Genomic DNA, 57,671 nt, shown 5'->3' with positions numbered 1-57,671 from the left:
CTGTCAGTCAAACAATATCATGCCATGTTATCTTACGCTTATATTGACCCAGCCCCTATCCTGACAGCCCATGCCACCGGCAAAACCCGACACTGATGTTTCAGCCGCAACGGCTGCCCGCCTGCCTGATGCCCTGCCAGATGCGATTGGTGGCTGGTTCCGCAGCCGCGGCTGGCAGCCGCGTGAGCACCAGCTGGATGTGCTGAGGGCCACGCAGGCAGGCAGCAATGTCCTGCTGATCGCGCCGACCGGGGCGGGCAAGACGCTGGCCGGTTTCCTGCCGAGCCTCAGCGAGTTGGTCACCAGCCCCGATCTCGGCACCGAACTGCACCGGTTACACACGCTCTATATCTCACCGCTCAAGGCGCTCGCGGTCGATATTCAGCGCAATCTGGAGCTGCCCATCGCCGAAATGCGCCTGCCGATCCGGGTGGAGACCCGCACCGGCGACACCCCGACCGATCGCCGTCGCCGCCAGTTGAAGCGCCCGCCGCATATGCTGATGACGACACCGGAGAGCCTCGCGCTGATGCTCTCCACCGCCGACGGGAAAAAGCTGTTCCGGCATCTGCGCATGATCGTACTCGATGAGCTTCATGCCCTCACCGACAACAAGCGCGGAGAGCTGCTCTCACTCAACCTCGCCCATCTGCGCGTGATCGCCCCGACGGCCCGTACCATCGGCCTGTCCGCCACCGTTGCCTATCCCGATGCGCTCGCTGGCTATCTGTCCCGCCAGCCATCAAAAGCATCAACAGCAACGCAAGCCGGCCCGCCATCCGATGTAACGGTTGTACAGGGCCGTGCCGGGGCACTGCCACAGATCGAGATACTGCACAGCTCGGGACATATCCCATGGTCCGGACACATGGCGCTGCACACCATGCCCGATGTTTATGAGGCAATCCGCAAGACGCGCCTGACCATCCTGTTCGTCAATACCCGTGCGCAGGCCGAGTTGTGCTTTCAGGAGTTGTGGCGGCTCAATGAGGACGGGCTGGCGATTGCCCTCCACCACGGTTCGCTAGATGTCAATCAACGGCGCAAGGTCGAGGCAGCGATGTCAGCCGGCAAGCTGAAGGCAGTGGTGGCCACCTCCTCGCTCGATCTCGGCCTCGACTGGGGCGATGTGGATCTGGTCATGCAGATCGGTGCGCCAAAGGGCGTCTCCCGCCTGCTGCAACGGATCGGTCGCGCCAATCACCGGCTCGACGAGGCAAGCCGCGCCATTCTGGTGCCCGCCAACCGTTTTGAGTATCTCGAATGCCGGGCTGCCTGTGACGGCGTGGCGGCGGGCAATCTCGACGGCATCCCGCCCCGTCCCGGTGGCCTCGATATTCTGGCCCAGCATATCCTCGGTCGCGCCTGTGCCGAGGCGTTCAGGCCCGACGACCTGTATCACGAGGTAACCAGCGCCGCCCCCTATGCCGGATTGAGCCGCAAGGATTTCGAGGCCACGCTGCAGTTCGTCACCAATGGCGGCTATGCGCTGCGTGCCTATGAACGCTATCACCGGCTGGTGGTCGATGATGAGGGGCGATACAAGGTTGCCGATCGCAGGATCGCCGCCAGTTACCGGATGAATGTGGGCACGATCGTTGAGGCCAATACCTACAAGGTACGCCTCAATCGCGGACGGGTACTTGGCAGCGTCGAGGAGTATTTCGCACAGGGGCTGACGCCCGGCGATACCTTCATCTTTGCCGGTGAACTGCTGGCCTTTGTCGAGCTGCGCGAGAACACGATCATCGTCAGCCGGGCCAAGGGCGCGGACCGGACACCCAAGGTGCCTGCCTATGCCGGTGGTCGCCTGCCGCTCTCCACCTATCTCGCCGATGGTGTCCGGGCATTGCTGTCTGATCAGGCGCAATGGCGACAGTTCCCGGAACCGGTGCAGGAATGGCTGGAGATGCAGGTCAAACGCTCGACCATGCCGCCGCGTGACGGCCTGCTGGTCGAGACATTCGAGCGTAACAACCGTCATTACCTCGTCGCCTATTGCTTCGAGGGCCGCAATGCGCACCAGACCCTCGGCATGCTGCTGACCCGCCGCATGGAGCGTATGGGCTACAAACCCATGGGTTTCGTCGCCAGCGATTATGTGATTGCGGTCTGGTCGGTCGATCCGGCCACCAATATGGCGGCGCTGTTCGATCAGGACATGCTTGGCGATGATCTGGAAAGCTGGATGGATGAGAGCAGCATGCTCCGCCGCACCTTCTATTATGTCGCCGTGATCGCCGGGCTGGTGGAGAAGAATCTGCCCGGGCAACAGAAGACTGAACGGCAAATGGTGGTCAATACCGACCTGATCTATGACGTGCTGCGCCAGCATGAACCGGACCACCTGTTGCTGCGTGCCACCCGTGCCGATGCCGCCCGTGGCCTGACCGATATTCGCCGTCTGGCCGATATGCTGACCCGCATTCAGGGCAGAATCGAACACCGGGCTTTGGATCGGGTCTCACCGCTCGCGGTGCCGGTCATGCTCGAAATCGGTCGGGAGACGGTTTATGGCGAGGCATCCGATGCCATGCTGGAAAACGCGGCAGAGGCGCTGATTGCCGAGGCAATGGACTGAAACCACTGAGGCCGTGAACAGACCGCCCCGATCACCGCATGGCAGATAAAGGTCGCAGATGGGTTTCGGGATGCGCGCCATTCCCCTACACTGCTTACAGTTACGATTTGAGTGTTGCCCCATGCCGACCCAGCGCCTGACATTTGCCGATCAAGAGCTGATTATCGACCTGACCGGGCTGGCGATATGGCCGGGCACGAAAACCGCCATCGTTGCCGATCTCCATTTTGAAAAAGCGACCTCCTACGCCATGCGCCGCGGCAGCCTGTTGCCGCCATTCGATACCCGCGCGACGCTCGACAATCTTGGTCGGGCACTGGCGCAGTATCGCATCGAGCGGGTGATTGCTCTCGGTGACAGCTTCCATGACGCTCAGGGCCCGGCGCGGCTTGGTACGCTGGAACGGGACATGCTGGAGCGTCTCACCAACCGCTATCACTTCCTCTGGATCACCGGCAATCATGACCCCGAACTGCCGGACGACATGCCCGGCGATTGTGTCAGCGAGCATCATGAGGGCGGTCTGGTCTTCCGTCACGAGGCCGATCCGGGCAGCGATGACCGGGCCGAGCTCTCCGGTCATTTCCATCCGAAGGCCCGCATCCGCACACCGCAAAAACCGATCTCGGCTCCCTGCTTCGCCTTTGATGACCGCAAGCTGATGCTGCCATCCTTCGGCGTGCTCACCGGTGGCCTCAATGTGCTGGACAAGGCGGTACGCGGCCTGTTCGCACCTGACTTCCGGGTTGCCATGCTCGGCCAGCGACGCCTGTTCACCTTCTCGAACCATCAGCTTGAGCCGGACCGCACCGCACGGGTCGACTAAGCGAACCGCATTAGGACTCCAGCTTTCGACGGAATATGGCTATCTGTGTGACGCCTACAGCGTCACCAGCCAAGTATAGTCCCATGAGCTTCGATCTTCTGATTTCCGGCGGCACCTTGCCGGACGGTACCCGCGCCGATATCGGCATCAACGGCGATACCATTGCCGCCATCGGCCCCGATCTGACAGCAGAGGCCGGACAGGTGGTAGACGCCAGCGGCTGCATGGTCTCACCGCCCTTTGTCGATCCGCATTTCCATATGGATGCAACCCTGTCGCTCGGCATCCCCCGTATCAACAAATCCGGCACCCTGCTTGAAGGCATCGCCCTCTGGGCCGAGCTGAAGCCGATTCTGACCACCGAGGCGGTTGTCGAGCGCGCGCTCGATTATTGTGACTGGGCAGCGGCGCAGGGTCTGCTCGCGATCCGCAGCCATGTGGATGTCTGTGATGACAAGCTGACCGGTGTTGAGGCGCTGCTGGAGGTCCGTGAACAGGTCAAGGATCGCATCGACCTGCAACTGGTTGCCTTCCCGCAGGATGGCTATTTCCGTCATCCGACCGCAGCCGAAAACCTGAAACGCGCACTTGATATGGGCGTGGACGTGGTCGGCGGCATCCCGCATTTCGAGCGCACCATGGAAGATGGCGCACGCTCGGTCACGGCACTCTGCGAGATTGCAGCAGATCGCGGGTTGATGGTCGACATGCATTGCGACGAGACCGACGACCCCATGTCCCGTCATATCGAGACCCTCGCCTATGAAACCCAGCGCCTTGGCCTGCAGGGTCGGGTTGCCGGATCGCACCTGACCTCCATGCACTCCATGGACAATTATTACGTCTCCAAACTTCTGCCCCTGATGGCGGAGGCGGAAGTTGCTGCCATTCCGAACCCGCTGATCAATATCGTGCTGCAGGGCCGTCATGACACCTATCCGAAACGCCGCGGCCAGACTCGGGTACCGGAGATGCTCCAATACGGCATTACCGTCGGCTTCGGTCAGGATTGCGTCATGGACCCGTGGTATTCGCTCGGCACCGGCGACATGCTCGATGTGGCCTTCATGGGGCTGCATGTGGCACAGATGACCAGCCCGGCGGATATGCGCAAATGCTATCAGATGGTTACGGAGACCTCGGCCCGGATCATGGGGCTGGATGATTACGGCCTCGCGGTTGGCAGGAAAGCCAACCTTGTCGTGCTCGACGCCAGCGATCCGATCGAGGCCATCCGCCTGCGTGCCGGTCGCCGTGCGGTTGTGGCCAAGGGCAAACTGATCGCCGAAGGACCGTCACGCGCCTACACCCTGCATCTGCCGGGCCGCCCGGACAGTGTCAGCCGCCGAAAGAAGTGACGTACACGCATAATTTCCCCGTTTAAAACTGGTCCGTTCGGGCAGAAGCTGCGTATCGGTATATGTCAGATCAATAATATGCCGGTGCCGCATCAATTTTATGGCCATTCCCGTTTTCGTTCACTGGTTCCGTCGCGACCTTCGCCTTGCTGACAACCCTGCACTTGCTGCAGCCGTTCAGGCAGCGCGGGCAGCCGATGGCCGGTTGTTACTCCTCTATATCCATGATGATGAAACACCGGGCGAATGGCGCTGGGGCGGTGCCCATCGCTGGTGGCTGAACCGCAGCCTGAAGAGCCTCGCTGACAGTATTGGAGCGAAAGACAACCAACTGGTTCTGAAATCAGGCAATGCAAAGGCGGTACTGGAACAACTGGCCGACACGCTACCGATCAGGGGCGTATTCTGGAACCGCTGTTACGAACCCTTTGCCATCGAGCGGGATAAGGCAATCAAGTCGCAGTTCAAGGATCGGGACATTACCGTCGAGAGTTTCAACGGTTCGCTGCTGAATGAGCCATGGACCATCGAAACCAAGTCAGGTGGCCCGTATAAGGTCTTCACACCCTACTGGCGTGCCGTGCTGGAAAAGGGCGATATTTCCAAACCCATTCAGGCGCACAAGACCTTGCCGCCAGCACCGGAGCTTGCCGGCGAGGCGCTGGCAGATTGGGGACTGCATCCAACCGCACCCGACTGGTCACAGGGGCTGGCGGATCCCTGGACGCCCGGCGAGGATCATGCCCGCGACCGCTTGTACCGGTTTCTGGATGACAGGATCGTTGATTACCGCGAGGCACGGGACTATCCGGGCAGCCACGGCACCTCACGCATCTCGCCCTACCTGCATTGGGGGGAGATCAGCCCGCGTCAGATATGGCACATGACGGTCAGCGCCCATGGCCATCCCAATGTCAGCAAAACACCAGAACCCTATCTGCGGGAAATCTGCTGGCGGGAGTTCTGCTATCACTTGCTCTATCACTTCCCGACCCTGCCGACCGAGCCGCTCAATGAACGCTTCGGAGAGTTTCCATGGCGCGAGGATGAGCAGAGCCTGACGGCATGGCAACGGGGCCAGACCGGCATTCCGATTGTCGATGCCGGTATGCGTGAGCTGTACGAAACCGGCTGGCAGCACAACCGGGTGCGGATGATCGTCGGCTCGTTTCTGGTCAAGAACCTGCTGCTGCCATGGACCGAGGGTGAACGCTGGTTCTGGGATACGCTGGTCGATGGCGATCTCGCGAACAATGCCGCGGGCTGGCAGTGGATCGGCGGCTGCGGTGCCGATGCAGCCCCCTATTTTCGCGTGTTCAATCCCATCCTGCAGGGCGAGAAATTCGACAAGCAGGGCAAGTATGTCCGCCGCTACGTGCCAGAGCTTACAAAGCTGCCGGACAAGTATATTCACAAACCATGGGAAGCGCCGAAAGATGTGCTGGCACAGGCTGGCATCCGTCTCGGCGAGACCTACCCAAAACCGATCGTGGACCTCAAGGGATCACGCCAACGCGCCCTGGACGCCTTTGAGGAGATAAAACGATGATCGCCACCCTGTCTGCCCCGGTGAGGACCGGCCAGAAAATCGCTGTCATTGGCAGCGGCATCACCGGGCTGAGCACTGCCTGGCTGTTGTCGCAGGCGCATGATGTGCATGTGTTCGAGGCCGACAGCCGGATCGGTGGCCATGCCAATACGGTCACAACACCGGCGGGCGATCAGGTCGATATGGGCTTTATCGTCTTCAACCGCCTGACCTACCCCAACCTTTGTGCCCTGTTCAGCCATCTGGGTGTCGGGTGTGAAGAGAGCGACATGTCATTCGGGGTCAGTCTCGATGATGGCCGAATTGAATATTCCGGCGATGGGTTGAATGGCGTCTTCGGCCAGCGGCGGCACCTGATCCAGCCAAGTTATTACCGTATGCTGAGCGACCTGCTGCGGTTCTACAAAAAGGCACCGGAAGATCTCGCCAATGGTCGCCTGACCGACATAACACTCGGTGAGTATCTCCATTGTGATGGCTATGGCGAGCGGTTCCAGCAGCAGCATATCCTGCCCATGGGTGCCGCGATCTGGTCGAGCAGCATCACCGAAATGCTCGCTTTCCCGGCGGAGAACTTTGTCAGCTTCTACGTCAATCACGGCCTGTTCCGACTGAAGGATCAGGTGATCTGGCGCACTGTGACCGGAGGCAGCCGATCCTATGTCGAGGCCATCAGCCAGAAGCTGCACACGGAAAACCGCATCCATATCAACGCACCGATTACCGCCATTACTCGCGATGGTGGCCAACATTGCCTGGATACGGCTAGCGGTGAGACATTCAGCGCTGATCAGGTTGTCTTTGCCTGCCATACCGATCAGGCAATCGCCATTCTGGGCGAGCAAGCCACACCGGAGCAATGCGCCGTGCTCGGTCGCATCCGCTATCAGCGCAACCGTGCGGTGCTGCATCAGGACACGCGGCTGATGCCAAGACGCCGTCGCGTCTGGACCAGTTGGAATTATCTGGGCCGCAAAACGGCTGATGGCGGGATCAGCGCGTCAATCACCTACTGGATGAACCGGTTGCAGAATATCGACCGGGCTCGGCCCTATTTCGTCAGTCTCAACCCGCTGACCGAACCCGACCCCGCCAAAGTGCTGGCGACGCAGGACTATACCCATCCGGTTTTTGACACGGCGGCGATTGCGGCACAGACTGAATTGCCTCTGATACAGGGAGCGAATGGCCTGTGGTTTGGCGGCGCATGGGCCGGGCATGGTTTCCATGAGGACGGCATTGCATCCGGCCTCGCCATTGCCGAGAGCATCGGCGGCGTCAAGCGACCATGGCAGATAACCGAGATGTCACCAGCTGCCCTCAATACACGACCGGTGCAGCAACCAATACCGGTCGCGGCGGAGTAAAACGAGCAGCATGAGCGATATGCCCGCACCAACCGCACCGGATGATTTGACACCCGCGCTTTATGTCGGGCGGGTCATGCACAAGCGTCTGGTGCCGTTCCAGCATCGCTTCGACTATCGGGTATTCTCGCTCTGGCTGGACCTCGACCGCCTCACCGAAATCGCCGATCAACTGAAATGCTTCAGCTATAACCGCGCCAATCTGTTCAGCTTTCACGACCGGGATCACGGGGCGCGTGACGGCTCACCGGTACGTGACTGGATGCGTGAAACGCTGGCCAGATACGAGCTGCTGCCCGCCCGCTGCCGGATCATGGTGCAATGCTATCCGCGCCTGTTCGGTTACGTCTTCAATCCGCTGAGCGTGTTCTACGTCTACGATCTCGGCCAAGCACAGGCACCGGTGCTGAGCGCGATTGTCTATGAGGTCAAGAACACCTTCGGCGACCAGCACTGCTATGTGATCCCGGTAGCCGAGGCACAGAAACGCAAATCGATCATAACCCAGAGCGCGGAGAAGAACCTCTATGTCTCGCCATTCCTGCCACTTGCCGGTTCCTACCGGTTCCGACTGAACCAGCCCGGCAGGCGGTTAAGCCAGTTGATCCGCCAGAGCGGTGCGGTCACCGGCACCGAAACCGAGCAGATGATCGCCCTCTTCACCGCCGAGCGGCAGCCATTGAGCGACCACAGCCTGCTTGCCGCCTTGGTCAGCCACCCACTGATGACGCTGAAGGTGATGGCGGGTATTCACTGGGAAGCGTTGAAGCTGTGGCGCAAGGGGGCAAAATTCCATCACCGCCCTGCCCCACCAACACAGGCCAGCACGCTGGTACTGCCGCCAATCGACGAAACATCAGCGCAGAAAACGCGTGATGAATGGAGCCAAACCCGATCCGAATGCGTTTCGTTATCGTAGAAACGATGATAACAGGGATGAAAAAAGACAGCCGGGGAATAACAATGCCGCGCGATGGTGATCTGGTACAAACACCGGAAAACAAAAAACAAATGACAAGTCATGCCACAGGCTTGTTGGTACGTCTTGCCCGCCATCTGCCTGTCGGCAGCATCAGAATAATTGGTCCGGATGGCCATATGCATAAAGTTGCCGGCCCTAATCCCGGCCCCCATGCCGAGCTCCACATCCATAACGAACGCTGCATCCGACGTTTCATGATAGGCGGGATGCTGGGGTTCAACGAAGCCTATCTCGACGAGGACTGGTCATCGCCGGATATAACTGCACTGTTCGACTATGCGCTGGCCAATGAAAAGGCCATGAGCGATGTGTTGCAGGGCAAGGGCTGGTATCGATTCCTGTCCGGCCTCGGCCATATGTTCCGACGCAATACCCGCAAAGGGTCACGCAAGAATATCAGCGCCCATTACGACCTTGGCAATGCCTTTTATAAAGCATGGCTGGACCCGTCCATGACCTATTCATCGGCACTGTTTGCCGATCCTGACCGGCCCGATCCTGCGGAGAACCTGACCACCGCACAGGCACGCAAATATGATCACCTCGCCCAACAACTGCAGCTGACCGAGGGCATGCATGTCCTTGAAGTCGGTTGCGGCTGGGGCGGATTTGCCGAACATGCGGCGCGGCATTACGGCGTCCGGGTAACCGCCATTACCATCAGCGAGCAACAATTCACCTATGCCCGCGAGCGCATCGCCAAGGCCGGTCTGGAGCATCTCGTCGAGATACGGTTTCAGGATTACCGCGATGTGCCCGAGCGCTTCGACGCCATCGCCTCGATCGAGATGTTTGAGGCGGTGGGCGAGAGTTTCTGGCCGGTGTTCTTCCAACAGATACATGAGCGCCTGAAACCCGGCGGCCGCGCCGCGCTGCAGATCATCACTATTGAGGATCACCGCTTCAGCCATTACCGGGTCAAGGCGGATTATATCCAGAAATACATCTTCCCCGGCGGCATGCTGCCCTCACCCACTGTACTGGCGGACCAGATCGCCCAAGCTGACCTACAGGTCGTGGAGCAGCTCAGCTTCGGCCAATCATATGCCCAAACCCTTGCGCGCTGGCAGACATCGTTCCAGAGCGTCTGGCCGGAGATCAGCGCCATGGGCTTTGACCAGCGCTTCAAGCGTATCTGGGAGCAATATCTGGCCTATTGCCAAGCAGGCTTCACCGCCGGTGCAATTGATGTGGTGCAGGTTACCCTGAAGCACCGATAATCAGGCCATACAAACGGTTATGGCCTGCGGAACTGCGGCTCCGCTGCCAGCATCCGCAGCACCTGATTGACTAAGAAACCCAGGACCGGAATGTTGCGCAGCAACTGCTGACCGCTGTCCCAGTGATCCACATGCGCAGCAATAAGGCCATCGCCGGTAATTCTGATAGCACTCATGCCGGTAATCTCGGTCGTTTTGCCACCGGGCTTCATCTCGAAGGCAAAGTCCCAGAGGATATACCCGTTATAACAACCATCAGAATCCGGCCCACCGGTATCAAGGCCAAGCTGTCGCATGACAAAGCGCGGATCGTGGCACTGCTCGAACATATGGTGCAGCATACGAATGAAACCATCAGCGCCATGTATTTCGCTAAACGGATCAATGAATAGCATGTCATCGGCAATCAGTGACCGCGCGTGCTCGATATCCTCCCGACGGATGGTGCCCCAAAAATTTGCATAGGCGTTCAGACCAGCCAATGCCTTTTCCCGGTTGTGTTCTGTGTCCTGCATCATGCTGTTTTCTTATCCCCTGTAGCCCGTTTGACGACCCGGAAGTAGAGGCAGTAAGGCAGCCTCGTGACGAACCGCACAACCCGGGCAAAGAACCACGGAAAGACAATCTCGAACCGCGTATCATCAAGGCCATCGGCAAATTTTCGGGCCGCAACATCCGGCTCCATCAGGAACGGCATTTCAAACTCGTTCTTGTCGGTCAGAGGCGTTCGGACAAAGCCGGGATTGACGATCTGGATATGCACATTGTGCTTGTCCAATTCAAACTTCAGCGCCTCGACCATGGCGATCAGCGCCGCCTTGCTCGAGCTGTAGGCAACCGATGTTGGCAGACCGCGATACCCGGCAATGCTCGCAACCACAGCAATCTGCCCCTGCTTGCGCCCGGCCATGTGAGCCGCAATCGGATCAAGACAATAGGCAGCGCCGCTGGTGTTGATCGTCATCAGCCGAACATAGGCCTCGGCATCGAACAACTCATCGGCCTTGGGATCGAAGGTACCGACATTGAGCACCGCGCGGGCGATCGGGCCATGTTCTGCGATAATTTTTGCGACCGTCGCCTGGACCGCTTCTGGGTCGGTGACATCGAGCGGCATGGGGATGATGCTGTCAGGATCGCCAACCTCTTGCTTCATCGCCTCCAGCTTCTCGGCCCGGCGTGCACTGACCACCACCCGCCAGCCACGTTTCGCCAGCTCGAGCGCCAGCGCATGGCCGATGCCAGATGACGCACCGGTAATCCAGGCAACGCCGTCACTTGGTCGGGATGGTTTGAGCATTGTATTTTCCTTGTATTCCGTTGGGTTTCTTAACTGATTGCTGTTTGATCGGTACTGCGGGCCCGAACATACCAATGGTCACTTGACGGCTGCAGGTTATCGAAAAACTCACTGGCTGACGTACGGATAGCATCCCGCTTAGCCGCATCCATTTTGCGCAGGGTTGAATAGATCATGCCCATACGCTGATTGTTGCGGAGACTATCCTCATTGCGCATCAGGAAGTCCCAATAGAGATAATTGAACGGACAGGCATTATCGCCGGTTCCAGCCTTCACATCATAAGGGCACGCCGTGCAGTAATTTGACATCCGATCAATATATTTGCCGCTCGAGGCATAGGGCTTGGAGCCCAGCACGCCACCATCGGCATAGATCGCCATACCGTGCACATTGGGCAACTCGACCCACTCATAGGCATCGGCATAGACCACGAGGAACCATTCATTGATTGCATCCGGCGCCACGCCGGTCAGCAGGGCAAAGTTGCCAAGTACCATAAGGCGCTGGATATGATGGGCATAGGCATACTGTTTCGTGTTGCGCACCGCATCCGCGAGACACGCCATATCTGTCTCACCGGTCCAGTAAAACTCGGGTAATGGCCGGTCTGCGTCGAGCTCATTCAGGGCTGCATATTCCGGCATTTTAAGCCAATAAAGCCCTCGCACGAACTCGCGCCAGCCAATGATCTGGCGGACAAAGCCTTCAACCGCGTTCAGTGGCGCATGCCCATCATGATAGGCCGCCACCGCCCGCTCACAACAACGCAACGGATCAAGCAAACCAGCATTGATATAGGCTGATATCAGGCTGTGATACATGAAGGGCTGTTCGGACACCATGGCATCCTGATAATCGCCGAACCACGGCAGCCCCCGGTCGATGAACCGCGTCAGGGCCGCTTCCGCCTGCTTGTCAGTGACCGCCATGTTGAACGGTCGCAAATCACCGAAATGGTCGTCAAATTCTCGCTCGACAAGATCGAGAACTGCTTCAGTCACCTCATCGACCGAAAAATTACTGGATGGCGGCGGGTTCAGCCCCTCCTTCGGCGGCTTGCGATTTTCCTGATCATAGTTCCATTCACCACCCTCGGGTTCACCATCACCAGTCATCAGAATGCCGGTCTTGCGCCGCATCTCACGATAGAAAAACTCCATCCGGTACTGCTTGCGTCCGTCAGCCCATTTGGCAAACTCGGCATGATCGGCGATGAACCGGTGATCCGGCCGGATATGTACCGGCATATCGAGATCATCCGGCCAGTTCTGCATTTCCATGAGCAAACGATACTCGCCGGGTTCGGTTACAATGACCGCCTCGAAATCATCAGCCGAAACCGCAGCCTTGACCTCACCAAGCAGGGAACCGGCATTATTCCTGTCGTCATATTCGCGGTAGCTGACATTGATGCCCTCATCCCGCAACTGGACGGCAAAATGGCGCATCGCAGAGAACAGGAAAGCGATCTTTTTCTTGTGATGTTTGACATAGGAAGTCTCTGACCGAACTTCCGCCATCAGGACCATGTCACCATCGTCGAGACCATGTAGCGCGCTTATATTGCGGGTGAGTTGGTCACCAAGAACAAGACGAAGAACGGCCATGGGTCAGGAGCCACAAAAACAGGGTAAACACTTACAACAAAACAAGAAAAAATCCGCGGTCACGATCCCTCAGCATTCACACTCGCCTGATCGCTCTCTGACTTGTCGCCAACCAGTCGATAGCTGATCGTGCGACCACGCACATCGAATTCCAGTTTGACCCATTCGTGGGTCTCCTGTGCGTACCAGATGTAGGTATCGATCTCGGCGTTCACATGATACTTATTCGCGACAACCATCTCACCGCGCACCATGACTTGCTCTTCACCCTGCCTTTCCAGAGTGTAGGGCAGAACATCACCTTTCTGGGAATTGAGCATGTTGCCATTGGCGGTCATGCTCTCGTAATTCCAGTATGATGTGGTCGCAATCGGATCGTCATACATATACATTCCGAGAGACCCATCAACGGCAAGGCTTTCACCCTGTCGCTCGGCCAGCACATAATATTTATCCCCGTCATCATCGGTATTTGACGACAGCGCCATCAGGGTCGTTCCCTGCCAACGTTCAATATTTCTATGGATGTATTTGAACAGAGTAATGAAAGCGACTTCGTAACGAAGATCAATTTCGACAGCCGCAACCAGATCATCGCCATCACGACTGAACTCAACATGATGATAGCCCATATCACGACCATCAATCACCACATCGAAATACAGGTTTTCAGGCAAATCCACCTGTCTATCAACGCCCTCGGCAAGTGCAGATGCATGCAGTGAAACGGCCGCGATCAGGCCACAGGCAAAAGACAGGCAGGGAGGTCGGATAACGGTTGAAAACAAGGTCGCAGCTCATTGACTGTTCAAGGGCATCGTAACAGTCATTACGCAACTGGCGGCTGTTTGGATCAATACCGTCCGGCGTGATCCATGGACTATGTCTCAGTTTCCCTGAAACACATTCTCATCGGCCAGCGACTCATAAATTTTGCCGAAGATACCGTTATGATTGCGGAAAACATCGAGTAATTGAGGATCAAAATGTTTTGACGGATCAAGACGATCATCACCGTTGAGCATGATATCGATGCTTTCCTCATGGGTGAAACCACGTTTGTACGGTCGCACACTGCGCAAGGCATCATAGATATCAGCAAAAGCCACAATCCGGGCGGACAAGGGAATATTCTCCCCGGCAATACCGTTCGGATAACCGCCACCGACCCATTTTTCATGGTGGGAAAGGGCAATATCGGCAGCCATTTTCAACCGCTCGACATCCTGCAGGATCTGGAAACCGTAGAGCGTATGGTTCTGCATCTCCTTGAACTCGTCATCGGTCAGACGCCCCGGCTTGTGCAGGATCGCCTGATCCACCGACATCTTGCCCACATCATGCAGGGTCGCGCAGTAGCGGATTTCGTTGATGAAATCTGCTGACATACCAAGGAACTCGGCCATAGTCGCGCTGTATTGCCCGACCCGGTTCACATGTTTGCCGGTCACGTCATCATGCAGCTCAGCCGCCTTGGCCAGCAGGTCAACCGTGGTCATCAGCGCGCTTTCGGTCTCGGCCCGCAGCAGCTCAACCTGCTCCCGCTCAGCCCGCAACTCACGGTTACGACGGCGCAGCTGGGCATTCTTGGCCTGTAGCTTCTCCGTGTGATCGGCCCGTTCGATGGCGCGACCGACGATATTGTTGACCGGCTGGATAACCTGCGCGAACTCACGCTCGAAGGTGGAGACCTTACCCGGTTCGCTCTGGGCATTGATCAGCTGTACCACACCGATCACCTGTCCCTCGAAATTGCGGATCGGGAACGCCATGATCGACCGGGTGTTGAAGCCGGTATCCTCATCAAACTTGCGGTTGAAGGTATAGGGCGCATCCGGCGGCAACTGGTTGGTGTCATCGATAAACACAACCTCGCCGGTTTCGGCGACATAACCGGCAATCGACTGCTTGTTGATCGGTATCGAAAACGACTTCTGGGTGATGCGGATCAGATCATTCTGCAGGCTCATCGCCTCCAGCACCCGGTTGCGTCCGACCTTGCGGACAATGAAGATGGTACCCGCCTGCGACTGCGTCAACTCGCGGCAGCGCGACAAAACGCGTTTCATCAGGGCCAGAACCGTATGGGGCCGCTGTTCAATAAACTCGATAAATTCGAGCGCAATCGACGATTCAGTTATAGAGGGCACAAGCAGTCATCTGATCGTATCTGGCCGATGATCCCCTTGGAAAACCGGCAATTAGTAACATCGATAACAGATTACGGACATTCATTTGTGAACACCAGCAGAGACCATTATCTCAACAAAATTTGACACTTAGAGTGCCTGATCTGCCAATTCCTCCAGCCCCTCGCTACGCAGAAGCGCACTGCGGAGACGGCGGCGGCGGCGATCAATCGCCTTGTCCAGCTCCTCACGGCAACTGTCCAGATGCGGATCATTGGCGAATTCCTGAACGATATTCTCCAGATGCCGACGCTGGCTGACCGGATCAAGCTCGCGCTTATCGAGCGGCGCCTCGCTGACGAAGGCACGGACCAGATGCTGCTGGATCGCATCTGCCGCCTCGGGGCACAGCCCACCGGAAATCAGGTGGCTGACCACGACGAGGAAGCGCTGGCCACCGACCTCACCAACCCCGTACTTCCCGCGCAAGACGTTGAGGCACAGGGTAATGTGATCGGCGAGAGAAATCTGTGGCCCCAGCAGGTCGCGCATCAGACCGGGGGCCGCGATCGCATCGGCAAACAGGCGGTCAAGGATGGCAATGCCGCGCCGGTCGCTGGAGCCGAGCAGTGAGACCAGCCGCTCCAGCTTGTCCATCATGGCGCGGTACTGCATCAGGTACTGACACACCGCAGCAGTCATGAAGAACTCAACCCGATCCGCCGGTACGCGCTGCTCGATTGCTTCGGCCACAGCCTTGAAATTGCTGCCGTCGAGTAATGGCAGATCGCGATTTTCGTAGGTGAAATCCTGCGCCAGCATCTGGATCTGCCGGGCCATCTCGGTCAGTTCCTCATAGCGCTCATTGGTCTGCTTGCCCATATCCTTGGCCTGCAGGCGCGCCACCGTATGCAGGGCTGATTCAACCAACCGCCCTTTGCGATCAATCTCGCGCTGATAGCTGGACATATGCAGAAATTCGGTCGGCGTCAGGCATTCAACACCGAGATAGGGGCGCAGCAATTTCTCCATCGCGCGCCGGGCATCGAGCTTCATCAAATCGGTATAATCGGTGCAGACATCGACCTGATCCACCGGAGCCACCTGAAACTCCTGTTTGCGATAGGCTTCGAGCCGATCGATCATCAGGAGTTCTTTTTCGGTGGTAAAGCCGTTGGGCGCGGTCCGGAACTGCAGCACCTTGATGGCTTCCGCCATACGTTCGGTATGAACCATGGCGCGCGCCCGGTTTATGGCATCGCGCTCATCGCTATAGACGTTGCGGATCAACCAGCGCCCTTCATGCGCAATCTGGATTTCATACCGGAATACCCGGTTTTTGACTTCTGCCACGCGCGCCGCCCCTTGCCGCAATCCCAATCAGTACCTGTTATTATCAGCGCCTGTTTTCTCAGGGCTTGCCTATACCTATACCAATTTTTTGCGCAAAATTCTAACACGAAGCCATGTTTGGCCCATGCCTAGCCAACGGCACCAATCTGATGCGACAGCGCGGCACTCAACTGCCGGATCAGGTCGTAAAACTCGCCCATCGGCTCAAACAGCTGATTGTGTTCGTAATCATAGCCGTGCTGAATGTCGCTCTGATAGGTCGATGCCTCCCCGAAATCGTCGGATACCTTGCCCTGCATCTCTGGGGGAAATGCCCGTTTCAGCGCAGCGAGTGCACTGTCGATATCGAGGCTGAACAGCTGGGCGCGCACGTCATCCATGGTGACATCGGGCTGGCTGGTGAATTTCGGCACCCGGGTCGCGAGCACAAACACCGCCTGTATCAACGCCAGACGCAGGGCATGGGTAACCGCGAGCAGGACCTGATCGACCTCACCCACCTGCTCCCTCGCCCCGGTGGCAGCTTGCCCGGCCAGACACTGGCGCAGGATCAGGGCATCATGGAGCAGCGCCTGAATCGCTGGCCAGACGCGGGTATAGCGTTCCGACTGCTCAAAATATTGCGCGAGATCCTCAAATGCCTCGGCATGGGCGCTGCCATGAACGGCCTGACGCAACCACATGGCCGGATCGACCATGGCGATATAGCCCAGAAACGCATCCAGATTGGACCGGCTGAACGCGGACGCGGCCAATGCCATGAACTGACGGCACCGGTCGGAATTGCCATAGACCTCCCAGAACCGTTCCTGATCCCGGACAATCGCACCACCGATCCCGCCACAGCTGTTGGCCATATAACCCATCTGCTGCAGCACCGCATTATGGGGGATAGCGCGTATCTGGCTGACGCTGACCAGTTCGGTGCGACCGCCCTTGTCATGCTGGCGTTTGACCGCCCGTGACCCGGTCGGATAGATCAGATTGGTGCCGAACAGCCCGAGCAAGGCAGCGTAATGCGGGTCTTTGGCCAGACGGTCATTGAAATCCGCCAGCGCGATGAAGAAATCGAGGGAATAATCCGTATCCCGGTAGAAGGCGTCATCGCTCTCCCGCTCCAGGCTCGGCAAACGTGCGCCCTTCTCAACCACCGCCCCGGCTTCCGAGCGACCGGGGATCGAGCGGAAACCATGCTCGATCAGCCGGGTCATGGTGGCAAAGGCAATATCGTCGGTGGCAAAGAACAGATAACCATCGCCGCCCTGAAAACTGACCTCCTGCTTCACGGCGATGCCGAGGCGCTTGAAATATTCGCGGTTTTGCGGCGGGAAGACATGATCCAGCCGGGCAGCAAACGATCCCGGATGACTGCCCCGGCCGATTGACTCCCCATGGGTGTCGAAAATCACCAGATCAACATCCTGAAACCCGCGGGCGGCCAGCAGGCGACCGATCTTGATCCGTAAGCGCTCAATGGCAAGCGAGGCCGCCACCTGTCCCAGATAACGACCGGCATCACTGAACCCGGTCTGGATGCACAACCGCCCACGCTTGCGGACATAATCCACGTAATGCTCGTTATCGAGCAGCTCGGCGATCAGCTGGTCCCCGCGCTGCAGGGCGGCATCGGTCTCGAACAACGGTGATATGTCGAGCACATCATCAATGCCGAACAGGCGGGCGAAATAGAGCGCGCCCAGAACCGTCGAGGCCTCCTCGCACTCGGCGATCAGGAAGCGCACCGGGGCCGAGCGGTCGATATGTTTGAGCATCTGGGCGACGAGCATGAACAGCCGCTTCGCCGAGGTCCGCTCGGTCATGATCGAGCCGAAATGGATGTCCACCGGTTTGACATCATCGAGCAGCCGGTTGACCGCCCAGGCCCGGCGGCGACGGCCCGACTTCTTCTCCACATCAATACGGTCGGTCAGCTCACCACGAACCGCATTCATGATCTGGGTCGCGTTCAGGCGCACATGGGTATGGGCCATGCCCAGCCCATAGATGGTCATCTCCGCCCGCAGGATTGCGATCTGGCAGGCAACCGCACTGTCCGGCTGCACCTTCAGCGCATCGGACAACAGGGCAATCAGCTCATCCACATTGGTCAGGCGGTTGTCGCCATCGCGATTGATCGCCTTGCCGAATGCCTGCACGGCAACCGTATCCTGTGAATCCGCTGGTAACGCCGTTATGTCGTCATCCACCACCCGCCGGGCATATTCCAGACGGCTTTCGAGCAGTTTCAGAACCGTACTGCTGCCATTTGCATCGTCCGTGGCTGCATTGCCGAGTATGCCCCGAACGGCATCCAGATAGCGCACCAGTTGCTGTTGCTGAACGAGCAGCCGGGCACGGAATGTATCGCTCCACCGGATATCCGAGCGCCCATCGAGGTCATAGCCAACCCAGCTTGCCAGCGTAAACGGCTTGGGCATCAACTCGGTCCAGCGATCCGGGTAGAGGTCACGCACTTCCTCGATCAGCAAGGTAAGGAACCGGCGGATCGCATTCTGGCTATGCTCGAGGGCGAGGATCGACAGCTTATGTTCGTCCTCAAGGGTCACACCATCGACCCAGCCCTGCGGGCCGGTGCCGAGAGCGATCAGGATGTCGCGCAGCGCCGCCTCATCAAGTGTCTTCAGCCCGCCATAATGGCCAACCAGATCGGCAAATACCGCGCGTCGATCACGGGGCAGCAGGAAGGTCGGATGGGCAGTGAATACAAGGCCGATCAGCTCCCGCTCACCCCGAACACGAAACTCATCAAAGGGCCGGCGGGTATTGCCATCAGCCTGCAGCGACAACTCCCGTACCAGTTCGCGCAGCAGGGCGCTGTTCTCATCCGGGGTGATAGGCGACAGATAATGCGCCTGATGCCGGGCCCGTTCCTTGATGCTCTCGACATTCACCTGTTGCACCAGCAGGGCGGCACTTTTACCGGTCAGATCACCGTCGAGAATGCGCTCCGAGAGTTCATTGGCCAGCACATGGATCGGGTTACGCAACGGATCGTCATTATCGTCATTGATCAGCGATCTGTAGCGATCCACCAGATCGGCAATCGACAGGTCAGCAGCCTCGGTTGGTATAATACCGGCGGCAGGCAATTCGGCAGGTTCGGAAGGCATAAGAGGATACTGACTGTCGATCTTGCAGGAAATACCGCAGCATTGCAGCGCAACATCAGGGGATTGTAAAGACAACTATATCGCTCGTCCGCCCTCTCCCGTTGGATTTTAAGGGTTTCAACAATCCCCGCTTTCGCCATAATGTAGGCGCACTCTCTTGTTGTGGTTGATCTACAGCGTGACGAGATAAAGTTCAGTCGGGGCAAACGACGCGGTTGGCGAAAATAGCCGATTATGGGACTGGTAACCTGCGATACGGATGGTATCGGACTTTCCGATGCCCGAATGCAGGCATAAAAAGAGGCACAGGAATCAGGTGACACTTGTTCGAGGGAAAAAATCTGCTGCCGGTATTCTTGGCTACACGGCAGCGCTTGCCATCATGCTCGCAACCCCGTTTACCCTGTTGCCTCATGGCAGTGCCCATGCGCAGGTAACCGAGCTTGACCAGACACCAAATTCAATCGGCCTGCCGCGGGCAGCCAGACTTGACCCCAATGCTGTCATCAAGGCCTATTATACCTTTATCTCGGCAGGACAATTCAATGAGGCGATAGACCTGCTCGGCCCTTCCTTCGGGCTCGATGCCATGCGCGCCGTGACAAGGGAAATGCGCAACCTCAATGACATGATCCGCAAGGGGGATGTTGCCGTCTCTCTCGACCGGATTGTCAAACAGGGCGATTGGGCCTTGGCTGTACTGATCGTCGACACCAGATCACCGGATGGCAGCAAGAAGAAGCTGATCGCCGACCAGTATCTGCTGTACCTCAACAATATGTGGACGGTGATCCCGAAACAGCTCCGGCAAGACCCGCAGTTTGAGTCATTCTACGACAGCAACTCGATGCTGCTCTATAACTGGTGGCAAGAGAACCGCGATAAGATCAAATCGGAAATTCTCTCCAACTGATCGGTCGAACACCCAAGCCTACAGCTTCGGGCGCCGCTGTAGACCGGCATCGGTGTCCGGCGCTTTCGGCTTCGGGTCATCCATCATAGCCAGAAATTCCCGCAGCTCACGTTCGGCATCCGCATCGTAGCTGAGCCCCAGACTCTTGAGTTCGCGCTGGACGAGGTTCTGGGTATCGCGGGCCGATTTCTCGACCAGTTGCTGGCGATAGCGTTTGGCATCACTGCCGGACGTGACATAGCCATGGTTAATCCCGTCATCGAACAGTGCCGCCGCCATGTAGTTCGCCTCGCCCGCCTCTATCCGACCGCGACTGTATTGGGTGCCGAGCACATGCTGATGGTGATGGGTGTTTTCATGTACGACCGTGCCGATCACCTGCTCCGGATCATTCCAGAAATCCTTGTACTGGGTGTTGACGGTGATATTGCCACCCGCCCGATAATTGCCGCGCAGCCAGACATCCTTGCCCTCGATGTTATAGGGCGGAATATCCTTGCCCACCACCGTCGCTGATTGATGACCGGCAAGGCTGTTCTGAACATCAGCCACATGCTGCAGCAGGCCGATCCGTGCGGTATCATCCATCCGGTGCCAGTTCTGCAGACCACGCTGCACCGTCTTGTCGCTCATCAGGGTCTTGACCAGCGTGCGCCGGAACCTTGCCTGCTCCTCGTAATAGGGCTTACCGGCATCAATGCTGGTATGGAGCACAAATCGCGCATCATTGATTTCAGGCGTCAGCTGATCCGCCTGTTGCAAAGCCTTGAGCATCCGCAGATGGGTGTCAGGGCGCATGAACATGACCCCGGCCATCTCGGTATCATTCATGGCGTTGATGAACTCTGCGGCCTTTTCGGCCTGTGCCTGACAGCTTAACGGCGCTGTCGCCTCAAAAAATGCCTGTTCATGGGCAATATCGCCCATGGGCTCGAACTCGCCATTGCCAAGGACAGCACGTTTCAGACGCAGCAACCCGTCACGGGCGGGCTGATACTCCGGCACGGCACCGAAGACCCTGACCAACCGCTGTCGACCATGATCGGACAGTCCCTGCACGACAGCATCGGGACAACTGTTCAGCTGATGGACCGCAATAAAGATTTGATCATCGGGTGCGGCCTGATCGAGCAGATGATGCATCCGCTGCTCATGGAATGAAACCGGGGTTTGCTGCTCGGCCATACGCAGCAGATCAAAGGCGTTGCCGGTCTCCCGTGCGCCCGGCCTTTTATCTATCTGTCTGTTCTCTGCTTCATATGGTTCGGCCACAGCCTAATCCCTGCTCATCCCTCTTACTGCAAGCGTATCATACATCTCTGATGCAAAGGAACTGATCCAATATGCCGGATGCAAAATCAGTCAAACTGCTTTTGCCCCCATTCCTGATCGGCATGCTCGATAAAGCCGGGAATATCCTTTTCCCATTTGTCCTGCACCGCGTCATTGTAGTTCAGGTACAGCTTGTCATCGACGATATGCCAGTTGTCGGGGTCGGCGCTGGCGAAGTTGCCTTCAGCCATGGCCCAAGCGCAATAACCGCCATATTGTGGTGCATAGGCTTCGGGATCGGCCTTGAATGCCGCCAGATTATCCGCCGAGTTGAACCGCCATGTGGCGCCATGCCACTCGGTCTCGAAATCGCTGCTGCCCTCAACCGGCCTGCCTTCGGTGAAATAGGCCACGGGGTCATAGCCTGAGACGGCAAGGCTGCTGAGAAACCCGGTATAGACCGGCGGCTTGTCCTCCGCCGCCTGTGCTTCATGCCCTGACGTCAGAATCACTGCCCCGACCACCAGAGCCGCGGCAAACAGCATTGATCCTGCAAAGCGTCTGTAATTCAGCATTCTATTCTCCATCTCTCTGCCTGTGGCTTTAACCGGATAATAGTGTCTGCTGCGCTCACACGCCCTTCACATTTGCTTGTCAAACAAGTGTACCGCAAAGCAAAACCGCGCCGTCACGATGAACGGCGCGGTCTGGAGTCTCCTTGCTACAAAAAGCAGATCAGGCCGGTTGCTTGGTCACCCGCAGATATGGCAGCGGCTGGGTATAGTCGCCGAAGGTATCCTTTGCCTCATCATCGGTAATGGCGGGCGTGATAATGACGTCGTCACCCTGCCGCCACTGGGCCGGGGTTGCGACCCGGTGCTTTGCCGTCAACTGGATGGAATCCAGTGCACGCAGGATCTCATCGAAATTACGGCCTGTGGTCATGGGATAGGTCAGGGTCAGCTTGATCCGCTTGTCCGGTCCAACCACAAATACCGATCGCACCGTGGCATTGTCGGCCGCTGTACGGCCTTCCGAGCTGTCGCCCACATCGGCGGGCAGCATGTCATAGAGCTTGGCAACCTTGAGGTCTGGATCGCCGATCATCGGGTAGTCGACCTTGTGACCGCTGAGGTTCTCGATATCACCCTTCCACTTGTTGTGGTTCTCGACCGGGTCAACGGAGATGCCGAGTATCTTGGTATTGCGCTTGGCAAAATCCTTGGCCAGCCCGGCCATATAGCCGAGCTCGGTGGTGCAGACCGGGGTAAAGTCCTTTGGGTGACTGAACAGAACCGCATAGCCATCGCCAACCCAGTCATGGAAGCTGATCTCACCCGCCGTGGTTTCGGCAGTAAAATCCGGGGCGATGTCGTTGATACGAAGGGACATCGTTTATTCCTCTCATCTGATGGAAATATTGCGACCGAAACAGCCGCACTCAAAGATAGAGGTAGTAACAGAAACCGCCGTTCTCAAGAGAACGGCGGTCACTAAGTCAATTCGGTCTGTGGAACACGGCAGCCCTAGAGCTTGTTCTGGTCCACAGTTCCTTCTTCATCGGTGATCTCCAGCCACATGGCGTTCAGGATGCCAACACAGGCAGCCAGACCAAGGCCGAGGATCCAGGCGAAATACCACATTTCCTTATCCTTTCCTGATTGAAGCCTAGTACCCGGAAGCCGGGCTGGCGTGTTTATTGACCTCTTCCTCGGTCACCGTGCCGCGCATCACCCAGAAGACCCATGAGGTATAGGCAAGCACGATAGGCAGGAACACGATGGTACAGAACAGCATGATAATCAGCGTCATATAGCTGGATGATGCGTCCCAAACCGTCAGGCTGCTGACCGGATCAATGGAAGAAGGCATGATGAACGGGAACATGCTCACACCCACTGTCGCGATGATACCGAACAGGCTTATACCGGAAGCGACATAGGCGAGACCTGCCCGCTTCAACCGGACCAGCAGCAGGGCCAGAATACTACCGGCAAAGCCTGCAATCGGCGCGATCAGGAAGAACGGATAGGTTGAGTAGTTGTTCAACCATGCGCCGGTCTCGGCCACAGCCTCTTTCGCCAGCGGGTTGGATGGACCGTTGCTGGCGATCTCGCTGACGATGGTATAGCCATCGATACCTGCAGAGACCCAGACACCGCCAAGGGCGAACAGAACCATGGTGACAATCGTTCCGATGGAACCGACCAGACGACCGCGGCTGGCGACCGGCTCATCGGCCTTGAGGGCCAGATAGATACCGGCATGGGTTACCAGCATGGCGACACTGACCAGACCACAGAGGATGGCAAACGGGTTCAGCAGGCCGAAGAAATTGCCCTCATAGAAGGAGCGCATGGTGTCATCGAACCGGAACGGCACGCCCTGCAGGACATTACCAACCGCGACACCGAAGATCAGGGCTGGTACGAAACCGGCAATGAACAGGCCCCAATCCCAGGCACGACGCCACTTCGGATTGTCCAGCTTGTTGCGATACTTGAATGCCGGTGGTCGCAGGATCAGCGAGGCCAGCACAACGAAGATCGCCAGATAGAAGCCGGAGAATGAGGTTGCGTATACGGCGGGCCATGCGGCAAAAACTGCACCACCACCAAGGATCAGCCAGACCTGACTGCCCTCCCAGTATGGCTCAACGGTATTGAGCACGATCCGGCGTTCGGTATCGTTCTTGCCAATGAACGGCACCAGGGTACAGACCCCGTAATTGGTGCCGTCCATGATGGCGAGACCGATCAACAGGACACCGAGCAGCAGCCACCAGACGAGCCGCATGACGTCATAATCAATCAATTCCAACATTGCTTAGCCCTCCCGGCTTGCAGATTGCGGTGCCTTGTCGGCATTCAGGGGTGCAGCCGATCCGGGGACGGCACCAACCATGCCGCCACCGAGCATCGGGTCGCTATCGGTTTGCTGGTCAGGTTTGGCACCGTGACCCAGCGCACCTTCAGGCCCCATAAGGATATATTTGCGCATCAGATAGACCTCGATCACCGCCATGGTGCCGTAGAACAGCGTGAAGGCGACAATGGTCAGGACAATGTCCACAATGCTCAGGGAAGAGACACTGAGCGCTGTTGGCAGCACACCGTCCACGGTCCATGGCTGACGACCATATTCCGCAACCAGCCAGCCAAGCTGAATAGCGATGAATGGCAGCGGCAGGCTCCAGAAGGCAATCTTCATGAACCATGTCTTGGTGTGCAGCGTACGCTTGGCCGCAAGGAAGACCGAGAAGGCGAAGAACGCGATGAAGAACATGCCCAACGCAACCATGATACGGAATGCCCAGAACAGGGTCCGTACATCCGGCACGGTTGAGAGTGCTGCCTTTTTCACCTCGGCATCGGTCGCATTTTCGATGTCCTCACGGTACTGCTTCAGCAGCAGACCATAGCCGAGATCCTGCTGATGGCGACGGAACATCGCCTGCGCACGGGCGTCATCGGGGTTCTCCCGAATAGCCATGACCGCGTCATAGGCAAGGATACCATCGCGAACACGCTGTTCGGCAATCAGCACCAGATCCTTGATCCCCGGCATTTCCTCCGAGAATGAACGGGTGCCAATCAACCCGAGTACATACGGCATTTTGACTTCGAAATGGGTCTCCTGCGCTTCCTGATCCGGAATGCCGAAAATGGTCAGACCGGCAGGTGCATCTTCGGTTTCCCACATGGCTTCCATGGCCGCCATTTTCATCTGCTGGTTGTGAGATGTTGTGTAACCGCTCTCGTCACCCAGCACGACGACAGACAGGGATGCGGCAAGACCAAATGCCGCCGCCATTGCCATGGACCGTTTGGCAAATGCAAGATTGCGTCCCCGCAGCACGTAGAAGGCGGAAATGGACATGACAAAGATCGCGCCCATCACATAACCTGCACTGACCGTATGGACGAATTTCGCCTGCGCAACCGGATTGAGCAGAACAGCAGCAAAGTCTGTGACCTCCATCCGCATGGTCTCGGGATTGAAGCTTGATCCGACAGGGTTCTGCATCCAGCCATTGGCAATCAGAATCCAGAGCGCGGACAGGTTCGTACCGATCGCGGTCAGCCAGGTGACAACACAGTGCTGTACCTTGCTCAACCGCTCCCAGCCGAAGAACATCATGCCGACCAGCGTTGCCTCGAGGAAGAAGGCCATCAAGCCCTCAATAGCCAGCGGCGCACCGAAAATATCGCCGACATAATGGGAGTAATAGGACCAGTTCATTCCGAACTGGAATTCCATGGTAATCCCGGTCGCGACACCGATCGCGAAGTTGATGCCGAACAGCAGACCCCAGAATTTGGTCATGTCGCGCCAGATCGGACGATCGGTCATCACATAGACCGTCTCCATCATGGCGATGATGATCGACAGGCCGAGGGTAATCGGCACAAACAGGAAGTGATACATGGCCGTCAGCGCGAACTGCAGCCGTGATAGTTCTATGACAAGCGGGTCAATCATGGGACATGTCCTTTACGTGCCCGGGTACGAAGAGAGTTGAACCAACCGGCAAAGCACTCTGGAACTGCAGCACAGCCCTCGGGATACTTTGCCATTGCCGCCTTTATGCGCGTTTCCAAGGCAATGGGCTTTGACCCATATCAATTTTGTTCTCTTTTCCAGACATCATTGCGCACAGCGATTAAGCCACGGTTATTACACGGTAATATTTGCTGTGCTGATGGCGCATTTAGTCGCTATATATACTTAAGCGTTTACCGGTGCTGTCGAATGCGCTTTTCAGTATATAGAGTGCGCGTAAACTGGGTACCCATCCGAACCAACTGGAACGACTTTTTCGTGAATAAATGTGCTGCCCGAACGGACATGTCGGATACTGGCAACAAGCGCCAGCCCTCGACTGTTGCCACACATACAGAACCGAGCCAGTGCGCGGCCTGTGCCGCCCGACAGGTCAGCCTCTGTCAGGCCATGCCGAGTGAGGACATAGCCCTGCTCGACGAGCTGGCGGCCAAGCATACGGCAGCCAAGGGTCAGACCTTTATTTCCGAGGGCGACGATGCTGTCTCCCTGTTCAATATCACCGCTGGCACGGCCAAGATTTACAAGCTGCTCGGCGATGGCCGGCGTCAGATCATCGGCTTCCTGAGCGTCGGCGACTTCCTCGGTCTTGCCCCCGGCAGCCGGTATCCCTTCACCGCCGAGGCGATCACACCGGTCCGTTATTGCCAGTTCAAGCGTACCCGGATGGAGCAGGTGTTTACCGAATACCCGGCCATGCGCCGGAAAATTTTGGAAATTGCCTCGAATGAGCTGGCGGAAGCGCAGGAACAGATGCTGCTGCTCGGTCGCAAGACCGCGAAGGAGAAGATCGCTTCCTTCCTGCTCGGCCGTGTGCGCCGCGCCCAGCGGCTCGGTGGCGGCGGCAACAGCGTCGATCTGCCCATGAGTCGCCATGACATTGGTGACTTTCTCGGCCTGACCACCGAAACCGTCAGCCGCTGCTTCACCAGCATGAAAAACGACAACATCATCAAGCTGGATGGCGCTTCACTGGTTCGGCTGGTGGACAAGGCACAGCTCGAACAACTCGCCAGCGGCAATCACTGATTTAAGCAACCGGCGACGGGCTTAATCAAGTGTTCCGGGAATCCGGCAGTAATACATCTTGGCCCGCCGGAAGATCACGTTATTGACCAGCACATCAAGCCGCAGGGTATTGGGCGCGACCGTGACCAGTTCGTTGATTTTCACCTGCCCGTCGGGCGTGTGATAGCCCATCTCCGGCTCTTTCATCGACAGGGTCATGCCCATGAGTGACGGGCCGCCTGATACCTGAATGAAGCTGTTGCGCTGATCGGTCGGCTGTACCTCATAGGTATAGCCATCGGTTGGCGTCTCGAGCATGCCGGTCAGACGATAGGTATTGGGCCGATCGGAGAAGTCCAGTTCCTCAAGCCGCAAATCGGGTGGGGAACAATTCAACCCGCGTGCCGAGGCCGCATATGGCCGGGTGCGCAGGCGCAAATCCTTGGCATCGACGCCGCTAAGGCTACCCCGGCGCCCATGAACGGTGCGGGTAATCTCGGTCGGGCGTGGTGCCTTCTCAATCAGGGTCGGGTCTTCAAAAACCGGGGGCGACAGACGGCGGTTGGTTAGCGGGTCCGGTTCGAGGAACACGTTTCCAGAGCCGACTGCCGGGCCGGGATTGTCGAATGGCGATGGCGGTGGCTCGGGAATATTGGTCGAGAATGAGGTCAGCCCAGCCTGTGCCATGGCTGGCATACCGGCACCGGCATTGCCATCAACGGGACGCAGTATCGCACCGTCAAGACCGCCATTGCTATCTCCGGCACCAGAGCCGGAACCGCTGCCACCACGGGCAACCTCGCCATCACCGCGATCCGTCTGGTCATTGCTGCCAAAGGTATCGAGCGTATCGCGGGCACGCTGGCGTTCCTCGGCGGCGGCTTCGCGATCAGCCTGTTCGGCCTGTCTGGCCCCCTCGACAAGGTCCGGCGTCGCATCAAGGTCACGACCGAGCTGCTGGACATCCGCCTCGGTAATACCGGTGATGGATGCAGCCTGCGCACCGGATACCAGCGGCGTGTCGCTCGACTGCGCGTGGCCGACAGCTGGCAGGGATGACAGCAGCATCGCCACCACAACAATTGCCGTACCGGATTTCAACAGGGCAGCCGTGCCCGAATGGGTGTATTTGGTCAACATCATCGCTCGCCTGCAGGCGTCCATAAAATTGGCATTACAGACCAGCCTGATCGCACGGGTCTTGAAGTCAATGACCTATCGTTCGTCCGGCTATCGGCAAGGGGCGCTGTTACCGGACTGCGCTACAACCCGGCAGAAATGACCATATTACAGAGAAGTCAGGCAGAAGACTTAAGGCGCGAAACCGGGTCTGCTGGCGGGTTTGGCCTTCGGTGCGCGCGATTCGCGCCAGGCCGAAACCTCGGAACTGTTCACAACCGATTGCACGGCAGATTTGGCACCGTGCTTCGCACCATGATCCACGGCTCCAACCATCATATCAGGCAGGACCTCGATACCAGTGGTCTTTTTGACCGCATGGCTTAGCAGGCCGACCTTTTCGGTGGCCGCACCCTTGGTGGCAATGATTGTGCCAATGGCAGCAGTACGCAAGCCGGTACGGACAAGCGCATCACGGGCACCAGCCATATCCTGCTTCTGGCGCTCAAGCCCCTTTTTCCAGCCATGCTGGACGATATTGGCAATGATATGCGGGGTGGTAAACTTACGGCTCTGCCAGAGATCGGCAGCGGTCTCACGGCCCCAGTTGATGACACCATCAACAACACCGGCACCTTCAGAACTCTTTGACGGTTGAATAGCTGTAGCAGACATTCGTGTTCCCCCTACCCGTTACCCCTTAACAACAATGCTATGGGTTATCCCGGAAACATACAAGGGCATATTACGGACAGGTCATATCCCGATCGGCCACGGTCGGGGCTGATCCACAAAGAATGGTGCCATAGCCCCCCTTAAAGCCTCGGTTTCCGCCAGTTTTTGCTCAAAGCCAGCCCAGTCATCATCCTCGGCAATCCGCTGCCAGAGCGCCTCGATTTCATCATAGAGCAGGGTTACGGGGCGCGGATTCTGCATGATGTCGGTCACCAGCGCCTCGGCCACCGCCGGATGCGCACCAAACCCCGCCAGCGCCTGCTGCACAGGCTCAAAACCGGCACTTCGGTATAGTGCGCCGTCAGGCCCGGCCATGGCCCGTTCGGCACTGCCAGCGCCGCCTAGCCAGTCATGGAAGAACTGATCGGGTTGCTGTTTGCTCGCATGCAGATATTGGAAAACAGCACGGACCAGTTCTGCAACTTTCTGCCCCGCCCCGACCAATCCGAGACGGCGGCAGAACATGTCATGCAGGGCCGGTTCAAACACCTGATCGAAAATTGCGAGGGCCTCGGTCAGGGCATCACGATCCACCAGCCCCAGCAGGCATTCGGCCAGACGGCAAAGGTTCCAGTGCACCGCCTCCGGCTGGCGGCCATAGGCATACAGGCCGGTTTCATCGAAATAGGCCGCGGTAAAGCCCGGCTCATAGATCGGCAGAAACCGGTATGGGCCGTAATCGAAGCTCTCACCGGTAATGTTGAGATTGTCGGTATTGAGTACGCCATGGACAAAACCGGCGACCATCCACTGAGCGCAGAGGCGGGCTGATTCAGCGGTAATCCGGGAGAACAGTGACAGCGCACGTCCGGCGGTACTCTCATCGGTGATCTCCGGATAATAATGCTGGCAGCAATAATCGATCAGGCGTTCCAGCCCGACCTGATCCTCCGTAACCGCCAGCCGCTGAAAACTGCCAATGCGGATATGGCTGTGGCTGAGCCGAACGAGCACAGCAGAGCGGGTCGGTGATGGCTCGTCATGGCGCTCCAGCGCCTCGCCGGTCTCGATCAGCGACAGGGATTTCGAGGTATAGACACCGAGTGCCTCAAGCCGTGCCGTCGCCAGCACCTCGCGCACCCCGCCCTTCAGGGTCAGGCGCCCATCGCCGCTGCGGGAATATGGTGTGCGGCCACTGCCCTTGGTGCCCATATCCAGCAGCCTGCCATCGGTCAGATCCCGTATCTGGGCAAACAGGAAGCCGCGCCCATCGCCGATATCCGGGTTATAGACCCGGAACTGATGACCATGATAACGCAGCGCAAGCGGTTGCTCGAAACTGCCGGGGAATGGCTGAAAACGACCGAAATGATCAACCCACTGCGCATCACGCAACCCATCGAGACCAATGGTTTCAGCAGCCCGCCGATTGCGATAGCGCAGAATATGTTGCGGGAACTTGGCCGGCTCGACCGGGTCAAAGAATGTCTCGCCCAGTTGCCGATGCAATGTTTCAAACCGAGCGGGCATTGATGATCCAGGTTCCGGGAAGCGCTAGGCGCCAACACTGTCTACACGCCAGCATTAACAGCCTAGGTCTTAACCGGCAACGCTGGTCGGGGCAACCTGTCGACGGTAATCTGTTGTTGGCAACTGGCGCGGCTCGAACAGTTCCGGCTCCGGTTGGGTATTAGAGACCGGACTGGCGATCATGTAGCCGCCGCCCCGCACCGTCTTGATGATCCGGGGCCGTCCGCGATCCGACTCAATCTTGCGCCGGATATTGGCGATCAGCACATCAACGCTGCGGTCATCCGGGCTCCAGCCCCGCCCACGGGTGGTGGAGAGGAGATAATCCCGCGTCAGCAACCTGCCGCGGGCATCCACAAGGGCGTGCAGCAGGTCGAATTCCGCCGCGGTCAGCAGAACCTCACCGCCATCACCCTGCAGGGTGCGGTTCTGCACATTCAGGCAGTAATCGGCAAAGTACAGGCAAGGTTCATCCGTACCCGGCGCATTCTGGCCGTTGCTCTGAAAACGGCGCAGGATATTGCGGATACGGGCTACCAGCTCACGGGAGTTCACCGGTTTCTTGATGTAATCATCGGCACCGAGTTCAAGTGCCACGATACGGTCGCTGGCCGAACCGGAACCGGTCAGCATGATGATCGGAATATCCGAATAGTTCCGCATCTCACGCAATATCTCGATCCCGTCACCATCGGGCAGCTCAATATCCAGCAGGATCAGATCGATGGCCGTGCTCTCGACATAATGGGCCATCTCCAGAACCGTACGGGCCACCACCGGTTGAAAGCCTCGGCGTGCCAGCAACTCACTCACATACTCACAGAGGGTCGCATCGTCATCAACGATCAGAATGCGATCAGTGGTCGTCTTGTTATTTGTGCTGTCAGTGAAGCCGAGTGTGCCCATCTGTTTTCCTGCCTGTTTTCGAGGAAGCCGTGAAAACATGACATCACAGGATAGTTAACACCGGGTTATTTTTCGTAAACCGCAAACAAGAAATATAACCACAAACATACAATTCAAAACATGACGGCAATCGGCGGTTTACAGAGCCATGAGAGACTGTCCTGACTTTATAAGTATGGGCGTCAGACAAAGATTAATCATGGTTAACCCGATGTTAAGGAATACCCCTTTATGATCCTAGGTAATGTTGGACCAATAGGTTTCTAAAACATGAACATGAACACCACATCAAAACCTGCAGAAGGCCCGGTTGCGGATGATGGCATCTCGAGTATGGGGGCATCCGTTACGGCCAAGGTGGTTGTTATCGTTGACGACGAACCGATGGTCGCGACGGTGACGCAGCACTGCCTGCGCCGGGGTGGTTATGAGACCGTGGTGTTTGATGACCCGGTGGCAGCACGGGACTGGCTTGAAACCCCCGAAAACCATGCCGACATGATGATTACCGACCATGCCATGCCGCAGCTTACGGGTACTGAACTGGCGAGATCGGTGCATGAATTCCGCCCGGACTTGCCGGTCATTATCTGTTCCGGTTACGTCAATGCGGTTTATGAGGAAACCTCGATCCCCGATAATGTAAAGGTCGTTCTCGCCAAGCCGGTGCCAACCAACATGCTGCTGCATGAGGTCGAGAAGGCCACCCGCTCCCGCTAATCCTGATTATTAGTATTCAGCCGACTTTCGGGTTGCGCTTGCCACCGGGCGTTGGGCTCGGCTGGGTATTGGCAGGCTCCGACAGCGATTTCAGGCTGCTTGGCTTGAGCTGCTTTTTCAGGTCGAAATCCGTGCGGCTGTCGCCGAGGAAATCGCGCGTGATCGAGGCATCGGAAATCACCGTATGGCTATTATAGGCCATGGTGTCACGGCTGACCGGCTTCTTCAGGTCGATCAGGATGATTGTCTCGTCACTGGTTGCCCCCGGCCCCGTCGTGCGGCGCTCACGGATCAGTTCATCGTCAAACATCTTGGACACGCGGGACATCATATCAGCAGTACCGGCATAGCCATATTTCTGGGCATGCTGATCGGTAAATTTCCGCGACTTCACCGCTTCGCGCAGCTGACGCAGGGTAATCTCACGGACAGATTTGATCTCGCCCTCGACTTCCCAACCGTTTTCCACGCCGTCGCCATCGGTTTCCTGGAACCGGGCCGGACCAACCGCTGGCACGAACTCATATTTGCGCATGATCAGACCGGTTTGCGGCTTTGAGGTATAGCCGAGCGTCGGGCTGACCATAGCTTCAAAGTCCTCGGCCTTGCCAACCTTGACCGACTGCATCTTCGCGTCAATGTCACGGGTATTGGCCAGCGGTGCCAACTGCTCGACGGCAACTGCCAGCATGCTGCCATTGTTGCGCGGCAGTACGTACCCACTGTCGTGATACTGGGATTCCGCCTTGCGATAGACTTCAGGGAAGTCGCCTTTTGGCGGTGCGTTGGAGACATCAGCACCGGCAGCAAGATACATCTTGCCGGTTTCGGCACCGCGCAGCACCAGATGCTTGCCAGCGGCAAGTTCTTTCGCCAGATCAACGCCTTTCGGGCCATACATCAGCAGGAAGCGGTCAGCCACTTCCGGATCGCTGAGCGGCTCTTCCAGATGGCGGTCCGGCACATCGATAACGATGGTGTCCTTTGCGTCGACCTCATGCTCGATATACTCGATCGGGAAGTTGGTCTTCGGATCCCAGCCCATTTGGACCTTGGCTTCATCAGAGAACGGAAACTTCTTCGCCCGCTCCTGCAACCAGTCCCGCAACTCGACAAGCATCTGCTCGGCATCATCGGTACCGGCGGCAAATTCATCGAACTGCCCGACCTCATCAAATTCGGGATCGGCACGACGGTCGGTGCCACGACGCTCGTTTTTCAGGATCTTGTCGATCTCTTTCAACGCGCGCGGAATGGTCATCAGGCGCTGATCTTCCGGATCAAGGTTCGGCATACCCTGCTGGTAATGCGCGATCTCGGACTGCATGTACTCTTTCCATGCCGGGCCGAGGTCATCGATTTTTCCCTCATCCCAGAACATGCGGGCAATCTTGCGCGTGGTCGGTGCGCTGCGCAGCTGTTCAAACTTCACCTCCAGGTTGCCGGCATCGAGGCGCATATGCAGTTCCTGCGGGTGCATCTCGATCAGTTTTTCGAACGGCACCTGGTTGCCGCGCGCATCCTGTACTTCATAGCTCATTGAATAATCATGGAATTTTCCCATCAGGGATTTGCGCATCTTCCATATTTGATTAACCGCCTGTTCGGCAGTTTTCACATTGGCCGCGACCTCGAACTGGCGCAGGATTTTGGCATCATGCCAGCCATAGCGCTCGAGCCCTTCCTTGGCTTTTTTCATCTTGGCCTTGAAATCGGCGAGGCCGTCTTCGCGATCAGGGTCCCATTCGAGGGCATCCGGCTCGATCGCGTGCTTCAGCATCCGGTCGACATTTCGACCGTGGTTCCGAGCGTCTTCCGCTCTCTGATGCAGCGCGCGTGGCAGCAGTTGCGGCTCACCGTGACGATCCTTGACCGTGTAGTAAGGCAAATCGCCGACACCGGTAAAAATCTCTTCTTCCGGCAACGCATTGGGCAAATCATGGGCGCGTTTGAAACGCGGCTGTGCCTTGTCCCATGCCGTCATAACCCGCTCGAGAAACACAGGGTTTTCCAGCATGTAGTGGCGGTTTTCTTCCAAAACCTCGGGGTCATAGCCCTGGTTCTGGCCTGCCTCGAACGCCATCTCGGCGCGAACGACATTCGGGTTCTTGCGCAGGTGCTCGGTCTGGAACAGGGCGTCGGCCGAGAATTTCTGCTCCTTCATCATGGTGGTGAGCTCTTTCTCACTCATCTCCATGACGCGCTTGCCACCATAACGGTAGTTCGGCAGGTCAACATCGAGGCGGATAAACAGTGCGTTTTTGAAATCGCCCTGCTCTTCATCGATATTGACCAGCATGCCCATATGACCGGTCGCACGGCCACGCATGACCCGGCCAATGCCCAGTACAGGATTGTCTTCAAAGCCATCGGCACCGTGGACGAAATCCTTGGCACTATCGAAATCGGCCATGACTTCGGCGTGTTTCACAACATCCGGCGCAATCCGGCGCAGGAAGGTCTTGAAACCGAGGGTTGCCAGCGCATCGAGCAGCGCGCGCTTGTGGCCTTTTTTCTCATTGTATTCAGAGCCATCGGGCATCCGCGCACCAACCTCGATACCACGTTCGGGCACGGCATGATTGGTATTGGCAGCCATCAGGTCCTGCAGGCGGAAGCTCTCACCACCCCATTTGCTTTCCAGGGTCTTCATCCCCTGCTCACCCTGCGGACCGTAAAGACGGACCATCTGGGCCAGCTTGTGCACATCGTTTCGATAGGCACCGGAACGGCGGGCATCGTTCTTCTTGGTATGGGTCAGGAAGATGTCGGGCATCCCGGCCATGTCAAAGGCGCCCCACATCCACGGGTCATCCGCACGGATGCCATAGAAATGGGTGACCTGAATGGCGGAACGCATCTTGCGCCATTTTTGACCGTCCTCATCCTCATAATCGGCTTTACCCGTGGTCACAGGGATCGAAACGTATTTGCCCTTCTCATGCAGTCGCGCATGCTTCACATCACCGTTTTCATCGCGGAAATACATCTTCCGCACGGTTTCTTCCTTGCGCGCCTTGCCACGGGTTATCGGCGTAATTTCTTCTTCATCGGTCAGTTTGTCATAGACCTTGCGCGGGGCATTGCGCAGCGCGTCGGCAAACTTGCCCGCCAGAATATGCTGGCTGACACCGTTGTCCCAATCCTTCGGACCGCGTTTGTTGACCAAGGCCGCCTGTGGCGCGATGGTCCGGTGATCCGGCACCCGCGCATCGACCTCAAGAGTATCGACCACGCGACCGGCGAGATCGGCTGTTGCAGCACCGAGATCAAGCACCGCATTGAAGTTGCGGTTGGTGTCCACCGTTTCCGTATCATAGACAACATCGGCGACCTGACCACGCTCAAGCAAATGGCCGATTTCATCCCATGTGGGGATGTAATCATCGGGTATCTGCGTTGTCGGCTTGTCAGTCGCCATGATGATGATCTCGTTGATAAATTCGGGTTTCGGGGGTGCCGTTATCTCGACGTAATGACTATATCATTCACTGATGAAACTACCTCACCCTGTCCGCCGCATTTTTGGGGCGGGCATCGGGGGCAGATTCGGGCCGCGATCACGACGTTCCGGTATCGGACGTGAACGATCCTTGCGTGACGGCTCCGGACGCTTCACCGGACGGCGTGACTGCCATTCGCGCACGCGCTCGGGGTCCTGAACCGGGAAGTTGGCTTCATATTCCTTGTTCTCGCCAGCCATCAGACCATCACGACGCTCACCACCGCGACGCTCGTTTGACAGGATGCGCTTGGCTTCCAGATGGCCGCCGAAGAACTTGCCGAACTTGCGGATCAGCTTGAACACGACCAGCGAGGCCGGCATCCGACCGATGCTCTGGGCATCAGCCTGTTCCGGGGTAGCACCCTTGTTGATGCTCAGCGCCTCGAAGTTCTCGACGATCCGGTCCTTGGTGTTGAGACCGATTTTCTTGAACAGGCCAAGGGCACGGTTGATCGATTCCGGATCGGTGACGTGCTGTGGCTGGGCGATATCGGGGCGGATCAGGTTGGCGAAAGCCTCCACATCCTTCTCGTTACCGTGACCGGAGCTGTGCAGCCCCTTATTCAGCACGGTGAGTGACCCATCGGTTTCGGTCAGCAGCTCCACACCCTTTTGTTTGCCATAGAGGGTTTTCAGACGCTCGGCCTGATCACCCTTCAGGTTATGGGCGCGGAAACCGTCACCCATGGCGACCACAACGGTGTAGTTGCGATCACGGGTCAGGCGATCAATCAGTGCCTTCTGGTTCTTCTCATTTCCCGGAATGGATGACTGGGAAATGATGATAACGTCGGTATCGGCGCTGATCGGCACGGCGGTATGGCGGTGCTTCGGATCAGCCTCGAACAGTGAGCGACCTTCGGCGATCTTGTTCAGTTGGGCTTCCATCTCGGCCATGCTGCCCTGGGTACCGGTCACCGGAATAATGCGGCGCGCCGGATCGTCACCCATAATGCGGGCGGCGGTTTTCGAGGTACGGCTGGTGCGCAGGGTGGCGGTAAAGCGCGGCAGACGCTTATCGACCTTGCCGTCCATACCGGCAATCAGGGCCCCCAGATGCTCATCGGCCTCTTTCATCTCATCATAGAGCATGTAGACCGGACGACCGACCAGCGGCTTCATGAAGCTGTCCTTGCCATGCTTCTCGTAATCATGGTTCTCACGAACCATGCCATGATGGCGACGCTCGGTGATCCAGTCGATCGCCTTCAGCGTGTTATCAACGACAGCCTTGCGCCCATGGGCAGGACCTTCGGCTTTTTCCTTCTCAAGGGCTTCTTTCAGTTCGCCCAGACGCTCGTCATACACATGATCGAGATAAATCTGGATATTGCCGCCATCGGGATTTGGCTCAACCACATGGTAGTTCACACCGAGCACGTTGTTGGTGGTTGCGGTCTGCTCAACCGAGCTGCCGACTTCCATCAAATTACGACCGGTATGCGTTGCGATACGCAGGGCTGATTCATAGCGATTGTCGTTGGTCGAGATCATCGCCATCAACACGCCCTTGTCCTTGAAGACGCCGTTGAGCAGCTCGTTCATGTTGTGCTCAACCTCAGGCTCGGTTACTGCCCAACCGCGTTTCTTGACTGAGGTCACATCGAAATCAGCAACCGTATCCTGACGATCCACATCAGCAGGATCAAGATCGGGCTCACGCTCGGCAAGGCCGCGCAGGCCACGAGAGAAGAACTTCTGATCGATCCAGGTCGCGGCCGGCTTCGGACCGTCATAGCCCTCTTCCATATAGCGACCGAAACGCATGTCACCGGGGTTCAGATAGGAACCGAGAATATTGTTGCCGAAACGACCGATGTAGCGGAACGGCGTGGTGCGCGCAGAGTGCGGGGTCGCGTGTGGTGACCACTCGACTGTCATACGCTTGGTGCCATCCTTCTCGATGTCGATCGCACCTTCCTTGGTGATGGCCTGAAACTTCGGCCAGTCCTTGCGCTTTACGTCATAATCGTTGAGCGACTTCTCGATCGCCCGGATCACATCAGGGGTGGCATGGAAGGTTTTATCTTCGAGCAGCCCCTTACGCGCATAGATCGCGATACCGTGGGCGTGATCGAGGTGACGGTGGGTGATGAACCAGTGGTCGACCTGCTTCAGCCATTCGACAACATCCGGCACAGCACCTGACCATTCGGAGCCTTCCTTCGGAATGAACATGCCGAGATCGTGACCAACGGCGACACGATCGATCTTGCCGTCCTTGTCCTTGCCTTCATGGACGATGATTTTGGTCGAGCCGATCTGGTCACCGAAATCCTCAACGATCTCGTCGCGACCGTTACCGAGCAGCGAGACCATGTACATCCGGCCGCCCTCTTCCAGCGCTGGTGGATCGGGCAGAGGCTCAACCAGATCGAGCTGATCGAACTCGGTCAGGTAATCCATGATTTCCGGATAGTCCCGGCGGCGCAGGGAATGCATAACCCGGTTGAGGATACCGAGACCACGCATCCGGGTAACGGTGTCCACATTGAGCAGGTCTTCGCCGAGGATATTCAGCTTGTCGAGGCGGAAGTTCCGCTTACCCTTCCGGCTTGGATCATCACCGGGCACACGGCTCCAGTGTTCCTGTGCCAGATCGTCGATAGCCTCACCCTGCACCCCTTCCGGCACAACGCCGGGCTCGATGCTGGCCTTGACTTCATGGCCCTTGGTATTGGTCTCGATGCCGACTTGCGAGATGAACTGCATGGCGGTATCGGGGTCAACGGCGGAAACCGGACGCTTGACTGCCGTGATCTGGCGATAATCAAGGGTGTTAACGCCACGACCATCAAGGGCGAGCGCAACAGATGGTGGCACCTCAAGGTCGAGCGCTTTCTCAGGGCTTTGCCCCTGAATGGATGGCGCGAAATCAAACCCGCCTTTTTCATCCAGACCGATAATTGGCAGCTTCTCGCTAACCACCTCATGCATGTAGGTATCTTTGAAGATCTTGGCGACTTCGGGCAGTGTTCCTGCACGCAGCGAGGTATTGATCCGGCGCGCTGCCTCGAGCACGCGGTTGACCTTGGCAATGTCGCTGACATCGATTTCACGGCCCAGAACCCACATGCCGGTAATCGAGGTGTGGTTTTCATCCTTGCCCGGACCGGTTTCAATATTGATCAGGTCCTGCAGACGCTGGCCGCCATTTGGGCGCATCCGCCAGTACTGGATTGTCATGTCACCGATATTGCCGCGGGTATCGCGCTGGCTCTTGGTGACAACGGCGGCAGCACCACCGGTCCTTGGATCAACATCCGCTTCTGCCAACAGAACCGGGAAGCGCTTTTTCTTGTTCAGGGTGGCAACGGTGGTATCGAGCTGACGGGCAGCGAATTTGAACAGTGCCGGGTTGGCCTCGTTGAACGAGCCAAGCAACCGCAACTCTTCGGGATCGACATCAATGCCAAGCTGGCTTGGCATGAAATCGGTTGCCCATGAATGTACCGTTTTTTTGTTGCCTGCTGCCACGGGTTACTCGCCCTTTTGCTCGACGGTTGCATTAAAAAACTTATCAAGAGACTTGATCGGCGGCAGATAGCTGCGGCGCAGTGATTGCGCAACACGGGCCAGCTCTGCCAGCAGATTGTCCAGATCATCGGATGCCAGAGTCATCACCTGACCACGCCAGACACATTTACGAATGCCCATAACGTCGCTGCTGCCGCGACGCGCGAGGGTCAGGCGCAGAAGTTTTGAGGTGCTGGCACCGGTATCAGGTGCCATGCGGTAGCCATCAAGCGAGATTGCGATCTGCTTGCCTGCCAGATCCTGCTCAAGCCGCATGCGCAGCCCGGCGAGAACGCCGGTGTCGACATTGGTGCGGGTTGCGACCAGTTTTTCGCCCGGATTGATGTGCAACCAGTCAATCACGCCCTCGGCATCAAGGACACGTTCAGCAGTGCTGTTCATGTTGGTGCTCATTTGGTTGTGAAGGGTTGATTGCTGCATCACTCTCTATCCTTACCCGGCGGTTGGACGGTTCGGTTGGTAGACAGTGGTCTTGCCAGGGGTCCGGCGGGTATCCCACTTGTCGCGTGCAACACGCGTCGTACGGGCCCGCAGGTAATCCTCGTTGAGGTCCTTGATCCGGCTGTCGTCAAAGCCGCGCGCGGCATGTTCGATCAGCAGTGGACGGACGCGATCGCGGATTTCCTTCAGTTCCGCCATCTCCGCATGATTCTCATCACGCATATGGCTGGTAACCGACGGATGCGCCTTCTGGGCTGAAATCTCGACGCCCTTGCGCTTGCGATAGGTCGGGTCGACCTGACGGTCATAAAGCTCGAACAGACGGGCCAGCGCCAGCGACTGCTCCGGCACTGCAACATCGTTCTGAATGCCCTTCTCGACGAATTTGGCCAGTGGCTTGATACGATCTGCGAGGGTCATTTCGTGGCCGCGCTGGTCAAACACGATGAAGTCCTGACCGGAGCCGCTCTCACGCGGAACGAGACCGGTCTGAACCAGCGTTGCCCGCACCATGTGCTGAACATAGGACGGGGACTGCTCCCAGCCATCCATGGCAACCATGCGATCAACGCTGCGGTCGATCATCTTGTTGCGGAAGGCGGCACGGGCGGCAGAACCGACCTTGTCCGTACCGGGGGCAACCACACCCTTGCCGTTTTTGGCAGAGGTCTCGAACATCTCGTCCAGCTCGGCGCTGGAGCGGATGATGCCCACATCGAACTGGCGGCGCAGCATATCGGTGGTGCGCTTGATCTCGCGCACGTTCTGACCGGCGATCTTGCCGAAGCCCTTGCCCTTGGCACCGGGCAGTTCGGCGATATCCTCGATACCGTCGATTTCAGCAGCGTTCAGGGCGGCATTACCGGTTTTAGGGTCGCCGAGAACCAGCGCGATATGTGGCTTGGCCGCTGGTGGCAGGGCGGTTTCGGATGCCGCGAGCAGGAATGGCAGGATCAGCTTCTCACGGTGATCGAGGCGGCTGTAGGTATCGTCCTCGAACAGCACACTCTTTGAATCTTCACCGAAATAGTCACCTTTCAGGCGATAGATCTGAATGTCAGGCGCGGTTGCCTCGAAGCCACCGAACGGTTTCTTCGGCTGCTTTGTGCCCCAGCCATCGAACGGGATCTGTTCCTGCAGCTCGGTTGCCGGCTTGACGCCCTTCTTGCCTTTCAGAAGATCGGTTTTCCATTTCTCACCCAGATCCTCGAAATCGATCTGGTCAGCGTAGTTGGCCAGGAATGGGCCAAGCTGAGCTTTCAACTGCTCAACCTTTTTGACCTCTTTCTGACTGCGCTTTTTAAATGATGAATGCAGGTTGTTTGTATCGATGATGCTCGGCTTGCCGGCCTTGGCAGCCTCGATCTGATCCGACATGTGCATCAGACGCACCAGAGTCGTGGCACCGACGCTGACATCGAAGCCTTTCGGCGCTGCCCAACGGACGTAATTGGCGACGCTCTCGATCCGGCGGGCGAGGCTGACATCGCGGCCTTTGCCATCCTTGACGTCCATATTGTTGGCATCGCGGCCCGGTACCACACCGGCCTGAACCGATGCGCCATACATCAGCTCCCAGTTGGCACCGCGAGAGAAGTTCGGGTCACCGGAGAGCGGCTGGCGCTTTTCAAAGTAATGCTTAACCGGGAACCAGAGGGCCATGTAGTCCTCTTCTTCCCACTTCTGGCCGCGGCTGAAACCGGCATTGGCACCGAACTGGTGGACCATCGCCTGCAGACCGGCCGGGGCAATCGCGATATCGTTCGGATAGTCGCGCATAACCTGACGGGACAGCGCCAGGTTGCGGTCGGTATTGGGTCCGTAGACGCGCTCGGCGACAATGTCGGAACCGGCAAATTCACCGAGCTTGACCGTGGTCAGCTTCTCACCGGACTGCTTGAACTTGTCCCGGTGAACATAGGCAAGACGGTGACCTTCGATACCACCGGAGATGGAGCACAATACGTAGTTGCCCTGCTGGCCGCCGGTTGAGGCCTTGACCGCACCGAATGCCATGCGGATCTGCTGCTTTGCCCGTTCCTTGTACTCTGCGCCCTGCTCCGCGAAGTATTTGTGCGGGAAATCGTCATAGATGTACTTCTTCTTACCGTCGAAGAAGTAGTCCATGATCTCGTCTGCTGACGCAGAAAGCGGTGGGGGCGGCGGCGTAGCAGTCTTGGCGCGTTTGGACATGTGTCAAAGCTCGTGTCGGTCTTGGGGGGGAACATGCATTTTTTGCAAGGGGGTCATGCACGCTGTTCTTGCATCCGTTACACGATGCGCATGTGAAAGTGTCAAAGATTGCGGTGCAAAAAGAGTTTCCAACAGTCAAGCGCCATAACGACTTAGTGGCGTTTCGTATGCCTGACGCACGAGAACTAGAGCCGCGCATTGACGAATAACAGCTATGTTTTCTGCGCATAACAGTGCTTATACACGTACCACTTTGACATGCCCGACCGCTCGGCTAGTGTGCTGTGGAAAAAAAATGCTGCCGCTGCTTGGACTCTTGAAAAAACATGACTCAGCTAACCCTGCCAAAATGGTTCGATTTTCACGCCCATATGCGTCAGGGCGCCTTACTGGCCCCGATGATCGAGGCGCATCACGCCATGGGCTGTTTCGGCTTTCTCGCCATGCCCAATACCAAGCCACCGGTAGCGAAGGTTTCGGAGCATGAGTCGCTCGACTGCTGGAGCATCGAGGGTTACCGCCAGCAACTGCTCGATGCCGGTGGTGATCGGTTTGACGACATCATTGTGCCGCTCTACCTGACCCGCGATACAACCCCGGCGATGATTGAGGCAGGCGCAAAGTCCGGCCTGCTGCGGGCGGCGAAATACTATCCGCCCCATGGCACCACCGGGGCCGATTTCGGCTATCCCTTCGCCGAGTTCCTGACGAACGATGTATTCAAGGCCCTTGCCGATAATGGCGTGACCCTCTGTATTCATGGCGAACAGCATGGGCTGGAGGCCGAGGACTACTTCGACCGCAACACCAATGCGGAAGAACAGTTCTATGCCGAACAGATGCCACGCCTGATCGATCAACTGCCGCATCTACGGGTGGTCGGTGAGCACATCACGACCGAAGTGGCGGCACATTTCATCGCCTCCGCGCCGGAACATGTGGGGGCCACCATCACGCCCCAGCACCTGCTCTATACCGTTGGGCACCTGCTGAAGGGCTGCAACTACCACCTCTACTGTCTGCCGCTGGTCAAATACGCGACAGACCGTGCGGCCTTGCGGGCCGTGGCAACCGCGCCGGACAACCACAAGTTCTTCGCCGGTACCGACAGCGCTCCGCACACCAAGAAGGTAACCCCATGCGGTTGTGCCGCCGGGTGCTTCACCGGTTATATCGCGCCACAGCTCTATGCCGAGGCATTTGAGAGCGCCGGGGTCGATCTCTCAAGCGATACGGGTATTGCGGCCTTTACCCGCTTCCTCTGCACCAATGGCCCGGACTTTTATCGCATCCCGCGCTCAACCGAGATGTTCTCAATTGAGAAAGAGCAAGCTACTGTAGATATTGTTGAAATCCCGAACGGCGATCCCGGCGAGGACAAGGTCGTACCGCTGCCGGTCGGGCTTGGCCAGAACACCATGCCATGGCGCATGATCCCGGCGTAACCGGGCGCGTGCTGACAGAAGAGAGAAGCTGCCCCAGATGTTCAATCCACTCAGCCTGCTGCCTCCCGAAACCGCCCATGGCGTTGCCATCAAACTTGCCGCACAGGGACTGGTACCTGCCGCCCCAGCGGACAGCCCAAGTCTTAAACGCACTCTGTTCGGCAAGGAGTTTCGCAACCCGATCGGCCTTTCTGCCGGGGCCGACAAGGAAGCCGCAGCCCTGATCGGTTGGGAGAAGCTCGGTTTCGGCTTTGTTGAGACCGGCACGGTCACGCTGAAGCCCCGTCCAGGCAATCCGGGGCCGCGCATCTGGCGGGTTGGCGCACGCGACAGCCTGATCAACTGGCTCGGCCTGCCCGGTCACGGACTGGAACCCTTTCTGGAGAACCTGCAGGCATATCGCGCCCGCACGGTGCAGAAGCTGGTTGTCGGCGTCAGCATCGCCTCGCCCGATGGCAAACTCGCCGAGTTCGAGAAGCTGGCCAGTGCCTGTGCCCCGCTCGCCGATTACCTGACCCTCAACGCCTCATGCCCGAATGTCGCCCATGGTGCCGATGACCATGACCCGGTCGCGGATATGGCCGCACAGGTTGCCGCCAGTGTCGGCGCGGCTGGTGACACACCGCTGCTGGTCAAGCTCGGCCCCTCAACCGACGAGGTTAGCGTCAAGACCATGGTTGCCGCCGCCCTCGATGCCGGTGCCCGCGGCATTGTCGCAACCAACACCATCCCGCCGGACCGGTCGGAACTGCTGGCCAATCAGGACTTTGTCTGGCCACGGTATGAGAACAAGCCGGTGGGCGGCTACAGTGGCCCGGGCCTGCTCGATATTGCCTGTCAGATGGTCGACTGGGCGCGTGAGGTGGGCGGTACCAACATGCCGCTCATGGGCGTTGGCGGGGTGCAGGACGGGGCCAGCGCCAAACGCCTGCTGGATGCCGGTGCCGATGCGATCCAGCTCTATACCGCGCTGACCTATCAGGGGCCTGCCGTCTTGCGGAAAATCAAGGCCGCTATTGCCTGATTGCGCAACACCTGATGACGCCTGATACAGGCTTCGCCAGCTATCGCTTGAACAGTCAACTGTTTGCCCCCCATGGTTGGATAAAACAACCGCATGACAGCAAGCAGGACGGGGCAGGATGAGCGCAGGCAACAGCAATAATGGCATTACCGCCGATGATCTCGCCCGACTGCCCGATGCCGAGTTGCGCCAGCTGATACTGGATCGGATCGATACCGTCCCGGCCAATGGCGCGGATGGGCTGAACCCCGCCGATATCGCCTATCGCCTGCAGGAAGCCTTCGCCACTGCACAGGATCGCCTCGGCGACATCCTCGGCAGCTATAAAGAATTACCCGGTGCCATGGCCGCCGCTTGGCGCGCACTGACCAGCAACCGTGCCGAGGGCGGGTTGGGTGAGTTCCTCATCGTCTTCCTGATCTCGCTCGGCATCGCCTGGGTCGGATCGCATCAGTTGAAAAAGCTGAAACAGCGGATTGTCGGCACACCCGAAGACAGCAATCCCGGCCTGCTCGCCAAGGCCAGGCATCTGGCGCTCAACCTGCTCGGTGACGGCATTCGGATCGGTGCCTTTGCCGCGATTGCCGCCCTTGTGTTCATGGTGATCGGCGGGGATGAACCGCGCGACCGGCTGGCCTTCTTCTTCTACCTGTCGGCTGTGCTGATGATGCAGGCGGTCATTGCCTTTTTGCGCGCCTATCTCGCCCTGCCGCGCCCCGATTACCGCATTCCGGCTTTCACTGACCCAGCCGCTAGAAGCCTTTACCACACCCAGATTTTCGCCATGGCGCTTGGTGCCTTCGGCTTTTTCACCTGCGCCCTGTTTGCGGTGCTGGGGGTTACCGGCGACGCCCATTACCTGCTGCTGATCATTGTCGGCTCGCTGCTGAGCGGCGGGCTGGTGCTGTCCTTCATCAGCAACCGTGCAGCCCTGACCGGGGCGCTGGTCATTGACGGCATCACCGGCATCCGCAACCGCCTCGCACCGCTTTACGGCTGGGCCTTGGCCGTTGCCACGCTGCTGATCTGGTTCGGGGTAATTCTGAGCGGCGTGCTCGGCTCCATACCGCTCTACGGCGCGGCATTGTTTACAGTGCTCACCCTTACCTTCTGGCCACCGATCGACAGCGCCATTGCGGCGGCTGCCATCACCGGAACCAACGCGCATGACCCGATCCGGGCTGCCGCCTTGCGGGTCAGCCGCCTGATTCTCACGGTCGCCGTTATCATCGCGCTGATGGTTGTCTGGCGCGTGGATGTTTTCACCGCTTCGGAAGCCGCCAGCCTGAATGTGGTAATCCTGCAGGCCTTACTGCAGATATGCGCGGTCCTGCTCATTGCCTATACCGCGTGGGAAGTTCTATGCATCTGGCTTGATCGGCGGATTGCGGTCGAGAATGCCGCCTATGAGGCCGAGCGCGGCGATGTGGGCGAAATGGAGATTGGCGGGGCTGGTCTGTCGCGCCTCGGCACCCTGCTGCCGCTGTTTAAACGCACCGGGCAAGTGACCATCGTGGTGATCGCGCTGATGATTATCCTCTCGGCCCTCGGGGTCGACATTGGACCGGTTCTGGCCGGTGCCGGTGTTGTCGGCCTCGCCATCGGTTTTGGCTCGCAAACCCTTGTGCGCGATATCGTCTCCGGTGCGTTCTTCCTCATCGACGACGCCTTCCGGCAGGGCGAATATATCGACCTCGGTACGGTCAAGGGTTCGGTGGAGAAAATCCGCGCCCGGTCGCTCCAGCTCCGGCACCATCGCGGCGCACTCAATACCATCCCGTTTGGCGAGATCAGCACGATCCAGAACTACAGCCGCGACTGGGCGATCATGAAGCTGAAATTCCGCCTGCCCTTCGATACCGATCTGGAGAAGGTCCGCAAACTGCTCAAGAAAACTGGCCAGCAACTGCTCGAGCACCCGGAGGTTGGCGAAGACTTCATCCAGCCGTTCAAATCGCAGGGCGTGGTTGAGGTCGATGATTACGGCCTGATTATCAGCACCAAGTTCATGTGCCATCCGGGTCGGCAATACCTGATCCGACGCTATGCCTATGCCGCGGTGCAGACCGCCTTTGCCGAGAACGGCATCAGCTTCTCCAGACCCGAAATCCGGGTCGCCGTGGGCGATAATGATGAGGACCGGTCCGAGGAAATCGCCCGGGCAACCGCCGCCGCCGCCATCAGCAGCCAGCAACGCATGGCAGCGCGGGACAGTACAGGCGGTACCAATAAATCAACTGACAGCGATATAACCTGACCCCGGCATTGTGAAGCGAGACCGGTTTTTGCCATTGGCATTTTACGCGATGAGGTGCAAAACCACGGGCAATCCCGTCCCGTTGCCCGACATTCCAACGCCATGACCAGCATCGCCAATCGCCTGAAAAACAGTGCCGTCGAATTTTACCCCGGCGTCATTCTGGCTGTCGTACTGGCCGGTATTGCCCAACTGATCGCGATCTTCATCGGTGGGCCGGTGATGCTGCTTGCCCTGCTGATCGGCATGGCACTCAACCGTCTGGGACGACAGCCGCGCCTGGCACCCGGCCTGAAATTCTCCAGCAAGGCGATCCTGAAATTCGGCGTGGCCCTGCTCGGTGCGCGGATCGGTGCAGAGCAGATTGCCGCCCTCGGCGTGGCACCGCTGGTGCTGGTAACCATCGGGGTCGTGACAACCATCCTGTTCGGCGCCCTGCTCGGGCGCTGGATCGGCCTTGGCAGCGAACGCGGCGTGCTGACCGGCGGTGCCACCGCGATCTGTGGTGCCTCGGCAGCGCTGGCGATTTCCGCCGCCCTGCCCGACCGGGAGTGGAAGGAACGCGAGACCGCCTTCACGGTCGTTACTGTTACCACGCTCAGCACGCTGGCCATGGTGCTCTATCCGGTCATTTCCGGCCTGCTCGGCTTCAACGACCATGAGGCTGGCATCTTCCTCGGTGGCTCAATTCACGATGTGGCGCAGGTCGTCGGTGCGGGCTACACGGTTTCGGAAACCGCAGGCGAAGCCGCCACCCTGACCAAGCTGTTCCGGGTCGCCCTGCTCGCCCCGGTAGTGCTGGCGGTTGCCTTCATTTTCCGCGAGCGGGCGGAGACCAAAGGGCTGAAGGGCCTTGCACCACCACCGATGCTGATCGGCTTCATCATTCTGGCCGTACTCAATTCGCTCGGCCTGTTGCCCCAGCCATTCGTACTGGCCGCGACCTATCTCTCAACCGCCTGACTCGCCACCGCCGTCGCCGCGATTGGTGCCCGCACCGTACTCGCCGACCTCAGGGAACTGGGCTGGAAGCCCATGGTGCTGATGGTATCCGAGACGGTCTATATCTGCCTCGTCCTGCTGATCGGCGTCTTGCTGCTGTAATCTGTCAGCACGCGTCCGTGCTGACAGATTACAAATAAAGCGCGCATCAGATATTCAGTCGCCGTAATCTGAGAGCATTGGCAATGACCGAAACAGAAGACAGGGACATGGCGGCAGCGGCGATCATCGGTGACAAGAGAAGACCAAAGACCGGGTAAAGCAACCCCGCCGCTATCGGTATGCCCGCCATGTTATAGACAAAGGCAAAGAACAGGTTCTGTCTGATATTGCGCAGTGTCGCCCGAGCGAGTTTCCGCGCCCGAACAATACCGGTCAGGTCACCGCCAAGCAGCGTCAGACCGGCACTCTCAACAGCGACATCAGCACCGGTTCCCATCGCGATACCAACATCGGCGGCAGCCAGTGCCGGAGCATCGTTAACGCCATCTCCCGCCATCGCAATTGACCGGCCTGCAGCTCGCAACTCATCCACCAGCGCCTTCTTGTCTGCCGGCAATACGCCTGCCCGCACCTCATCAATGCCGAGTTGTCCAGCAACGGCTTCAGCCGTGCGCTTATTATCACCCGTGGCCATGATGATGCGTAGCCCCTGGGCATGCAGTTCACGAATTGCACGCTCGGTTGAGGCCTTGATAGGATCTGCAACAGCCACAATGCCGATCAACTGACCGTCAATGGCAACAAACATGGCGGTCTTGCCCTCAGCGCGCAACGCATCAGCCTGATCTTCCCCGGAACGTGTTGCAGCATTGATTGACTGCATGAGAGCCGCATTTCCAAACGCCACGGAACAGTCGCCGACCCGACCGGTGACTCCCTTTCCGGTCACGGCCTCGAAGTCCGACATTTTTCCGAGTGTGATACCGCGCTCCTGCGCACCGTCCAGAACAGCTTCGGCCAACGGGTGTTCCGACCCGCGCTCCAATGCAGCAGCAAGCGCAAGCACATCCTCACCAGATTTGTCAGATAGGGAGATGACATCGGTTAATTTTGGCCGCCCTTCGGTGAGGGTGCCGGTCTTGTCAACGATCAGGGTATCGACCCTGGCCATGCGTTCCAGAGCCTCGGCGTCCTTGATCAAAACCCCCGCCTGTGCCCCCCGACCGGCAGCCGTGGTGATTGAGATCGGTGTCGCGAGACCAAGGGCACAAGGACAGGCAATAATCAGAACCGAGACTGCCGAAGCGATGGCAAAGACGATTGCGGGACTTGGTCCGGCAAACAGCCAGGCCAGAAAGGTAACCATGGCGACGCCGACAACGGCAGGCACGAATATTTCCGACACCTGATCCGCCAGCCCCTGAATTGGCGCACGGGAGCGCCGTGCACCGGCAACCATGTCGACAATCTGTGACAATACAGTGTCTGATCCGACAGCGGTTGCCCGAACAGCAAGCGTGCCATTTTTGTTGATCGTGCCTCCGGTCACACGATCACCCTCCGCCTTCTCTACCGGCACCGGTTCGCCGGTAATCATACTTTCATCAATCGAGGAATGACCCTCAACCACTTCACTGTCGACCGGCACGCTCTCACCTGGCCGGACACGCAACAGATCACCCTCGGTAATATTCTCAAGCGGCGCATCATATTCCGTACCGTCCGGCAGAATGCGCCGTGCCGTCTTGGGTGCCAGATCCATCAGTGCCCGGATCGCATCACCGGTACGTTCGCGAGCACGCAACTCCAGAACCTGACCGACAAAAATCAGCGCAACAATCACTGTTGCCGCCTCATAATAAGTACCGACCATGCCCCCCGTCCAATATTGCTCGGGGAAAATATCCGGCAGAAATGTTGCAATCAGTGAATAGAGGTAAGCAGCCCCGACCCCCAAAGAAATCAACGTCCACATATTCGGCGAACGGTTTCTGATCGAATCCCTGCCACGTTGAAAGAACGGTCGGGCAGCCCAGAGTACAATCGGGGTTGCCAGCAGAAATTCAAGATAGACCGCGATCCGGTGCCCGATCCATTCACGAACCGGCAAGCCGAACATCTCGCCCATGGTCAGCACCATGAGTGGTACCGCCGCACTGACACTTACCCAGAGCCGACGGGTGAAATCGGCCAGTTCCTCATTGGGCGCATCGCCCGGCACCATGGGTTCGAGAGCCATGCCACAGAGCGGACAGCTGCCCGGCTCGTCCTGAACGATTTCAGGATGCATCGGACAGGTCCATTGCGTATTCGGCACCACATGCTTGCCGACCTGATCTGCCTTGCCGGAAGTGTAGAACCATGGGTCGGCATCGAATTTTGTCCGGCACCCATCCGAACAGAAGAAGAAGGTCTCGCCACCATATTCACGGCATCTGGCATCCGGTTTGATTGTAACTGTCATCCCGCAAACCGGGTCGGTGGCGGTTTTGCCAGCACCTGTGCCTGCATCTGCATGATCATGCACTGTATGTTCATGTTGGGGATGGTCTTTGTGCGCCATTGTTTAGTCCTGCCTTATGGGATGAACACAGGCTATTGCTTCCAGTGACTGGAAGGTCAAGGAAATGCGTGCGTTCGCTTCTGGTTTATGAACAGATTGGTCGCATCAGCACGTTACCGCCTCATCGCATCAGGAATCATTGCAGCTGTATTGCCCCCGAAAACCGGCCTTGTAATCTGACCCAGCCGTCATAATCAGATCATGACCCTCGCCATTCTCGGCTTCATGCAATTCTGCGGATAAGGGAGGAGCAATAAAACTGCCACCATCAGTGCCGACGAAATCCGCAGCCTCAAGGCGAACGAGATCGCCACTGATCTTCACGAGCGCTGCAGGCCCATCAGCACTTTCACCGACCACCAGTACAGGCGGACTGTCTGCGGTATATCTGAAGCTGCAGGTACTGCTGTTTTCCGGGAAAAGCCGAGCAATCTGCTCATCCGTCATGAATTCCGGGTCAATACCGGGCAATTCTTCGCTGGAGAGCGCTTGTTCACCATCGACAATATGTGGGGTCGGGACAACAGGCTCCTGAGATACGGTCTTTCCGTTGGTATCGATATCCGCAATCAGGTAACGCATTTCGGCAATTTCCTTATCCTGCGCATATACGATGTTATCTGCCAACCTGCGAACCCGCGTATCAGAGATATTGGCTCGACTGGATGTCATGATCGCAATTGAATGGTGCGGGATCATCGCACTCATGTAACTGCGGTCCTCGACAGTAACCTGACTGCGCACCAGCCAGAGTGCGATGGCAAAAACCAGAACCGAACTGGTGAAAACAGCTATATTGACTGCTCGATTGGCATACATCGAGAGCATGAAGGCAAGCATGATAAATGCCATTGTCGCCCCCATGACGATGGCCATATACGCACGTGTTTCAGACCAGAAAACGTGGCCAGGCAAATAGGTATTCAGATACATCAGTGCAAACATCACCACTGTCGAGGTGATAATCATCGCGAAAAAGCGTTTGTAATTCATTTGTGCCTCCATGTGCTTGCTTCTTGGTAAACGGGTTTCCTGCACTGGAAGGTTCCATCTGGATAATCCAAACTGTGTTTTCATTACCCGTCAGGAGAACATCACGATGAACATTGGAGACGTTGCCAAGGCAAGCGGCCTGCCTGCCAAGACGATCCGTTACTATGAAGACATCGGCCTTGTTCGTCCGGGACGCGCGCATAATGGCTATCGAACATTCAGCAAGGCTGATGCGCACAAGCTCGCATTCCTGTCACGAGCACGTTCTCTGGGATTTTCCATAGAGGATTGCCGATCGCTTATGTCGCTTTATGAAGATCGCGACCGGGCCAGTGCAGATGTACGACAGATCGCCTCCGGTCATCTGGAACGCATCATCGATAAGATTGCCGAACTGCAATCACTTCAGCAGACGCTTGAGACACTCATTGACCGGTGCCGTGGCGATGGACGACCTGACTGTCCTATTCTGGAGGACCTGTCGCGTTCGGGAGACGCGGAAGCACCTGCTTCCTGAGCCACTCTTCTCCCCCTGCCCAGCGACATACTATTGCATCGGTTTCAGACGGGCCTGCCGCAGATGCTGCGACAGGCCCGCCCCTTGTCAGAACATGATGCGCGTGCCGATGGTGATGAAGACTGCACCGGCATCCTCGCCACTGGCCCGGACGAGGTTGGCTGTCTCACCGAATGACCGTTCATAATGCACCCCGATATAGGGTGATACGGCACGATCGATCAGGTCATAACTCAGCCTTGCCCCGATCTCGATTTTCGGGCCAAAGGCCGCGATATCCAGATCGTCATCATCGGCAAACGGCACATCAAGCTCGATGCTCGGCACCATTATAACCCGGTTGGTGATGAGCCCTTCATATTCCGCCTCGAAGCGGAAAGCCGGTTTGTCGCTGATGAACAGGTCGGCATCAATCTCGAACCATTGCGGGGCGAGACCATGCAAGCCGATGACACCGGATATGCGATCATCCCCGTCATCCAGTGTCGGCGTATCAACCCTGATACCCGCGACGGCATCAAAGAAGGTTGAGACAGGCACCTGCAATCGAAGCTGGTTTTCGAGCTTCTCGAAACCGTCTTCCTCCGTTGCGTATTCGGCCTCGCTCCGCCAGACCAGTTTCAGCTCATCACTGCCGACAAGGGCATCGAAATCCCAGGCAAAGACATCGGTATCATCACCGAGGCGATACTCAAGTTGCTCAACCTGAATGCCATAGATCAGCGGCTCACCTTCCGCATGCGCCTCATTGCCGACTGTCTGGGCCGTCAACACAGCACAGGCAATCGCAATGAGGCCCCAAGTTGTAATCCTGCTGTTCATCTAGCCCTCCTTCTGACCGGCAGTTGCGGGAACGGCATCCACACGGCCCTTCTTCGGACCGCCCTCGACAACAATCTTGCGGAACATGCCTGACTGGGCGTGATAGGAGAGATGGCAGTGGAAGGCCCATTCGCCGGGCGCATCAACCTCGGTCTCCATATAGACCGTCGTATTCGGCGCGACGCTGATCACATGCTTGATCGGGTTCCATTGACCGTTGCCATTATCCAGAATCGACCACATGCCATGCAGGTGCATCGGGTGGGTCATCATGGTTTCATTGACGAATTTGAAGCGCACCCGCTCGCCATATTGCAGCCGGATCGGATCGGCATCGTCGTATTTGACGCCGTTGATCGACCACAGATAGCGTTCCATATTACCGGTCAGACGCAGCTCAATCTCCCGCGTGGCATCGCGATATTCATAGAGCGGCTTCTGGGCCTTCAGGTCGTTATAGGACAGGAACTTGCCGCCTTCCTTCGCAGCCTCCGGCGTCAAACCGCTGCCCGGCGCATAGAATGGATCGACGACATCACCACCATGGTTCATGCCATGGGCACCATGCCCCATATTCCCGTGATCCATAGCTCCATGGCCCATGCTGCCATGATCCGCACCGGACATGACCGTGCCATCGGGCATGGTGTGGGTCATCATGCCGTGATCCATTCCCATACCTTCATGCCCCATACCTGCATGGTTCATGTCAGCCATGGTCAGCAGCGGTGGTTCACGCAGTTCCGGCACATCTGCTGACATGCCCTCGGTCGTTGCCAGCGTCGCCCGGCCCATTGCGGTACGGCCCACGCTCTCGGCGAGGATGGAGAAGGCCTTGTCTTCACGTGGCCGCACAATCACGTCATAGGTTTCAGCCACAGCAAGGCGGAATTCATCGACCTTCACCGGCTGGACATTATTGCCATCAGCCTGCACCACCAGCATCTCGAGCCCCGGAATACGGATATCGAAATAGCTCATGGCCGACGCATTGATGAACCGCAGGCGCACCCGTTCTCCCGGCTCAAACAATCCGGTCCAGTTCTGATCCGCGCTGCGACCGTTGATAAGCGGCGTATAGCCCTGCAGATCCTCGATATCAGTCGGCATCATGCGCATATCACCCCAGTCACTGCGATCCGCCATGGCCGCACCAAATCCCTGCTCCTCAACATCGCTGAAGAAATCCAGCAGGGTTCGTTGCTGCCGGTTGTAATAGTCCGGCATCAGTTTGAGATTGCGCATGATCCGGTCGCCCCGGTGCGGATGGGAATCCGTCAGGATCAGGGTGTATTCCCGGTCATAGCGGAATGGCTCACGGTCCTTTGGCTCGATGACCAGCGCACCATAGGCACCATCCGGCTCCTGAAAACCGGAATGGCTGTGATACCAGTAGGTGCCTGATTGCTGGATCGGGAAGCGGTAGGTAAAGGTCTCTCCCGGATCAATGCCCTTGTAGCTGATACCGGGCACGCCATCCTGCTGGTAGGGCAAGACCATGCCGTGCCAGTGAATTGACGTGCGCTCATCCAGATTGTTGGTCACATGGATGGTGACCTCCTCCCCTTCACTGAAACGCAGGACCGGGCCGGGCGATGTGCCGTTGAAGCCGATACCGTCGCGGGTAAAGTCGCCGGTATCGATGGTGATCGGATCAACACTGATCGTGTATTCACCGGCATGGGCCGTTGTGGCGGGCAATCCTGACCACAGGGCACCGACAGCCAGCACCAGCGTGCTGACCATAATCTTGATGCTCATTGTCAAATCTCCCGCTTATTCGGCTGTAATCGAGAGATCGCCGACCATGCCGGCATCATAGTGACCGGGCACGTTACAGGCGAATTCGAGCGTGATGCTGCCATCCTCGGGGAAGGTCCAGGCGAATTGAGCCGTCTTGCCCGGCTCCAGCAAGGCGCTGTTCGGCTCGTCATGCATGCCATGGCCCATGGTCGCCTGCATGTGTTTCGCGGCGGCCATGTCAATGCGATCGGACAGCAGAACGCCATGCTCGACCATCATCTGCATTTCCGGCGCATGGGCGAGGTGCATATCCTCGGTGCCGATATTGAATTCATGCACCAGCGTGCCTTCGTTCTTCACGATGAAACGTACGGTCTCACCTGCCTTTACGGTGATCTCCTCAGGCTCGTAATAATTGTCATGCATGGTGACCCGGATGGTGCGGGTGGCAACCGATGCGGCTGCCGGTTTGCCAATATCTGTGGCGGTACTGTGGGAGCCGTGGGAACCATGGGCACCGTGACCATGCCCACCGGCGTGATCGCCAGCAGCAAGGGCCATTGAGCCGGTTGACACGGCAAGGAGGAAGGCTGCGCCAGCACAGGCTGTGCGCACCGGAATGGATTGGAATTTCATGTTAATTCTCGCTTCTGATCAAATACCGGAAGCCCGGTGACACGGCGATCGCATCACAGGGCGGTTACAGTGAATTTGATCAGGCGCGAGGCGGCGGCGTTTCCGCCTCCGGCATCCGTCCGAGGGCGATCTGGTCGCCCTGAGCTTCATGCAGATCGCGGCAAGTCGCGTAGGAGACGGCATTGCTGAGATTAAGGGCGACGACCATGCCGCAGCCGCCAGCCATGGCAGAGCAGCATGTTTGCATGGCCTGATCATGACATTCGCCGTCATCACAGGCGTCATGCTGCGCCGAAAGCTGCATGGCCTGATGCTCATGCTCGGTCATGTCGGCATGGTCCATAGCCATATGCTCATGGCTGACCATGGCACTACCCTCATCCATATCCGCCATGTGCATGGAGGCATGGCTGCCGGACACGGTCGTCAAACAGAATGACACCGCGATCAGGGAGAGCAGAACATATGAAATAAACCTGTGCATGGCCGAAACGATATATGAAGTCAGAGGCTGTGGCAATCATTCGATCCCCTTCGTCTTTCCTTTCCACCCCGGATGGCAAATGCCGGAGACCTTGCAGTCTCCGGCATTTGGTTTTGTTGCTGAGAGGTCAGGTTCAGGCGAGGACCAGTTCCACATCGACATTGCCGCGGGTGGCGTTGGAGTATGGGCAGACCTTGTGCGCTTCCTCGATCAGGTTTTCGCCGACCTCGCGGTCGAGGCCGTCGAGATGGATGGTCAGCTTGGCGGTGATACCGAAGCCACCTTCATCACGCGGACCGATCCCGACCTCGCCGTCGATTTTTGCGCTGTCGGGCAGCTTCACCTTTTTCTGTGAGGCAACCAGTTTCAGGGCACCGAGGAAACAAGCCGAATAGCCGGATGCGAAGAGCTGCTCGGGGTTGGTGCCCTCACCGCCTGCGCCGCCAAGTTCCTTGGGCGTGGTGAGTTTCAGATCGATTTCGCCATCAGGGGTTGTGGCGCGACCATCGCGGCCACCGGTTGCGGTGGCATAGGCTGTGTATTTAACGGTAACGGACATGATGTGTACTCCTTGTTGGGTGTGTTGAGCAGAACCGCAGGCGTTTCCGCTCATTTCAATCTTGCTTGAATATATCGCACGCGATTTAATCTGATGCAAGTTATTTTTTACGTTACACTGACGATCACCGTGACTGACGGCTTAAAGGCCGACCAGATACCGCAGCCCGTAACCGGATCAGAACGATTATGGCCAAGACATCACCGACCAGCGCCCTGCCTGTAAACGACATGGTCTGCTTTGCCGCCTATTCAACCTCCATGGCCTTCACGCGGTTCTATAACCCGCTGTTGAAGCCGCTCGGCCTTACCTATCCGCAATATCTGGTGATGAACGTACTCTGGGCCGAGGATGATGTGAATGTGAAGACCATCGGCGAGGCGCTGCATCTGGAGAGCAATACTCTCACCCCGCTGCTGAAAAAGCTGGAGGCTGCCGGGCACCTCACCCGCACCCGCGATCCAGCCGATGAGCGCCAGACCCGCATCCGCCTGACCCCGACCGGCAGGGCATTACAGCAGCAGGCAGCCCATATCCCCGGCTGCATCGTCGAACAGCTCGGCTGCTCAATCCAGGAGCTGCAGGATCTGATACAACAACTGACCTCGGTCAGACAGGCACTGGAAGCGCAATAGCCAGCAGAGGCGCCAACCGATCACGCCTGCCGCAGATCGGCGAGGAATTTGTCGACGGTGGCGTTGAGGCGCGTTGCCTGATGGGAGAGTTGGGCCGAGGCCGCCAGCACATCCTGCGCCACGGCACCGTTACGCTCCGCCGCCTCACGCGCGCCGAGGATATAGCTTGAGGCAAATTCGGTCTGGCCCGAGGCTTCCTTGACCGATTGCGCGATATTGCCGGTGGTGCCCGACTGGACCGATACATCGCCGGAGATCGCTTCCGCCAACCCGCTGATTACCCGCACCTCTTCCGATATCTCGCGGATCGCGCCGACCGCCTCGGTGGTCACGGTCTGGATGCCACCGATCTGGGCTGAAATATCCTCGGTCGCCTGACTTGTCTGCCGGGACAGGTTCTTGATCTCGGAGGCAACGATGGCAAAGCCCTTGCCGGCATCCCCGGCGCGCGCGGCCTCGATCGTGGCGTTGAGCGCCAGCAGGTCGATCTGGCCGGAAATGCCATTGATGATTTCGAGTACGTCGCCGATTTCCTCGGCCATCTGGCTCAAGCGCAAAACCGTTTCATTGGTCTTCTCGGCCCGTTCGGAAGCACGTCTGGCGATGTGCGATGATTCATCGGCACTACCCGCAATCTTGTCGATGGCACTGGAGAGATTATCCACCGCCTCGGTTGCCGAGCGGACCAGCGCGCTCGCCTGATCCGAGGCCCGCAGGGCGGCACCCGCCTGTTCCTGATTATCGCTGGAAGCATTGGACAGTATCTGCGCCGAGGTTTCCATACTGCCCGCCGCTGCCGTCAGGGCCTGCGCGACCACGGAAATATCCTTCTGGAAGGCGGCCAGTATATGATCAAGATGCTCTGCCCGGCGGATCAATGCCTGCTGTGTCTTCTGCTGGTTGATCGTGAAGTCCTGTACCTTGGCCAGTGAATCCTTGAACGCGGTCAGACCCTGCGCCAGTTCACCGATCTCATCACCCCGGTTCGTGTAGGGCACTTCCGGGTCATTCTCCGCGATGATCGCCCGCATGGCCCGATGCAGACGCTGGATCGGCCCGGTGACAAGCTGGCGTGACAGAATCACCAGACAACCCAGCAGGATGATAACAACGCCGCTACCGCCGATCAGCGCCAGATTGGTAAAGGCTGCAATCTCTGCATCAATCTCCTTGCCCTTCTGGATCAACCCGTCCGAGCGCTGCACGATATCGACCCGCGCCTTTTCCGCCTCGATGGCATCATCAAGCAGGGTGTTTTTC

At 57.9% G+C, this 57,671-nt stretch carries 45 protein-coding genes (1 of these 45 only partly in view); 16 read left to right on the top strand and 29 right to left on the bottom strand.

What is annotated here, in order from left to right:
- Window positions 1–70 precede the first annotated feature (70 nt).
- The 7 genes from CBB62_06870 to CBB62_06840 all read left to right on the top strand — a co-directional run bounded on the left by CBB62_06870 (window position 71) and on the right by CBB62_06840 (window position 9,883).
- Window positions 71–2,581 carry a DNA ligase-associated DEXH box helicase gene (locus CBB62_06870; protein ID OUT42020.1) on the top strand — a complete coding sequence of 837 codons (2,511 nt, stop codon included), beginning with the start codon at window positions 71–73 and terminating at the stop codon, window positions 2,579–2,581.
- A 121-nt stretch (window positions 2,582–2,702) separates the two neighbouring features.
- Window positions 2,703–3,407, top strand: coding sequence for a hypothetical protein (locus tag CBB62_06865; GenBank protein ID OUT42019.1), 705 nt, complete (start codon window positions 2,703–2,705; stop codon window positions 3,405–3,407).
- An 83-nt stretch (window positions 3,408–3,490) separates the two neighbouring features.
- Complete coding sequence (locus tag CBB62_06860) at window positions 3,491–4,765, top strand: cytosine deaminase (GenBank protein ID OUT42018.1); 1,275 nt, start codon at window positions 3,491–3,493, stop codon at window positions 4,763–4,765.
- A gap of 100 nt (window positions 4,766–4,865) precedes the next feature.
- Entirely contained in the window at window positions 4,866–6,314 is a 1,449-nt protein-coding gene (locus tag CBB62_06855; protein ID OUT42017.1) for a deoxyribodipyrimidine photolyase, read from the top strand.
- Window positions 6,311–7,681 carry a hypothetical protein gene (locus CBB62_06850; protein OUT42016.1) on the top strand — a complete coding sequence of 457 codons (1,371 nt, stop codon included), beginning with the start codon at window positions 6,311–6,313 and terminating at the stop codon, window positions 7,679–7,681. Before CBB62_06855 ends, CBB62_06850 begins: the two co-directional genes overlap by 4 nt.
- 19 nt (window positions 7,682–7,700) lie before the next feature.
- Complete coding sequence (locus CBB62_06845; protein ID OUT42684.1) at window positions 7,701–8,600, top strand: hypothetical protein; 900 nt, start codon at window positions 7,701–7,703, stop codon at window positions 8,598–8,600.
- 92 nt (window positions 8,601–8,692) lie between these two features.
- On the top strand, window positions 8,693–9,883 hold the full coding sequence (locus CBB62_06840) for an SAM-dependent methyltransferase (GenBank protein OUT42683.1): 1,191 nt from the start codon (window positions 8,693–8,695) through the stop codon (window positions 9,881–9,883).
- A gap of 17 nt (window positions 9,884–9,900) precedes the next feature.
- On the opposite strand, the gene CBB62_06835 is transcribed toward CBB62_06840, so the two are convergent.
- The 7 genes from CBB62_06835 to CBB62_06805 all read right to left on the bottom strand — a co-directional run bounded on the left by CBB62_06835 (window position 9,901) and on the right by CBB62_06805 (window position 19,406).
- Window positions 9,901–10,401: a hypothetical protein gene (locus tag CBB62_06835; protein ID OUT42015.1), complete on the bottom strand. Its 501-nt coding sequence runs from the start codon at window positions 10,399–10,401 to the stop codon at window positions 9,901–9,903.
- Window positions 10,398–11,183, bottom strand: coding sequence for a hypothetical protein (locus tag CBB62_06830; GenBank protein OUT42014.1), 786 nt, complete (start codon window positions 11,181–11,183; stop codon window positions 10,398–10,400). Before CBB62_06830 ends, CBB62_06835 begins: the two co-directional genes overlap by 4 nt.
- Before the next feature lie 29 nt (window positions 11,184–11,212).
- Window positions 11,213–12,793 (bottom strand): cryptochrome/photolyase family protein, encoded by a 1,581-nt coding sequence (locus CBB62_06825; GenBank protein ID OUT42013.1) that lies wholly within the window; start codon window positions 12,791–12,793, stop codon window positions 11,213–11,215.
- A gap of 59 nt (window positions 12,794–12,852) precedes the next feature.
- Entirely contained in the window at window positions 12,853–13,581 is a 729-nt protein-coding gene (locus CBB62_06820; GenBank protein ID OUT42012.1) for a hypothetical protein, read from the bottom strand.
- A gap of 99 nt (window positions 13,582–13,680) precedes the next feature.
- Window positions 13,681–14,919 carry a transcriptional regulator gene (locus CBB62_06815; protein OUT42682.1) on the bottom strand — a complete coding sequence of 413 codons (1,239 nt, stop codon included), beginning with the start codon at window positions 14,917–14,919 and terminating at the stop codon, window positions 13,681–13,683.
- A gap of 153 nt (window positions 14,920–15,072) precedes the next feature.
- Window positions 15,073–16,275: a hypothetical protein gene (locus CBB62_06810; protein OUT42011.1), complete on the bottom strand. Its 1,203-nt coding sequence runs from the start codon at window positions 16,273–16,275 to the stop codon at window positions 15,073–15,075.
- A gap of 128 nt (window positions 16,276–16,403) precedes the next feature.
- A complete protein-coding gene (locus tag CBB62_06805; GenBank protein ID OUT42010.1) occupies window positions 16,404–19,406 on the bottom strand; it encodes a hypothetical protein in 3,003 nt (1,000 codons plus the stop codon).
- 382 nt (window positions 19,407–19,788) lie between these two features.
- On the opposite strand from CBB62_06805, the gene CBB62_06800 reads away from it, so the two are divergent.
- The gene (locus CBB62_06800; GenBank protein ID OUT42009.1) at window positions 19,789–20,319 is read left to right on the top strand and encodes a hypothetical protein; all 531 of its coding nucleotides are present in this window, start codon (window positions 19,789–19,791) and stop codon (window positions 20,317–20,319) included.
- 18 nt (window positions 20,320–20,337) lie between these two features.
- Here CBB62_06800 and CBB62_06795 read toward each other — a convergent pair whose 3' ends face one another.
- The 6 genes from CBB62_06795 to CBB62_06770 all read right to left on the bottom strand — a co-directional run bounded on the left by CBB62_06795 (window position 20,338) and on the right by CBB62_06770 (window position 26,073).
- Window positions 20,338–21,591 carry a hypothetical protein gene (locus CBB62_06795; GenBank protein OUT42008.1) on the bottom strand — a complete coding sequence of 418 codons (1,254 nt, stop codon included), beginning with the start codon at window positions 21,589–21,591 and terminating at the stop codon, window positions 20,338–20,340.
- A gap of 86 nt (window positions 21,592–21,677) precedes the next feature.
- Window positions 21,678–22,136 (bottom strand): YHS domain protein, encoded by a 459-nt coding sequence (locus CBB62_06790; protein ID OUT42681.1) that lies wholly within the window; start codon window positions 22,134–22,136, stop codon window positions 21,678–21,680.
- A gap of 190 nt (window positions 22,137–22,326) precedes the next feature.
- Complete coding sequence (locus tag CBB62_06785) at window positions 22,327–22,983, bottom strand: peroxidase (protein ID OUT42007.1); 657 nt, start codon at window positions 22,981–22,983, stop codon at window positions 22,327–22,329.
- Between the two features lie 134 nt (window positions 22,984–23,117).
- A complete protein-coding gene (locus CBB62_06780) occupies window positions 23,118–23,234 on the bottom strand; it encodes a cytochrome bd-I oxidase subunit CydX (GenBank protein OUT42006.1) in 117 nt (38 codons plus the stop codon).
- 25 nt (window positions 23,235–23,259) lie between these two features.
- Window positions 23,260–24,414 (bottom strand): cytochrome d ubiquinol oxidase subunit II, encoded by a 1,155-nt coding sequence (locus CBB62_06775; protein ID OUT42005.1) that lies wholly within the window; start codon window positions 24,412–24,414, stop codon window positions 23,260–23,262.
- Between the two features lie 3 nt (window positions 24,415–24,417).
- Window positions 24,418–26,073, bottom strand: coding sequence for a cytochrome d terminal oxidase subunit 1 (locus tag CBB62_06770; GenBank protein OUT42004.1), 1,656 nt, complete (start codon window positions 26,071–26,073; stop codon window positions 24,418–24,420).
- Between the two features lie 366 nt (window positions 26,074–26,439).
- Here CBB62_06770 and CBB62_06765 point away from each other — a divergent pair, with 366 nt between their 5' ends.
- Entirely contained in the window at window positions 26,440–27,183 is a 744-nt protein-coding gene (locus tag CBB62_06765; protein ID OUT42003.1) for a hypothetical protein, read from the top strand.
- A gap of 21 nt (window positions 27,184–27,204) precedes the next feature.
- On the opposite strand, the gene CBB62_06760 is transcribed toward CBB62_06765, so the two are convergent.
- The 4 genes from CBB62_06760 to CBB62_06745 all read right to left on the bottom strand — a co-directional run bounded on the left by CBB62_06760 (window position 27,205) and on the right by CBB62_06745 (window position 31,431).
- Window positions 27,205–28,305: a hypothetical protein gene (locus CBB62_06760; protein ID OUT42002.1), complete on the bottom strand. Its 1,101-nt coding sequence runs from the start codon at window positions 28,303–28,305 to the stop codon at window positions 27,205–27,207.
- A gap of 168 nt (window positions 28,306–28,473) precedes the next feature.
- A complete protein-coding gene (locus tag CBB62_06755; GenBank protein OUT42001.1) occupies window positions 28,474–28,956 on the bottom strand; it encodes a hypothetical protein in 483 nt (160 codons plus the stop codon).
- Window positions 28,957–29,037: 81 nt separating this feature from the next.
- Window positions 29,038–30,486 (bottom strand): selenoprotein O, encoded by a 1,449-nt coding sequence (locus CBB62_06750; GenBank protein OUT42000.1) that lies wholly within the window; start codon window positions 30,484–30,486, stop codon window positions 29,038–29,040.
- 69 nt (window positions 30,487–30,555) lie between these two features.
- Window positions 30,556–31,431, bottom strand: coding sequence for a hypothetical protein (locus CBB62_06745; protein ID OUT41999.1), 876 nt, complete (start codon window positions 31,429–31,431; stop codon window positions 30,556–30,558).
- A gap of 231 nt (window positions 31,432–31,662) precedes the next feature.
- On the opposite strand from CBB62_06745, the gene CBB62_06740 reads away from it, so the two are divergent.
- A complete protein-coding gene (locus CBB62_06740) occupies window positions 31,663–32,112 on the top strand; it encodes a hypothetical protein (GenBank protein OUT41998.1) in 450 nt (149 codons plus the stop codon).
- Between the two features lie 16 nt (window positions 32,113–32,128).
- Here the strand turns inward: CBB62_06740 and CBB62_06735 are convergent, their stop codons facing one another.
- From CBB62_06735 to CBB62_06720, 4 genes are all read right to left on the bottom strand, one after another.
- Complete coding sequence (locus tag CBB62_06735) at window positions 32,129–35,533, bottom strand: hypothetical protein (protein ID OUT41997.1); 3,405 nt, start codon at window positions 35,531–35,533, stop codon at window positions 32,129–32,131.
- An 84-nt stretch (window positions 35,534–35,617) separates the two neighbouring features.
- On the bottom strand, window positions 35,618–39,094 hold the full coding sequence (locus CBB62_06730; protein OUT41996.1) for a hypothetical protein: 3,477 nt from the start codon (window positions 39,092–39,094) through the stop codon (window positions 35,618–35,620).
- Between the two features lie 3 nt (window positions 39,095–39,097).
- Window positions 39,098–39,574 carry a hypothetical protein gene (locus tag CBB62_06725; protein ID OUT41995.1) on the bottom strand — a complete coding sequence of 159 codons (477 nt, stop codon included), beginning with the start codon at window positions 39,572–39,574 and terminating at the stop codon, window positions 39,098–39,100.
- 12 nt (window positions 39,575–39,586) lie between these two features.
- On the bottom strand, window positions 39,587–41,722 hold the full coding sequence (locus CBB62_06720) for a hypothetical protein (GenBank protein ID OUT41994.1): 2,136 nt from the start codon (window positions 41,720–41,722) through the stop codon (window positions 39,587–39,589).
- Window positions 41,723–42,114: 392 nt separating this feature from the next.
- On the opposite strand from CBB62_06720, the gene CBB62_06715 reads away from it, so the two are divergent.
- The 4 genes from CBB62_06715 (at window position 42,115) to CBB62_06700 (ending at window position 47,477) form a co-directional block, all read left to right on the top strand.
- Window positions 42,115–43,233 (top strand): dihydroorotase, encoded by a 1,119-nt coding sequence (locus CBB62_06715; protein ID OUT41993.1) that lies wholly within the window; start codon window positions 42,115–42,117, stop codon window positions 43,231–43,233.
- A gap of 37 nt (window positions 43,234–43,270) precedes the next feature.
- Window positions 43,271–44,257 carry a hypothetical protein gene (locus tag CBB62_06710; GenBank protein OUT41992.1) on the top strand — a complete coding sequence of 329 codons (987 nt, stop codon included), beginning with the start codon at window positions 43,271–43,273 and terminating at the stop codon, window positions 44,255–44,257.
- Between the two features lie 118 nt (window positions 44,258–44,375).
- Window positions 44,376–46,514, top strand: coding sequence for a hypothetical protein (locus CBB62_06705; protein ID OUT41991.1), 2,139 nt, complete (start codon window positions 44,376–44,378; stop codon window positions 46,512–46,514).
- Between the two features lie 102 nt (window positions 46,515–46,616).
- On the top strand, window positions 46,617–47,477 hold the full coding sequence (locus tag CBB62_06700) for a hypothetical protein (protein ID OUT41990.1): 861 nt from the start codon (window positions 46,617–46,619) through the stop codon (window positions 47,475–47,477).
- Window positions 47,478–47,664: 187 nt separating this feature from the next.
- Here the strand turns inward: CBB62_06700 and CBB62_06695 are convergent, their stop codons facing one another.
- Window positions 47,665–50,022, bottom strand: coding sequence for a copper-translocating P-type ATPase (locus tag CBB62_06695; protein ID OUT41989.1), 2,358 nt, complete (start codon window positions 50,020–50,022; stop codon window positions 47,665–47,667).
- A gap of 129 nt (window positions 50,023–50,151) precedes the next feature.
- The gene (locus tag CBB62_06690) at window positions 50,152–51,015 is read right to left on the bottom strand and encodes a DUF305 domain-containing protein (GenBank protein ID OUT42680.1); all 864 of its coding nucleotides are present in this window, start codon (window positions 51,013–51,015) and stop codon (window positions 50,152–50,154) included.
- A gap of 106 nt (window positions 51,016–51,121) precedes the next feature.
- On the opposite strand from CBB62_06690, the gene CBB62_06685 reads away from it, so the two are divergent.
- Window positions 51,122–51,532: a Cu(I)-responsive transcriptional regulator gene (locus CBB62_06685; GenBank protein OUT41988.1), complete on the top strand. Its 411-nt coding sequence runs from the start codon at window positions 51,122–51,124 to the stop codon at window positions 51,530–51,532.
- Window positions 51,533–51,619: 87 nt separating this feature from the next.
- On the opposite strand, the gene CBB62_06680 is transcribed toward CBB62_06685, so the two are convergent.
- From CBB62_06680 to CBB62_06660, 5 genes are all read right to left on the bottom strand, one after another.
- On the bottom strand, window positions 51,620–52,354 hold the full coding sequence (locus CBB62_06680; GenBank protein ID OUT41987.1) for a copper resistance protein CopB: 735 nt from the start codon (window positions 52,352–52,354) through the stop codon (window positions 51,620–51,622).
- Window positions 52,355–54,115 (bottom strand): copper oxidase, encoded by a 1,761-nt coding sequence (locus tag CBB62_06675; GenBank protein OUT41986.1) that lies wholly within the window; start codon window positions 54,113–54,115, stop codon window positions 52,355–52,357. It abuts the gene before it with no gap.
- A gap of 15 nt (window positions 54,116–54,130) precedes the next feature.
- Window positions 54,131–54,733: a hypothetical protein gene (locus tag CBB62_06670; protein ID OUT41985.1), complete on the bottom strand. Its 603-nt coding sequence runs from the start codon at window positions 54,731–54,733 to the stop codon at window positions 54,131–54,133.
- 79 nt (window positions 54,734–54,812) lie between these two features.
- Window positions 54,813–55,217, bottom strand: coding sequence for a hypothetical protein (locus CBB62_06665; protein ID OUT41984.1), 405 nt, complete (start codon window positions 55,215–55,217; stop codon window positions 54,813–54,815).
- Between the two features lie 133 nt (window positions 55,218–55,350).
- On the bottom strand, window positions 55,351–55,776 hold the full coding sequence (locus CBB62_06660) for an organic hydroperoxide resistance protein (GenBank protein ID OUT41983.1): 426 nt from the start codon (window positions 55,774–55,776) through the stop codon (window positions 55,351–55,353).
- A 188-nt stretch (window positions 55,777–55,964) separates the two neighbouring features.
- Here CBB62_06660 and CBB62_06655 point away from each other — a divergent pair, with 188 nt between their 5' ends.
- Complete coding sequence (locus CBB62_06655) at window positions 55,965–56,411, top strand: MarR family transcriptional regulator (GenBank protein ID OUT41982.1); 447 nt, start codon at window positions 55,965–55,967, stop codon at window positions 56,409–56,411.
- A gap of 20 nt (window positions 56,412–56,431) precedes the next feature.
- Here the strand turns inward: CBB62_06655 and CBB62_06650 are convergent, their stop codons facing one another.
- Window positions 56,432–57,671, bottom strand: the 3' portion of a protein-coding gene (locus CBB62_06650) for a hypothetical protein (protein ID OUT41981.1). Its footprint extends 587 nt past the window's final position; 1,240 of the gene's 1,827 nt are visible here — the last part of the coding sequence; the start codon falls outside the window, past its right edge — the gene reads right to left on this strand; its stop codon occupies window positions 56,432–56,434.

The sequence above is a fragment of the Micavibrio sp. TMED2 genome (assembly GCA_002168225.1).
Classification (GTDB): Bacteria; Pseudomonadota; Alphaproteobacteria; order TMED2; family TMED2; genus TMED2.
The sequence above is the reverse complement of the archived record's forward strand: the minus strand, read 5'-3'. Positions and strand labels throughout refer to the sequence as shown.

Excerpts from the sequence above, each read along its gene's own strand:
- CBB62_06870 (OUT42020.1), top strand. The coding sequence starts at position 71 with ATGCCACCGGCAAAACCCGACACTGATGTTTCAGCCGCAACGGCTGCC.
- CBB62_06865 (OUT42019.1), top strand. The coding sequence starts at position 2,703 with ATGCCGACCCAGCGCCTGACATTTGCCGATCAAGAGCTGATTATCGAC.
- CBB62_06860 (OUT42018.1), top strand. The coding sequence starts at position 3,491 with ATGAGCTTCGATCTTCTGATTTCCGGCGGCACCTTGCCGGACGGTACC.
- CBB62_06855 (OUT42017.1), top strand. The coding sequence starts at position 4,866 with ATGGCCATTCCCGTTTTCGTTCACTGGTTCCGTCGCGACCTTCGCCTT.
- CBB62_06850 (OUT42016.1), top strand. The coding sequence starts at position 6,311 with ATGATCGCCACCCTGTCTGCCCCGGTGAGGACCGGCCAGAAAATCGCT.
- CBB62_06845 (OUT42684.1), top strand. The coding sequence starts at position 7,701 with ATGCCCGCACCAACCGCACCGGATGATTTGACACCCGCGCTTTATGTC.
- CBB62_06840 (OUT42683.1), top strand. The coding sequence starts at position 8,693 with ATGACAAGTCATGCCACAGGCTTGTTGGTACGTCTTGCCCGCCATCTG.
- CBB62_06835 (OUT42015.1), bottom strand. The coding sequence starts at position 10,401 with ATGATGCAGGACACAGAACACAACCGGGAAAAGGCATTGGCTGGTCTG.
- CBB62_06830 (OUT42014.1), bottom strand. The coding sequence starts at position 11,183 with ATGCTCAAACCATCCCGACCAAGTGACGGCGTTGCCTGGATTACCGGT.
- CBB62_06825 (OUT42013.1), bottom strand. The coding sequence starts at position 12,793 with ATGGCCGTTCTTCGTCTTGTTCTTGGTGACCAACTCACCCGCAATATA.
- CBB62_06805 (OUT42010.1), bottom strand. The coding sequence starts at position 19,406 with ATGCCTTCCGAACCTGCCGAATTGCCTGCCGCCGGTATTATACCAACC.
- CBB62_06800 (OUT42009.1), top strand. The coding sequence starts at position 19,789 with ATGCTCGCAACCCCGTTTACCCTGTTGCCTCATGGCAGTGCCCATGCG.
- CBB62_06790 (OUT42681.1), bottom strand. The coding sequence starts at position 22,136 with ATGCTGTTTGCCGCGGCTCTGGTGGTCGGGGCAGTGATTCTGACGTCA.
- CBB62_06785 (OUT42007.1), bottom strand. The coding sequence starts at position 22,983 with ATGTCCCTTCGTATCAACGACATCGCCCCGGATTTTACTGCCGAAACC.
- CBB62_06780 (OUT42006.1), bottom strand. The coding sequence starts at position 23,234 with ATGTGGTATTTCGCCTGGATCCTCGGCCTTGGTCTGGCTGCCTGTGTT.
- CBB62_06775 (OUT42005.1), bottom strand. The coding sequence starts at position 24,414 with ATGTTGGAATTGATTGATTATGACGTCATGCGGCTCGTCTGGTGGCTG.
- CBB62_06770 (OUT42004.1), bottom strand. The coding sequence starts at position 26,073 with ATGATTGACCCGCTTGTCATAGAACTATCACGGCTGCAGTTCGCGCTG.
- CBB62_06765 (OUT42003.1), top strand. The coding sequence starts at position 26,440 with ATGTCGGATACTGGCAACAAGCGCCAGCCCTCGACTGTTGCCACACAT.
- CBB62_06760 (OUT42002.1), bottom strand. The coding sequence starts at position 28,305 with ATGATGTTGACCAAATACACCCATTCGGGCACGGCTGCCCTGTTGAAA.
- CBB62_06755 (OUT42001.1), bottom strand. The coding sequence starts at position 28,956 with ATGTCTGCTACAGCTATTCAACCGTCAAAGAGTTCTGAAGGTGCCGGT.
- CBB62_06750 (OUT42000.1), bottom strand. The coding sequence starts at position 30,486 with ATGCCCGCTCGGTTTGAAACATTGCATCGGCAACTGGGCGAGACATTC.
- CBB62_06745 (OUT41999.1), bottom strand. The coding sequence starts at position 31,431 with ATGTTTTCACGGCTTCCTCGAAAACAGGCAGGAAAACAGATGGGCACA.
- CBB62_06740 (OUT41998.1), top strand. The coding sequence starts at position 31,663 with ATGAACATGAACACCACATCAAAACCTGCAGAAGGCCCGGTTGCGGAT.
- CBB62_06735 (OUT41997.1), bottom strand. The coding sequence starts at position 35,533 with ATGGCGACTGACAAGCCGACAACGCAGATACCCGATGATTACATCCCC.
- CBB62_06725 (OUT41995.1), bottom strand. The coding sequence starts at position 39,574 with ATGCAGCAATCAACCCTTCACAACCAAATGAGCACCAACATGAACAGC.
- CBB62_06720 (OUT41994.1), bottom strand. The coding sequence starts at position 41,722 with ATGGACTACTTCTTCGACGGTAAGAAGAAGTACATCTATGACGATTTC.
- CBB62_06715 (OUT41993.1), top strand. The coding sequence starts at position 42,115 with ATGACTCAGCTAACCCTGCCAAAATGGTTCGATTTTCACGCCCATATG.
- CBB62_06710 (OUT41992.1), top strand. The coding sequence starts at position 43,271 with ATGTTCAATCCACTCAGCCTGCTGCCTCCCGAAACCGCCCATGGCGTT.
- CBB62_06705 (OUT41991.1), top strand. The coding sequence starts at position 44,376 with ATGAGCGCAGGCAACAGCAATAATGGCATTACCGCCGATGATCTCGCC.
- CBB62_06700 (OUT41990.1), top strand. The coding sequence starts at position 46,617 with ATGACCAGCATCGCCAATCGCCTGAAAAACAGTGCCGTCGAATTTTAC.
- CBB62_06695 (OUT41989.1), bottom strand. The coding sequence starts at position 50,022 with ATGGCGCACAAAGACCATCCCCAACATGAACATACAGTGCATGATCAT.
- CBB62_06690 (OUT42680.1), bottom strand. The coding sequence starts at position 51,015 with ATGAATTACAAACGCTTTTTCGCGATGATTATCACCTCGACAGTGGTG.
- CBB62_06685 (OUT41988.1), top strand. The coding sequence starts at position 51,122 with ATGAACATTGGAGACGTTGCCAAGGCAAGCGGCCTGCCTGCCAAGACG.
- CBB62_06680 (OUT41987.1), bottom strand. The coding sequence starts at position 52,354 with ATGAACAGCAGGATTACAACTTGGGGCCTCATTGCGATTGCCTGTGCT.
- CBB62_06675 (OUT41986.1), bottom strand. The coding sequence starts at position 54,115 with ATGAGCATCAAGATTATGGTCAGCACGCTGGTGCTGGCTGTCGGTGCC.
- CBB62_06670 (OUT41985.1), bottom strand. The coding sequence starts at position 54,733 with ATGAAATTCCAATCCATTCCGGTGCGCACAGCCTGTGCTGGCGCAGCC.
- CBB62_06665 (OUT41984.1), bottom strand. The coding sequence starts at position 55,217 with ATGCACAGGTTTATTTCATATGTTCTGCTCTCCCTGATCGCGGTGTCA.
- CBB62_06660 (OUT41983.1), bottom strand. The coding sequence starts at position 55,776 with ATGTCCGTTACCGTTAAATACACAGCCTATGCCACCGCAACCGGTGGC.
- CBB62_06655 (OUT41982.1), top strand. The coding sequence starts at position 55,965 with ATGGCCAAGACATCACCGACCAGCGCCCTGCCTGTAAACGACATGGTC.